Origin of the sequence: Streptomyces sp. NPDC037389 (assembly GCF_040636475.1) — a bacterium.
In the GTDB taxonomy this organism is placed as follows: Bacteria; Actinomycetota; Actinomycetes; order Streptomycetales; family Streptomycetaceae; genus Streptomyces; species Streptomyces hesseae.
Map to the genome: position 1 here is coordinate 533823 of NZ_JBEZUS010000001.1, position 57671 is coordinate 591493.

Here is a 57671-nt window from a genome sequence, read left to right on the forward strand (position 1 = left end):
TCCCACAGCATCAGCGGCGGGCACGGGCCGCCCGCGGCCCGCATGGCCCCGAGCCCGCCCGGCGCTCGAACATCTCTATGCCGGCCTACGACCGTGGTTGGCCCGGCCCTTCTTCAGCCGCCAACGCCGCTTACGGGTGCGCTTCGACACGGGCGTCCCCTCCCTCTGCGGGACGCCGGACGCGGCCCGCCCCCTCGGTCGTAGCGAAGGCCCGTAAGACCGTCAAGGGCGCGCGATCGGCGCCACCACCGCCCCCGTGAGCGCCGCCAGGTCCTCCGGCGCGAGCTCGACCTCCAGCCCCCGCCGCCCCGCCGACACACAGATCGTGGGGTGCGCCCGCGCCGACGCGTCCAGCGCGGTCGGGAGTCGTTTGCGCTGCCCGAGGGGGGAGATGCCGCCCCGGACGTACCCCGTCGTGCGCTCGGCGGCGGCCGGGTCGGCCATCGCGGCACGCTTGCCGCCGACGGCCGTGGCGAGCGACTTGAGGTCGAGGGAGCCCGAGACCGGTACGACGGCCACGGTCAGCGCGCCGTCGACCTCGGCGACGAGGGTCTTGAAGACCCGCCCGGGCTCCACCCCCAGCGCCTGCGCGGCCTCCTCGCCGTAGGAGGGGGTGGCCGGGTCGTGCTCGTAGGCGTGGACGGTGAAGGCGGCGCCGGCCTTCTCCAGGGCGACGATCGCGGGCGTCGCGCCCGCGGCCTGTCGCTTGCCGTTGCCGCCTGCTTTGCCGTTCTTCTTCGCCAAGGACTCGTCCCGTCGGCTAGTTGGGGCTGGTGGGCCGCCGGGTGAGTTCGACGGCGGGCAGGGAGGGGAGTTTGCTCATGACGGCCGTCTCGGCGCGCAGCAGCCGCAGCTCCTCCGCGAGCCGCGAGGTGGTGTCGGGCGCCTGGAGCAGCCGCTGCTTGGCCGGGGTGTCCAGCACGGCCGCCGCCGCGACCAGGTAGGACAGCACCCGGGGCTCGCCCGGCAGGTCCGCGCGGCCCGCCAGTGAGGCGTCGTTCGCCCCGGCCAGCCGCTTCTGGTAGGCGCGGAAGGCCCGGACGACGCCCGAGGCGAGCGCCCCGGCCTCCTCGCCCTGCCGCTCTTCGACGTGCTCGATCTCGGCGGTGAGATACGGGCCGGAGGCGTCGACGGACAGCAGCCGGAAGCGGGTCGTGCCGGTGGCGAGGACCTCGTACGTGCCGTTGGGGCGCTTGCGGATGGTGGCCGCGTCGGCGACGACGCCCATGGAGTAGAAGGAGGTGATCGGGTCGGTGCCGAAGCCGGAGGACGGGCCCGGCTCGGGGCGGGACTCCTCCGGCAGGCCGGGGGCGCTGGGGGCCACCTCGTGGCCGTCGCGGATGGCGACGACGCCGAAGCGGCGCGGTGTGTCCTCGGGCAGCTCCGCCAGGTCGCGCATCAGCGCGCGGTACCGCCGCTCGAATACGTTCAGCGGGAGCACGAGGCCCGGGAACAGCACCGAGTTCAGCGGGAACAGGGGAAGGCGCTCGGTGGTCACGGGCGGTAAGCCTAATGGCCGGGCGGCCCGCCGGAGCGGGGATTTCACCGGGGGCGGAGCGGCCGCGGCCCGCGCCGGCCGCCGGGTCACTGCCGGCGCAGCAGCCGGGACGCCCCCGCCGCGACCGTGGTGGCGAGGATCCAGCCCAGCAGGTTGAGCATCGCGACGACCCACTGGGCGGTGCCGGTGGGCCGCCACGCGGTGCCCTGGCCCAGATCGATGACGGGCAGCAGCAGGTCCAGGGAGTACAGCTCGGGGTTCCACGCCGGGCCCTCGCCCTCCTTCAGCGGGGGCAGCGGCCGGTAGGAGAAGTAGCAGGCGCCGATCGCCCACAGGATCGCCATCCACACGGCGGCCCGGCCCGGCCGGTAGCCGTAGGCCACCGTCCAGTCCTGGAGGTAGCCCCAGGCCTTGCCCGCCGGTGGCAGCGTCTCGCGTCTGCGGCGCTGCTTGGCGAGGAGGACCTCCCGCGCGTCGGCGTCCTCGCCGCTGGCGCGCAGGGCGCCCGCCAGCCGCTCGTAGGGCTCGGGCGCGTACTCCGGGGTGGCCGCCGCCAGCCAGTCCAGGCGGCGGGCGAGGGGGAAGGAGCCCGTCGGGATCAGGTTCTCGTAGGTGAAGCCGGCCATGGCCAGCCCGCCGGGGCCGGGCCAGCTGTCGAAGCGGTCGACGAGATTGACCACGCGCGCCCCGGACAGCACCACCCGGCCGCGCTGCTGCCGCTCCCCGAGGAAGCGCAGCTCGGGCGTCTGCACCCGGCGCAGCGACAGCTCCTGGTCGGCCTCCATCACGAAGCGGGCCTCGCTGAGGTCCACGGCGTCGCCGAACCGTCCGTCGTCCAGCCGCGCCCCGCCCAGGCACTCGAAGCGCCGCTGCCGGTCCTGCTCGGGTGTGGTGGTGGCGATGCCGAACGGGGGAGTGGCGCCGCTGGTGTAGCGGGCGTAGCCGAGGCCCGCCGAGGTCAGGTAGAGGGTGCGCTCGACCTTCAGCTGCGGGGCGTTGAGCGCGCGGCGGCCGAAGGGGTTGTTGAGGGTGGAGCCGCGCAGGCTCAGCGAGGCGCCGATGGTCGCGCCGCGCATGCTCAGCTCGCCGTGGGAGCGCATCATCTCGGCCTGGAGGTCCTGCCCCACGGTCATCCCGTCGGCGGCGATGGACAGCCCGCGCCGGTCGCGGCGCACCACCAGCTGGTTGAGCAGCAGGTCCGTGCCGATGTGGGCGTCGGTGAGCCGGATGCCGTGCTGGACGACGCAGCGCGGCAGGTGCAGATCGCCCTCGGTGCGGATCCGGGCGGCCTCGACCCGGGGGATGGCGCAGCCGACCAGGCGCAGGGTGGAGAAGGTGCTCTCGGGCAGCAGCAGCTGCTGTTCGAACCGGCAGTTGTGGAGCTCCACGTAGGGGGTGACGGTGCCACCGGAGAGATCCAGGGTGCCGGTGATCCGTACGCCGTTGAGCTTGAGCGCGGCCACCCGGCCGGGGTGCGGCGGGGGCCCGCTGAGCAGCAGCAGGGCCACGACCCGGGCGCGCACGGTGCGCTCGGGGCCCCAGGCGTGCTGTCCGGCGGGGTCGTTGAGCTCGGGCCGCGGGCCGCGCAGATCGAGGGTGGCGCCCTTGCGGAAGGCCTCCCACATGTCCCGCTCGGCGGTGGTGAGCTCAAGATCGGCGGGTGGTGCGCCCACGGCTCCCTCGGTCACGGTCTCCCCCTCTCCCCGCCACGGCGGCGCGCGCCCACGACGGCGCGCCGGAGTGCGCATCCTCTGCGGCACCGCGTGTACCCGCCCCATTCCCGCCGGGTGACCGTTCGAACACCGGCGGTGAATGGCGATTGTCCGTCCACCGTCAGCCAAAGATCAACTCTTTGGCGGCATATCAGTGGGTGGTACGGGGAGCGGTGCGACAGGACGGGTCTGAGACAATTGACCGCGTGATCTCCCGAATCGATCTGCGCGGCGACGCCTTCCCTGTGAACGGCATCGACCGCGACCTGCTGCCCCGTGCCGAGCTCGACGTCGAGGCCGCCCTGGAGAAGGTGCGGCCCATCTGCGACGACGTGCATCATCGCGGCACCGCGGCCCTGATCGACTACGCGGAGCGCTTCGACGGAGTGAAGATCGACCGGGTGCGGGTCCCCGCCGAGGCGATCACCAAGGCCCTGGAGGAGCTCGACCCGGCCGTAGGCGCCGCGCTGGAGGAGTCCATCCGCCGCGCCCGCCTCGTCCACCGCGAGCAGCGCCGCACCGACACCACCGTCCAGGTCGTGCCCGGCGGCACGGTCACCGAGCGCTGGGTGCCCGTCCGGCGCGTCGGCCTCTACGTCCCGGGCGGCCGGTCCGTCTACCCCTCGTCCGTCGTGATGAACGTCGTCCCGGCCCAGGAGGCCGGCGTCGGCTCCATGGCCGTCTCCTCCCCGCCCCAGAAGGAGTTCGGCGGCCTGCCGCACCCCACGATCCTGGCCGCCTGCGCGCTGCTGGGCGTCGACGAGGTGTACGCGGCCGGCGGCGCCCAGGCCGTCGCCATGTTCGCCTACGGCACCGACGAGTGCCGCCGGACCGATATGGTCACCGGCCCCGGCAACATCTGGGTCGCCGCCGCCAAGCGGCTGCTCAAGGGCCGTATCGGCATCGACGCCGAGGCCGGCCCCACCGAGATCGCCGTCCTCGCCGACGCCACCGCCGACCCGGCGCACGTCGCCGCCGACCTGATCAGCCAGGCCGAGCACGACCCGCTGGCCGCCTCCGTCCTCGTCACCGACTCCGAGGAGCTCGCGGACGCGGTCGAGAAGGAGCTCGCCGTCCAGGTCGCGGCCACCAGGCACGTCGACGACCGCATCCTCCCCGCGCTCGGCGGCCGCCAGTCCGGCATCGTCCTGGTCGACGGCATCGAGCAGGGCCTGGAGGTCGTGGACGCCTACGCCGCCGAGCACCTGGAGATCCAGACCGCCGACGCCGCCGCCGTGGCCGCCCGCGTCCGCAACGCCGGCGCGATCTTCGTCGGCCCGTACTCCCCGGTGTCCCTGGGCGACTACGCCGCCGGCTCCAACCACGTCCTGCCCACCGGCGGCTGCGCCTGCCACTCCTCCGGGCTGTCCGTCCAGTCCTTCCTGCGCGGCATCCACGTCGTGGACTACAGCCGCGAGGCACTGGCCGATGTCGCGGGCCACGTGGTGACGCTCGCCGAGGCCGAGGACCTGCCCGCCCACGGCGCGGCGGTCAAGGCGAGGTTCGACTGGAAGGTGCCGGCGAGCCAGTGACCGGAATCGACGATCTCCCCATCCGGGACGAACTGCGCGGCAAGTCCCCGTACGGCGCCCCCCAGCTCGACGTGCCCGTACGCCTGAACACCAACGAGAACCCCTACCCCCTCCCCGAGCCCCTCGTGGCCCGGATCGCCGAGCGCGTCGCCGAGGCCGCCCGGCACCTCAACCGCTACCCCGACCGGGACGCGGTCGAGCTGCGCACCGAGCTCGCCAAGTACCTCACCCGCACCACGGGCCACGAGGTCACCATGGGACACGTCTGGGCCGCCAACGGCTCCAACGAGGTCCTCCAGCAACTGCTCCAGACCTTCGGCGGACCCGGCCGCTCGGCCATGGGCTTCGAGCCCTCGTACTCGATGCACGCCCTGATCTCCCGCGGCACCGGCACCGGCTGGATCTCCGGACCCCGCCGCGCCGACTTCACCATCGACGTCGACGCCGCCGAGGCCGCCATCGCCGAGCACCGGCCCGAGGTCGTCTTCATCTGCTCGCCGAACAACCCCACGGGCACGGCGGTCGACGAGGAGACGGTCCTGCGGCTGTACGAGGCCGCGCAGGCGGCCCGCCCGTCGCTGGTGGTCGTCGACGAGGCGTACGGCGAGTTCAGCCACCGCCCCTCGCTGCTGCCGCTGATCGAGGGCCGCCCCCACCTCGTCGTCTCCCGCACCATGTCCAAGGCCTTCGGCGCCGCCGGGCTGCGCCTCGGCTACCTCGCCGCGCACCCCGCCGTGGCCGACGCCGTCCAGCTCGTCCGGCTGCCGTACCACCTGTCGGCCGTCACCCAGGCCACGGCGCTCGCCGCCCTGGAGCACACGGACACGCTGCTCGGCTACGTCGAACAGCTCAAGGCCGAACGCGACCGCATCGTCACCGAGCTGCGCGCCATGGGCTGCGAGGTGACCGATTCCGACGCCAACTTCGTCCAGTTCGGGCGCTTCGACGACAGCCACACCGCATGGCAGGCCATCCTCGACCAGGGTGTCCTGGTACGGGACAACGGCGTCCCCGGCTGGCTGCGGGTGACCGCGGGCACGCCCGAGGAGAACGACGCCTTCCTGGACGCAGTACGCGCCATTCGCAAGGAGAACAACTCATGAGCCGCGTTGGTCGCGTCGAGCGCACCACCAAGGAGACCTCCGTCCTGGTCGAGATAGACCTCGACGGCACCGGGCAGGTCGATGTGTCGACCGGGGTCGGCTTCTACGACCACATGCTCGACCAGCTCGGCCGCCACGGCCTCTTCGACCTCACCGTCAAGACCGACGGCGATCTCCACATCGACACCCACCACACCATCGAGGACACCGCCCTCGCGCTGGGCGCCGCCTTCAAGCAGGCCCTCGGCGACAAGGTGGGCATCTACCGCTTCGGCAACTGCACCGTGCCCCTGGACGAGTCCCTCGCCCAGGTCACCGTGGACCTCTCCGGCCGCCCCTACCTCGTGCACACCGAGCCCGAGAACATGGCGCCGATGATCGGCACGTACGACACGACGATGACCCGGCACATCCTGGAGTCCTTCGTCGCCCAGGCGCAGATCGCCCTCCACGTCCACGTCCCGTACGGGCGCAACGCCCACCACATCGTGGAGTGCCAGTTCAAGGCCCTCGCCCGCGCCCTGCGCTACGCCAGCGAGCGCGACCCGCGCGCGGCCGGCATCCTCCCGTCGACGAAGGGCGCTCTGTGAGTGACGCACGCGCGGCCGCCGGGCCGCAGACGACCGTGATAGCCGCGCCTCTGCGCCGCGCGGGCGGAGAAACGAACGAAAGGGCGCCGCAACCGTGAACGGCACCTCCACCGCGCTCATCCTCGTCGGCCTGTTCCTGGTCGGCGGCATCATCTCGTTCCTCAAGCAGGGCATGCCCAAGGGCCTGATCGTGCTGCTCGGCATAGGCGCGGCCATGTGCCTGGCCGCCGGCCTCCTGCGCGTCGAAGGGCTGTGGTCATGAGCACCCCGAAGAAGGTCGTCGTCCTCGACTACGGCTTCGGCAACGTCCGCTCCGCCGAGCGGGCCCTCGCCCACGTCGGCGCGGACGTCGAGATCACCCGCGACTACGAGACCGCCATGAACGCCGACGGGCTCCTCGTCCCCGGCGTCGGCGCGTTCGCCGCCTGTATGCAGGGCCTGCGCTCCGTCCGGGGCGACTGGATCGTCGGGCGCCGGCTGTCCGGCGGCCGCCCCGTCATGGGCATCTGCGTCGGCATGCAGATCCTCTTCGAGCGCGGCATCGAGCACGGCGTCGAGACCGAGGGCCTCGACGAGTGGCCCGGCACGGTCGAGCCGCTCAAGGCCGACGTCGTCCCCCACATGGGCTGGAACACCGTCACCCCCGCCGAGGACTCCCGGCTCTTCGCCGGCCTCGACGCCGGCACCCGCTACTACTTCGTGCACTCCTACGCCGTGCGCGAGTGGAGCCTGGAGGTCGGCAACGCCAACATCCGCGCCCCCAAGGTCACCTGGGCCACCCATGGCGAGCCGTTCGTCGCCGCCGTGGAGAACGGCCCGCTGTGGGCCACCCAGTTCCACCCCGAGAAGTCCGGCGACGCCGGAGCCCAGCTGCTGACCAACTGGATCGAGACCCTCTGATGCCCAAGCTCGAACTCCTTCCCGCCGTCGACGTCCGTGACGGCCAGGCCGTCCGCCTGGTCCACGGCGAGTCGGGCTCGGAGACCTCCTACGGCGACCCGCTCACCGCCGCTCTCGCCTGGCAGCGGGCCGGCGCCGAGTGGCTCCACCTGGTCGACCTGGACGCCGCCTTCGGCACAGGCGACAACCGCGCGCAGGTCGCCGAGGTCGCCCGCTCCATGGACATCAAGGTCGAACTCTCCGGCGGCATCCGTGACGACGCCTCGCTCGCCGCGGCCCTCGCCACCGGCTGCACCCGCGTCAACCTCGGCACCGCCGCCCTGGAGTCCCCCGAGTGGGTCGCCAAGGTCATCGCCGAGCACGGCGACCGCATCGCGGTCGGCCTGGACGTCCGCGGCACCACCCTGCGCGGCCGCGGCTGGACCCGCGACGGCGGCGACCTCTACGAGACCCTCGCCCGCCTCGACTCCGAGGGCTGCGCCCGCTACGTCGTCACCGACATCGCCAAGGACGGCACCCTCCAGGGCCCCAACCTGGAGCTGCTGAAGAACGTCTGCGCCGCAACCGACCGTCCGGTCGTGGCCTCCGGCGGGGTCTCCTCTCTTGACGACCTGCGCGCGATCGCCACCCTGGTACCGGAGGGTGTCGAAGGCGCGATCGTCGGGAAGGCCCTCTACGCCAAGGCGTTCACCTTGGAAGAGGCCCTGGAGGCAGTGTCCGTATGAGCGATACCCCGGCCCGGCGGCACGTCCAGACGAACAGTCCTTGGGAAGCGGAGATCGGCTTCGCACGTGCCGTCGCGGTGGGGGACCGGGTGCATGTCGCCGGGACGATGCCGCTGGTGAACGGCGTCCTCCACGGCGAGGGCGATCCCTACGAGCAGGCCCGCACGGCCTTCGGCAACGCGCTCGCCGCGCTGGAGGAGTTCGGCCTCGGCCCGGAGTCCGTCGTCCGCACCCGGATGTATCTCACCCACGCGCGGGACGTGGACGCGGTCGGCCGCGCCCACAAGGAGCTCTTCGACGCCGTCCGGCCCGCCGCGACCTTGGTCGTGGTCTCCGGCTTCGCCGACTCCCGTGTGCTGGTCGAAGTAGAAGTAGAAGCTTTCAGAGGAGCAACGGCGTGACCCTCGCGGTCCGAGTCATCCCCTGCCTGGACGTGGACAACGGCCGGGTCGTCAAGGGCGTCAATTTCCAGAACCTGCGCGACGCGGGCGACCCCGTCGAAATGGCCAGGATCTACGGTCAGGAGGGCGCCGACGAGCTGACCTTCCTCGACATCACGGCCTCTTCCGGCAACCGTGAGACCACCTACGACGTGGTGCGCCGCACCGCCGAGCAGGTCTTCATCCCGCTGACGGTCGGCGGCGGCGTCCGCACCGCCGAGGACGTCGACAAGCTGCTGCGGGCCGGCGCCGACAAGGTCGGTGTCAACACCGCCGCCATCGAACGGCCGGAGCTGATCCGCGAGATCGCCGAGCGCTTCGGCCGCCAGGTGCTGGTCCTGTCGGTGGACGCTCGTCGTACGGCCTCCGGCTCCTTCGAGGTCACGACCCACGGCGGCCGCCGCGGCACCGGCATGGACGCCGTGGAGTGGGCCCACCGCGCCGCCGAACTGGGCGCCGGCGAGATCCTGCTGAACTCCATGGACGCCGACGGCACCAAGGACGGCTACGACACGGAGATGATCACCGCCGTGCGCCGCCATGTCACGGTCCCCGTCATCGCCAGCGGCGGCGCGGGCCGCCTGGAGCACTTCGCCCCGGCGGTCGAGGCCGGCGCGGACGCGGTCCTGGCCGCGTCCGTCTTCCACTTCGGCGACCTGCGCATCACGGACGTGAAGGGTGCGCTGAAGGACGCGGGACATCCGGTCCGCTAGCCGAGATTCCGCTAACTGAGATCCAGCCCGTCCGGCGTTTGAGGACCGGGGGCTCGGGGGCGGAGCCCCTGAAGGAAACGGGAAGGGGCGGGACCGGGGCAGCGCAACGGCCCCCGCCCCCTACTTCCGGATCAGCAAGAAGATCGCCCCGACCACCAGCGCCAGCGCGATCGCCGCCACCCCATAAGTCACCCGATGTGCCCGCAGCACGGGCAGGTAGTGGTCGGCCGCATACGCTCCCGGCCCGGTCAGCGCCAGCGAAGCCGCCGCGACGGCCACCAGGAGCGTGAACTCCACCCCACTGGGCAGCAGGAATCCCCCCTCCCAGGTCACCCCCAGCGCGTTGACCATCGTGCCCAGCACCGCCGCCGCGGCCAGCGGTGTCAGCAGCCCCAGGAACAGCCCGGCCCCGCCGAGCGACTCACTGAGCCCGGCGATCACGGACATCGCCTTCGCGGCCGGATAACCGGCCTGCTTGAAGTACTGGGCCGTCCCGTCGATGCCCGCCCCGTCGAACCACCCGAACAGCTTCTGCGTACCGTGAGTGACCATGATGATGCCGAGCATCATGCGCAGCAGCAGGAGGCCCAAGGAATAGCCGGTCAGCGCCGACGACACCTGGTCGCGCCGCTGCCCGGCGAAGATGTGCGTCGTTCTGCTCCGGAAAGCCATGATCGGCACCTTCTTCCGCCCTCGGTACCAGTGTCACCCCGGGTCACGGGGGTCCGCCATACGCCAGGAGAAGCAAAGGCGCCAGTCGGGGCCGGTGGGTGACCGGAGCCCCAGCGGCCTAGAGCCCCAGCGACGCCGCCTTGAGCTTGGCGATCGCCGTGTCCTCACCCGCCAGCTCCACCCGCGCCGCGTCCTGCCGCCCGAAGACGAACAGCAGCAGCTCGCCGGGCTCCCCGGTGACCGTCACCACGGGCGCGCCCTTCTGGGCGACCGCCGTCCGCCCGTCCGGGCGCCGCAACACCAGGCCCACCGGCGACTTCCGGCCAGCCAGCCGGGCGGTGCGCTCCAGCCGGCTCCACAGCGCGTCCGCGAAGACGGGGTCCAGGTCGCGGGGCGTCCACTCCGGCTGGGCCCGGCGCACGTCCTCGGTGTGGACGTAGAACTCCACGGTGTTGGCCGCCTCGTCGACCTGCTTGAGGGCGAACGGAGAGGTGCGCGGCGGCCCGGTGCGGATGAGCTGGATCAGCTCCTCGTACGGCTTGGCCGCGAATTCCGCCTGCACCCGCTCCAGCCGGCCGGCCAATGGCTTGATCACGACGCCGGCGGCGGCGTCGGGCCGCCGCTCGCGCACCACGGTGTGGGCGGCGAGATCACGGGCCCGCCAGCCCTCGCAGAGGGTGGGCGCGTCGGGGCCCACCGTCTCCAACAGATCGGCGAGGAGCAGACGTTCGCGCTGCGCATGGGTTGACATGGCGTCAGCCTACGACCATGGTCCGGCCGAAGCCACGGGGCCCGCGCCCAGGCGTGTCCGGCCACCGGCGGCGGCGCCACCGGCGCGGACGGGGGACAATGGAACCATGACCGGCAACACCCGCCCCCTCTCCAATCTCGACCCCGCCATCGCCGCCAGGCTCAAGCGGAGCGTCGACGGCCTGATCCCCGCCGTCGCCCAGCAGTACGACACCGGTGAGGTGCTCATGCTCGGCTGGATGGACGACGAGGCCCTCCACCGCACGCTCACCACCGGCCGCTGTACGTACTGGAGCCGCAGCCGCCAGGAGTACTGGGTCAAGGGAGACACCTCGGGGCACGCGCAGCACGTCAAGTCCGTCGCCCTGGACTGCGACGCGGACACGATCCTGGTCAAGGTCGACCAGGCCGGACCGGCCTGCCACACCGGCACCCGGACCTGTTTCGATTCCGGCGAACTGCCGCTGGGCGGCTAGAGCGGCGCCGCAGCCAGTAGGCTCCGCTGCCATGGCTGCCACGTCCGCACACGCTTCCCACGGCCCCGGCGGAGCCGGCGGGGATGTCACCCCCGACGCGGGGACCTTCCGCACGCTCGCCAAGGACCGCCGGGTCATCCCGGTCACCCGCCGCTTCCTCGCCGACGGCGACACGCCCGTGGGCCTCTACCGCAAGCTCGCCGCAGAGCGGCCCGGCACGTTCCTGCTGGAGTCCGCCGAGAACGGCCGCACCTGGTCCCGTTACTCCTTCATCGGCGTCCGCAGCTCGGCCGCCCTGACCGTGCGCGACGGCGAGGCCCACTGGCTGGGCACCCCGCCCGTGGGCGTCCCCACCGGCGGGGACCCGCTGGCCGCGCTGCGGGCCACCGTGGCGGCGCTGCACACCCCCCGCGACCTCATCGAGGGCACGGGGCTGCCGCCCTTCACCGGCGGCATGGTCGGCTACCTGGGCTACGACATCGTGCGTCGCCTGGAGAAGATCGGCGAGCACGGTGAGGACACCCTCGGGCTGCCCGAGCTGACCATGCTCCTCACCTCGGACCTCGCCGTCCTCGACCACTGGAACGGCACGGTCCTGCTGATCGCCAACGCGATCAACCACGACAACCGCGATTCCGGCATCGACGAGGCGTACGCCGACGCCGTCGCCCGCCTCGACGCCATGGCCGCCGACCTCTGCCGCTCGGTGCCCACCCAGCCCACCGCCCTGCCGTCCTCCGAGCTGCCCGAGTACACCGCCCGCTGGGGCGGACCCGACTTCATGGCGGCCGTCGAGGACATCAAGGAGCGCATCCGCGCGGGGGAGGCCTTCCAGGTCGTGCCCTCGCAGCGGTTCGAGACCCCCTGCACCGCCTCCGCCCTCGACGTCTACCGGGTGCTGCGGGCCACCAACCCCAGCCCGTACATGTATCTCTTCCGCTTCCCGGACGGCGACGGCGGCGCGTTCGACGTGGTCGGCTCCAGCCCCGAGGCCCTGGTGAAGGTCGAGGACGGACGGGCGCTGGTGCACCCCATCGCCGGCACCCGCCCGCGCGGCGCCACCCCGCAGGAGGACGCCGCCCTAGCCGAGGAACTGCTGGCCGACCCCAAGGAGCGCGCCGAGCACCTGATGCTCGTCGACCTCGGCCGCAACGACCTGGGCCGGGTCTGCGAGCCCGGCAGCGTCGAGGTCGTCGACTTCATGTCGGTCGAGCGCTACAGCCATGTGATGCACATCGTCTCCACCGTCACGGGCCGTCTCGCGCCGGGCCGCAGCGCCTTCGACGTCCTCACGGCCTGCTTCCCGGCCGGCACGTTGTCGGGCGCGCCCAAGCCGCGTGCCATGCAGATCATCGAGGAGCTGGAGCCCTCCCGCCGGGGCCTGTACGGGGGCTGTGTCGGTTACCTCGACTTCGCCGGGGACTCCGACACCGCCATCGCCATCCGCACCGCCCTCCTCCGGAACGGCACCGCCTACGTCCAGGCCGGCGCCGGCATCGTCGCCGACTCCGACCCGGCGGCGGAAGACGCGGAATGCCGCCACAAGGCCGGCGCGGTCCTGAGAGCGGTCCACACGGCGAACCGGCTCGATTCCAGCCCGTCCGGGGGCACCTCCCAGCGGTAGCCGGGGGAGTCCGAGGACCGGGGTCCGGGGCGGAGCCCCGGTTACGGGAAGGGGCGGGACCGGGGAAGGAACCACCGGCACCCCCGCCCCGCACCACCCTCCTCCACAGGGGATAGTGGTACCCGTGACCACAGCTGTACCTAACCCCCGAGCCGGCAGGCGCAGCGTCGCCGCTGCCCTCGTCCTGGGCGCGGCCGGCGCCGCCCTCGTCCTCCTGGCCGGCGGCCGCACCTGGTCCGAGGGCACCGCCGCCGCCGAGCGGGGCATCAGCATGGCCCAGCAGGCCAGCGGCCAGGAGGTCACGGCCCTGCCGGACGCCCTGGCCGTCGTCGGCCTCGCCGCGCTCGTCGCCGTCTTCGCCGTGCGCGGCGCGGGCCGCCGCCTCGTCTCCGGGCTGCTCGTGATGAGCGGCGCAGGCGTGGTGGGCGCGGCGGTCACCGGCCTGAGCGACACCTCCGCCCTGGAGGAGAAGGCCGCCAAGGTCGCGGGCCTGACCAGTGCCTCCATCGACGACGTCGGGCACACCGCCTGGCCGTGGGTCGCCGTCGCCGGCGGCGTCCTGCTCCTCCTCGCCGGGCTGCTCGCCATGCGCTTCGGCAGTCAGTGGCCCGCCATGTCCGGCCGCTACGAGCGCGGCGACGCCCCCGCCCCGCGCCGCGCCAAGGCCCCCGCCGACCCGGACCGGCCCGAGGAGCTGTGGAAGGCCCTCGACCGGGGCGAGGACCCCACGGGCGCCCCCGGACGGTGACACGCCCGGGCCGGACGCCAACCCCGGCGCACGGCCGCCCGGCGCGTCGGGGACAATGGCCCCGAGCGATCTCCGCGCCCGCGGGCGCGACACAGCAACGAGGAGTCAACTCATGTCGGGTAGCGACCACGGACACACCCCGGCCGCCTGGACCGGTGTCACCATCGCCTTCATCGGCTTCTGCATCTCGGGCGCGTTCGTCGTCATGGCCAAGCCCGTCGGTTTCTGGGCCGGCATGGTCGTGGTGGTCCTCGGCGGCGTCGTCGGCGGGGTCATGCGCATGATGGGCATGGGCCAGGCCCCCAAGAAGGCCCTGCGGACCCAGGCCGCCGAGAGCCGGGCCTGATCAGCCCCGTTCCTTCGGCGCCGAGGCGCGGCCAGGACCGTACGGAATCCCCCGTACGGACGTCCTGAGCTGCGCCTTCGTGCTACCGGGCGGAGACTGCGCGATGTGACGACGGATCCCGCACGGGACGGCGGCCGCGCCGCCGCCCCGCTCGAGTCCCTGCCGCGCCGCCTGGCCGCGCCGCTCGGCGTCGCCGCCGGGCTGGGCGCGGCCGTCGCCTGGGTGGCCGTCCGGGACCCCAACCGTCCCGGTTTCTATCCCGTCTGCCCGCTGCTGCGCCGGACGGGGCTGTACTGCCCCGGCTGCGGCGGGCTGCGCGGCCTCCACGCCCTGGCCCACGGCGACCTCGCCACGGCGCTCGGGGCGAACGCCCTGGCCGTCGCCGGGTACGCCGCCTTCGCCGTCCTCTGGACGCTGTGGCTGGTCCGGGCGGCCCGGACAGGCGGGGGCATGCCCGTCGCGTTCCGGCCAGAACACGTCCGGGCGCTGGCCGCGATCGTTGTGCTGTTCACGGTCGTACGCAATCTGCCGTGCGGCTCGGCACTCGTGCCGTAGATCCCACCCGTGAGCCGTACGTTCGGTGATGGATTCGCTCCGGCGGCGGCACTGACCGGTGCGGATCGATATGGATCGACACCGGCCGGTACGGACCGATGCTGATCGTTCGCGTACGGTGTGCGTAGCGTGAACACCGCGCGCAAGCCACGCGCCACGGACCGTGCGCGCCGGAGGGTATTCCTCCGGTCGTCCGGTGGGAGGGATGCGCGTCAACCGGATGCGAAACCTTCGCCCTCCGGCAAGTACCATCGCAATTGCCTGATGTGGTGAAGTCGTGCCGCATCAGACCTGACCAGCCGATTCCGGAAGGGGGCCGCTCGCGTGAGTGTGCTCGACGAGATCATCGACGGAGTCCGTGCGGACCTCGCGGAGCGGCAGGCGCGCGTCAGCCTCGACGATCTCAAGGAGCGCGCGGCCCGGGCCCCGCAGGCCAGGGACGGCGCCGCCGCCCTGCGCGGCGAGAACGTCAGCGTGATCTGCGAGGTCAAGCGGTCCAGCCCCTCCAAGGGCGCCCTCGCCGCCATCGCCGACCCGGCCGGCCTCGCCGCGGACTACGAGGCGGGCGGCGCGTCCGTCATCAGCGTCCTCACCGAGCAGCGCCGCTTCGGCGGCTCGCTCGCCGACCTGGAGGCCGTCCGCGCCCGGGTCGACATCCCGATCCTGCGCAAGGACTTCATCGTCACGGCCTACCAGCTGTGGGAGGCCCGCGCCTACGGCGCCGACCTGGCCCTGCTGATCGTCGCCGCGCTGGAGCAGGAGGCCCTCGTCTCCCTCATCGAGCGGGCCGAGTCCATCGGGCTCACCCCGCTGGTCGAGGTGCACGACGAGGAGGAGGTCCAGCGCGCCGTCGACGCCGGCGCCCGGATCATCGGCGTCAACGCCCGTAACCTCAAGACCCTTGAGGTGGACCGGGGCACTTTCGCCCGGGTGGCCCCCGAGATCCCCGACAGCATCGTCAAGATCGCCGAGTCCGGTGTCCGCGGCCCCCACGACCTCATCGCCTACGCCAACGACGGCGCCGACGCCGTCCTCGTGGGCGAGTCCCTGGTCACCGGCCGCGACCCCCGGACGGCCGTGGCCGACCTGGTCGCCGCCGGCGCCCACCCCGCCCTCCGGCACGGACGGGGCTGACGAGCGGAGATGACCACCGGCCGCGCACGCCGCAGGGGTCCGGGCCGACGCCTGGCCCCCGTCGGCGTGCCCGCGGCCGGACGGCCGGGCACCGGCCCGGACTCCCCGCAGCACTCCTACGCCCGGCTGGCCCGGGGCTGTCGCCCCCGCGGCTGCCGGGCGCCCGCGCGCCGCGTCCGCGGCCGCCGGGTGCGGTACCACATCGGCTGTGAGCCGGGTCAGATCAACGGGATGCGATGGCGTCGCGGCGTTCAGCCGTAACCTTCCGTCATCACCGGGCAGGGCGCCCTCAAGGCACCGCACCCGGAACTTCCGCACATCCCAGGAGTGCTCACATGTCCTCCGGCTTCTTCGTACCCGACCCCGAGGGCCAGGTGCCGAACGCGTCCGGCTACTTCGGCGCCTTCGGCGGCAAGTTCATCCCCGAGGCCCTCGTCGCCGCCGTCGACCAGGTCGCCGCCGAGTACGACAAGGCCAAGGCCGACCCGGCCTTCGCCGCCGAGCTCGACGACCTGATGGTCAACTACGCGGGTCGCCCCAGCCCGCTCACCGAAGTGCCGCGCTTCGCCCGGCACGCGGGCGGCGCCCGGGTCTTCGTCAAGCGCGAGGACCTCAACCACACCGGCTCCCACAAGATCAACAACGTGCTGGGCCAGGCGCTGCTCACCAAGCGCATGGGCAAGACCCGTGTCATCGCCGAGACCGGCGCGGGTCAGCACGGCGTCGCCACCGCCACCGCCTGCGCCCTCTTCGGCCTCGAGTGCACCATTTACATGGGCGAGGTCGACACTCAGCGGCAGGCGCTGAACGTCGCCCGGATGCGGATGCTCGGCGCCGAGGTCATCTCCGTGAAGTCCGGCAGCCGCACGCTGAAGGACGCCATCAACGAGGCCTTCCGCGACTGGGTCGCCAACGTCGACCGCACCCACTACCTCTTCGGCACGGTCGCCGGGCCCCACCCCTTCCCGGCCCTGGTCCGCGACTTCCACCGCGTCATCGGCGTCGAGGCCCGCCGCCAGATCCTCGAGCGCGTCGGCCGGCTCCCCGACGCCGCCGTCGCGTGCGTGGGCGGCGGCTCCAACGCCATCGGCCTCTTCCACGCCTTCCTCCCCGACGAGGGCGTCCGGCTGATCGGCTGCGAACCCGGCGGCCACGGCGTGGAGACCGGCGAGCACGCGGCCACCCTCACCGAGGGCACCCCCGGCATCCTCCACGGCTCGCGCTCCTACGTCCTCCAGGACGAGGACGGCCAGATCACCGAGCCGTACTCGATCTCCGCCGGCCTCGACTACCCCGGCATCGGCCCCGAGCACTCCTACCTCAAGGACACCGGCCGCGCCGAGTACCGGGCCGTCACCGACGCCCAGGCCATGGAGGCGCTGCGGCTGCTCTCCCGCACCGAGGGCATCATCCCGGCCATCGAGAGCGCCCACGCGCTCGCGGGCGCGCTGGAGATCGGCCGTGAGCTGGGCGAGGACGGCCTGATCCTGGTGAACCTCTCCGGGCGGGGCGACAAGGACATGGACACCGCGGCCCGCTACTTCGGGCTGTACGACACCGCGGACACCGCGGGCACTGCCGAGGGGGCCGAGTGATGGCGGGCAACATCGAACTCCTGAACTCGGTCCTGGCCGCGGCCAAGTCCGAGAACCGCGCCGCGCTGGTGGGCTACCTCCCGGCCGGCTTCCCCACCGTCGCCGACGGCATCCGGGCCGTCACCGCGATGCTCGACGGCGGCTGCGACATCGTCGAGGTCGGGCTGCCGCACAGCGACCCGGTCCTGGACGGGCCGGTCATCCAGACCGCCGACGACATCGCCCTACGCGGCGGCATCAAGATCGTCGACGTGATCCGTACTGTCAAGGAGGCGCACGAGATCACCGGCGCGCCCGTGCTGGTGATGACCTACTGGAACCCGGTCGACGCCTACGGCGTGGAGCGCTTCGCCGCCGACCTGGCCGCCGCCGGGGGAGCGGGCTGCATCCTGCCGGACCTGCCGGTCGAGGAGTCCGAGACCTGGCGCAAGGCCGCCGAACAGCACGGCCTGGCCACGGTGTTCGTCGTCGCCCCGAGCAGCCGCGACGAACGCCTCGCCAAGATCACGGCGGCGGGCAGCGGCTTCGTCTACGCCGCCTCGCTGATGGGCGTCACGGGCACCCGCGAGTCGGTCGGCCGCGAGGCCCAGGACCTGGTGCGCCGCACCCGGGCCGTCACCGACCTGCCGGTCTGTGTGGGCCTCGGCGTCTCCAACGCCACGCAGGCCGAGGAGGTCGCCCAGTTCGCCGACGGCGTCATCGTCGGCTCGGCGTTCGTCAAGCGCCTGCTGGACGCGCCGGACCTGGAGTCCGGCATCGCGGCGGTCCGCTCCCTGGCGGGCGAGCTGGCGGAGGGCGTTCGCAAGCGCGCGTAACTCTTTTGAAGGAAACGACGACCGGGGGCGCGCTTGAGCGTGCCCCCGGTTCGTTGTAGGGGGATGTGAGCCAGAAGAACAACGACGGTAAGCGCGGCGCCCGCGAGCGGCTACAGGAGCAGCGCCGGAAGGAAGAGTCCCGTGCCAAGCGCAAGCGGACCCTGATCGCGGCCGTCGTGGTGGCCGCCGTCCTGGGCGCCGGCGCCGGCATCGCCGCCCTGGTGGCCAACTCCGGCGGCGGCAAGGACAATAAGCGCAAGACGGCCGGCCCCCTCGTCGCCCCCCAGGGCGCCATCGGCAAGGACGGCCTCGCCATCCCCGTCGGCAACACCGCCGCCAAGGCCAACCTGATCGTCTTCGAGGACTTCCGCTGCCCCGGCTGCGGCCAGTTCGAGAACGGCTTCCGCGACACGATCCACGACCTGGAGGGCAAGGGCCAGCTGAAGGCCGAGTACACCCTGGTCTCGCTGATCGACAAGAACCTCGGCGGCTCGGGCTCCCTGAACGCCGCGAACGCGGCGGCCTGCGCCCAGGACGCCGGGAAGTTCCTCCCGTACCACGACGAGCTCTACAAGAACCAGCCGCCGGAGACGGACGACGCCTACGGCAAGAAGGCCAAGCTGCTGGAGCTCGCGGGCAAGGTGGAGGGCCTGAACACCGCGTCCTTCCAGAAGTGCGTCGAGGACGGCACCCACAACAGCTGGGTCCAGAAGTCCCAGGACGTCTTCAGCAAGTCGGGCCACCGCGGCACCCCCACGGTCATCCTCAACGGCAAGAGCCTGTACGACGACCCGACGCACCCGCTGACGCCGCAGAAGCTGCGGGAGCTGGTGGCGGCGGCTCAGAAGAAGTAGGGGTGCGGGTTTGCGGAGGATTGGCCTCGAATGACCGGAGTTTGAGATTCCGGATATGTAATGGAACTGCAAATTCCGTCTCGCGTCGGTCCGTTATGCCCGCTATGGGGTTGAGTGAAGATCGCCTAAGTAGTAGACATGGGCGATTTTTGTTCACTCCATAGGGAAAGTCGTGCGTTTTACACGTCATATATCTTTTGCCATGGCGATTGTCATGGCCCTGCTATGCGGAACCGAGCAGGTCGCGCTGGCAGTCGATCGTTGGAATCGAAGTTCACTCAGAGGCCCCGGCGCACCCGGTCAGCGCTGGGGCTCGGCGGCGGGCCGTGGACACCGGACCACCGGTGGCGCCACCGAGGCCTCGGCCAGAGGCGGCCGTCCAGGGGCGCTCGAGGCCCCGGGCCAGCTGCCGCCGGAGCACAAGCTCACCGAGCGGGAGCTCGGCGCCAAGCCCCCGCGGCCCAGAATGGGCCCGGCGGAGTACGTCGCACCGCCCGGCGTCCCGGCTCCCCAGGGCTTCTCGGAGAAGAAGAGCAAGGAGCTGCCCGCCGAACGGCAGGAGCGCCGCCGTACCTTCCTCAACGAGGACGGCACCTACACCACGCGCTTCTATGACGAGCCGGTCAACTTCAAGGATCGTGACGGTTCCTGGAAGCCCATCGACTCCACGCTGATCCGCCCCGGTCGCAGCCTTCGTGCGGCGACCCCGACGGGCCCGCTGTGGGAGACCCGCTCGACCGCGGTCGCCATCACCTTCGCGCCCACGGCGGACGCGAACCCGGTGATGAGCATGAAGCTGAGCGACGGACCGTCGCTGGGCTACGGCCTCTCGGGCAGCGCACCCGCACCGGGCAAGGCGGTCGGCAGCGTCATCACCTACCCCGACGTACGGCAGGCCACCGACCTTCAGTACATCGCGAGCAGCGACTCCGTGAAGGAGACCCTCCTCCTCAAGAGCAAGGACGCGCCGACCGAATGGCGCTTCCCGCTCCTGACGGACGGTCTGACGGCCAAGCTCGACGACCAGGGCGGGGTGGTGTTCCTCGACAAGGACGCCCGCGCACGCGCCCGGATGCCGGCGGGCTGGATGGAGGACTCGCACCTGGCGGAGAACGCCAACCAGGGCGAGATCTCCTCGGGTGTGCGCTACCGCTTGGAGACCGAGAACGGCCGCCAGGTGCTGGTCGTCTCCCTCGACAAGGAATGGCTGAGCGCGCCCGAGCGGGTGTTCCCGGTGAAGGTGGACCCGTCGGTCAGCGGTATCGATGCCACATCCGGCACATATGTGCAGACCCCGTACACCCAGGACTTCTCGAGCGACACCATTCTCAAGGCGGGCACCTACGACGGCGGTACGCACAAGGCCGCCTCGTTCCTGCGCTTCAACGGTGTCGAGAACTCGCTGAAGAACGCATGGGTGCTGGACGCGAAGCTGGCGCTGTACAACACGTGGTCGTACTCCTGCGACGCGCGGCCGGTGACGGTGCACGCCATCACCTCGGACTGGTCGGAGTCGTCGACCAAGTCCTACCCCGGCCCGGACACCGGCCCCTCCCTGGTGTCGAAGAGCTTCGCGCACGGCTGGCGCCCGCCGAACACCGCGTCCTGGTCCTGTGACCCCGCATGGGAGTCCATAGGCCTCGGTTCCGACGGCCGCCAGGTCGTCGACGACTGGACCCACGGCCGCAAGAAGAACTACGGCCTCGCCGTGAAGGCCTCGGACTCGGACACCAAGGCGTGGAAGCAGTTCGGCTCCGACAACTACCCGAACGGCAAGCCGAGCCTGGACGTCACGTGGACCCGGTACGGAGCCACGTACAAGGTCGGCGACTTCACCAAACCCGTCACGGCCACCACCCAGGGGTCGATGAAGGTCACCGTTACCAACCAGGGCCAGGACACCTGGACCAAGGGCGGCCACATCCAGCTGCGCTACAACCTCTACGACGAGTCCGGCAAGGAATACAACGACACGTCGCACGTCGCCTGGACCCCGATGCCGCAGGACGTCGCCCCCGGTCAGAGCGTCACCCTCGACGCGAAGATCGCAGCGTTGCAGCCCGCTACCTACGTCCTGGTCTGGACGATGGACGTCCTCGACGGCCCCCGGTTCACCAGCGAAGGCGTGCCGGGATCGGCGATCAAGTTCGCCGCCGTCAACCTCCCGCCGCAGCTGACGGCCGAATCCCCGGCCGGTGGCGCGACGCTCAACTCCCTGACCCCGACGCTCTGGGCGTCGGGCAAGGACGAGGACCACTCCCCGTCCGGCACCTTGCAGTACTCCTTCGAGGTCTGCGAGGTCGAGGGCAAGGACGCCCGGAAGAACTGCCGCAGCAGTGACCGGGGCACCGCCCAGCAGTGGGCCGTCCCCAGCGGCTGGCTGTCCTGGAGCAAGAGTTACGCCTGGTACGCCTACGCCTACGACGGCAAGGACACCTCGAACCGTCCCGGCCCCGCCTACTTCACCACCCAGGTCCCGCAGCCCGCTGTGACGGCCCACCTCGGTGGCGACGGTGGCCGGGAGTTCGGCAGCCGCTCGGGCAACTACGCCACAGCCGCGACGGACGCGTCCGTTCCCACGGTCGGCCCGGATCTGGCGATCGTCCGCTCCTACAACTCGCAGGATCCTCGGACGGACAATGTCTTCGGGAGTGGCTGGTCCACCCGCTGGGACATGCGCGCGGTCGCCGAGACCACCGGCAACGTCGTCGTGACGACCGCCGGTGGCAGCCGCGTCCGGTTCGGCCGGAACACCGACGGCACCTACGCCGCACCGTCCGGCAGCGCGATCACCCTCACCTCCGTCAGTGGCGGCGGCTGGGTGCTGCGCGACAAGTCGGCCAGCACGTACTCTTTCGACTCCTCCGGACGGCTGACGAAGATCACCGACGGGGCGGGCCGGGAACAGCGGCTGACCTACACCGACGACAAGCTGACCGAGGCCCGCGACGCCCTTTCGGGCCGTTCGCTCGTCTTCACCTGGAACGGCGGCAAGGTCGCCACCGCAACCGCCAAGGGCACCGGCGGCATCGGCGCCGACGGCCTGACGTGGACGTACACCTACACCGGTGACCGTCTCGTCAAGGTCTGCCCGCCGGGCACCACCGACAAGTGCACGGTCTACGAGTACGGCGACGGCTCGCTCTACCGCAGCATGGTCCTCGACCAGAACCCCCTCTCGTACTGGCGACTGGGCGAGGCCCAGGGCGCGATCGCCGCGAGCGACGCTCCCTCTCGCACCGGCCTGAACCAGGCCCTCTACCGGGACGTGAAGCTGGGCTCCGCCGGAGCCATGGCCGGTACGAGCGACACGGCGGCCGCCTTCGACGGCACCAACTCCTACGTCGAACTGCCCGAGGACACCATCCGGACCTCGACCTCCCTGACGACCGAGCTGTGGTTCAAGACCACCAAGCCCGGCGTCCTGGTCGGCTTCCAGGACGGCCGGCTGGCCGACGGCCAGCCCAACGACTGGACCCCGACGCTGTCCGTCGACAAGAACGGCAAGCTCGTCGGGCAGTACTGGACGGGCCGTGTCCAGCCCATCGTCAGCGCGGGCACCGTCACCGACGACACCTGGCACCACGCCGCGCTCACCGCTGCCGGCACTACGCAGTCGCTGTACCTCGACGGCGCCCTCGCCGGCACGCTGACCGGTCCGATCGACTACCGGAAGCAGTCGTTCACGTACCTCGGGGCGGGCTACTCCAGCGCTGGCTGGGATGGACAGGCCAGCGGAATCCGCCACTTCACCGGCCTCATGGACGAGGTGGCCGTCTACCACCAGCCCCTCGACGCCACCACCATCGCCGAGCACTACCGTGCCCGCGCCGCGTCGGGTCGGCTGACCAAGGTCACTCTCCCGTCCGGCCGTGTCCACGCACAGGTCGCCTACGACTCCGGCACCGGCCGGGTCACGGAGACCACGGACGGCAAGGGCGGCACTTGGAAGGTCTCCGCACCGGTCTACTCCGCAGGCTCTGCCGCGTACGCCGACACAGTGCGTACGTCCGGCCCCGTCGAATACTGGCGTCTCGGTGACCGTAGCGGCTCCACCGCGTCCAACGAGATCACCGGCGGCGCCGACGGCGCCTACCGCGACGGCGTGACGCTCGGCGCGGTCGGTGCCTTTTCCGACGGCGACGACGGTTCGGCGACGCTCGACGGGTCCGCAGGGGCCGTCGAGGTGCCCACGGACCCGCTGAAGGGAGCCAACGCGCTCTCGTTCGAACTGTGGTTCCGCACGGGCAAGCAGGGCGTCCTGCTCGGTCTTCAGAACGCCGAGCTCGGCAAGCAGCCGACCGACTGGAACCCCAGCCTGCTGGTCGACTCGGACGGCAAGCTGCGCGGCCAGCTGTGGCACGGTGGCTCCTGGCAGCCGCTCGTCTCCGGCAAGAAGGTCACCGACAACGAGTGGCACCACACGGTCCTGACCGGTGGCGCCAGTGGACAGACGCTTTACCTCGACGGAGCGAAGGTCGGAGCTCTGACCGGCGCGGCCAAGCCCGAGACGCTGGACCACGCCTACCTCGGCGCGGGCTACTCCAGTGAGGGCTGGGACGGCCAGAGCGCCGGTACTCGCTACCTCACGGGCCAGCTCGACGAGGTGGCCTTCTACACGAAGGAGCTGACGGAAGGAACGGTCGCCGAGCACTACCGCTCCCGCACCGGCCTGGTCTCCGGCGACGGCGCCCACTACCGGGGCACGGTCACCGCCGACGCGCCCTCCGGCTACTGGCGTCTGGACGAGACCAGCGGTGACAAGGCCCGCAGCAAGGCCGCCGTGTACGCCGGTGACGGCACGTACACCAAGGCCAAGCTCGGCACCACGGGTACCTTCGGACCCGGTGACAACGGCGCCGTGACCCTGGCCGGGGACGGCTCGGTCGAGCTGCCGTTCGGAGTCATGGGCAACACCCCGGCCATGACGGCCGAGATGTGGTTCCGCACCGGCAAGCCGAGCGGTGTGCTGCTGGGGATGCAGAACGCGGAGCTGGGCAAGACGCCCACCGACTGGAACCCGAGCCTGCTCATCGACGCCGACGGCAAGCTGCGCGGCCAGCTGTGGCACGGAGGCTCCGGAAAGCCGATCGTCTCGGGCACGGCGGTCACCGACAACCAGTGGCACCACGTCGTCATCACCGGCGGCAGCACCAGCCAGTCCCTCTACCTGGACGGGACGAAGGTCGGCAGCCTCAACGAGCCGTCCAAGCCCGAGACCATGGCCCACACCTACCTGGGTGGTGGCTACTCGAGCGAGAGCTGGGACGGGAAGGCGCCCGGCACCCGCTACTTCACCGGCGACCTCGACGAGGCGGCCTTCTACCCGAAGGAGCTCACCGAGGACCAGGTGGCCGAGCACTACCAGGCCATGCGGAACTCCGGCGTGTCCTCGCTGACATCCACCATCAGCGTCACCGATCCGGCGGGCCGGACCAGCAGCGTTTCCTACGACGCCCTGCGCGGCCAGCGCCCGATGACCGCTACGGATACCGAAGGGGGCCGTACCACCTACGCGTACGACACCGGCGGCTTCCTCCACACGGTGACCGACCCCAACGGCCACTTCGCCGTCACAGGACACGACGCGCGCGGCAACACGGTCTCCAAGACCACCTGCCGTGACGCCAACTCCTGCTGGACGTCCTTCACCGACTACTACCTGAACACCGCCGACCCGCTCGACCCGCGCAACGACAAGCCCACGGCCACCCGCGACGCCCGCTCCACGAGTGCCCGCGACGACCGTTACCGCACGTCGATGACGTACACGGCGCTCGGCCTCCCGGACACGACCGTGCTCGCGGACGGCCGCAAGTCGGCCACGACGTACACCACCGGGCAGGAAGCCGCCGCTGGCGGCAGTACCGTCCCGGCCGGCCTGGTCCGGACGACCACCGCTCCCGGCGGTGCCGTCACGGAGTACGGCTACACGGCACAGGGCGACCTCGCCCAGGCCACGGCCCCGTCCGGCCTGGTCACGCGTTACGCGTACGACGGCATCGGCCGGAAGCTGGCCGAGACCCAGGTCTCCGACAGCCGGCCGGACGGTGTGACCACGGCCTTCGCCTACGACGCCATGTCCCGGATCGTCTCCGAGACCGGCGCCGCGGTGAAGAACGAGATCACGGGCGTCACCCACACCGCGAAGATCACGCGCGCCTTCGACCCCGACGGCAAGCTGCTGACCGAATCCACGGAGGACACCACGGGCGGTGACGCCCAGCGCACCATCACCCACCACTACGACGAGCACGGCCTCGAGGACAAGACCACCGACGCGGAGGGCAACGACACCGTCGTCGCCTACGACGCGTTCGGTCGCAAGGCCCGTACGACCGACGCCCTCGGGATGACGTACGAGTACCGCTACACGCCGGGCGGCCGCCTCGCGGAAACGGTTCTGAAGGGCTGGCGGGGCGACCCCTCCGGCGAGGCCAAGGACCTGGTGGTCGCCTCCAACGCGTACGACCCGGCGGGCCGCCTGGCCTCGTCGACCGACGCGATGGGCGCCACCACGGCCTACGCCTACTTCGACGACGGCAAGCTCGCGTCGAAGACCGCGAAGAGCGTCACCCAGGCCGACGGCGGCAAGCACGACATCGTGCTGGAGGCCGACGTCTACGACGGCGCGGGCAACCTGATCCAGCGGACCGGAGCCGGTGGCACCGCCACCGTCACCAACGAGATGGACGCCACGGGCCGCGTCACGCGCAGCGTGCTCGACCCGAACGGCCTCAACCGCTGGACGACCTACGCCTACGACGAAGCCGACCGGCCCGTCGAGCAGAAGACCGCGCTGAGCACCCAGCGCTTCACCTACGACAAGGCGGGCGACAAGCTCACCCAGACCGTCGTCGACGGCGACCGCACGCGTACGGCGACGTTCGCCTACGACCAGCGCGGCCTGACCGTCGCGGCGACGACCCCGCGCGGCAACGAGACCGGCGCCGACGCGACGGCCTTCACCACCACCAACCGCTACGACGTCCTCGGCCACCTCGTGGAGCAGACCGCCCCGCAGATCCAGGCCGAGCAGCAGGGCCAGCAGCCCCAGGCCGTCAAGCCCAGCACCCTCAGGGGGTACAACACCTTCGGCGAGGCCACCGAGGCCCGGGCCGCGAACGGGTCGGTGACCCGTACCGCGGTCGACAAGCTCGGCCGGGCCACCGCCGTCACCCTGCCCGATTACACTCCGCCGGGCGGAGAGAAGATCACCGCCGTCTCCCGGGTCGCCTACGACGCCCTGGGCCGCAGGTCGGTGACCACCGACCCGCTGGGCCGGACGGTCAGCTACGCCTACGACCAGCTGGGTCACGTGATCCGCCAGTCGCTCCCGGCGACCAGCCTGCTCAACGCCAACCTCAACACCGGCCTCGGCGGCAACCCGTTGCAGCCGGCGTCGACGGACGACCAGGCGAATCGATTCACCTGGACGCCCACGGGCCTGCGCCTCTCCACCACCGGACCCACCGGCGCGCGGACCGAGGCCACGTACGACGAGCTGGGCCGACAGCTGACGGCCACGGCCGTCGAGCGCTACCCGACCGCGCAGAACCTCACCACGCGCTACGCCTGGGACGACGCGGGCAACCAGACGTCGTCCACCAGCCCGGCGGGTCTGATCACGTCGGCCGCGTACGACGTGGCGGGCGAGGTCCTGAGCGCCACCGAGCCCGGTGGCGGGACGTCGAAGTTCGCGTACGACGCCCTGGGCCGTCAGTTCCAGACCGTCGACGCGACGGGCCGGAAGAGCGTCACGCGCTACGACGGCTTCGGCGGTGTGGCGGGCACGGCCGAATACGGCACCGGTGACACCGCCCTGCGTTCGACCGCCGTGGCGTACGACGCCGACGGCAACCGAATCTCCGCCACCTCGGCTTCGGGAGCGAAGAGCACCTTCGCGTACGACGCCTCGGGCCGGATGACGCAGCAGGTCGAGCCCGTCGCCGACGGCAAGACCATCACCACGGCCTTCGGCTACGACGCGATGGGCCACCGCACACGTCTGACGGACGGACGTGGCAACACCACGACGTACACGTTCACGCCGTGGGGCCTGCCCGAGTCCACGATCGAGCCCGTGACGGCGGCGCAGCCGAAGGCCGCCGACCGCACGTGGACCAAGGTCTACGACGCGGCCGGCCAGAACGTGGCCGAGCTGACGCCCGGTGGTGTCGAGCGGCACAGCACCTACGACGTCCACGGCCGGCTGACCAAGGAGACGGGCACGGGCGCCGAGGCCGCCACCACCGACCGGACCCTGGAGCACGATCTGGCGGGCCGTCTCACCAAGGCCGGCTCGGGTGACCTCCTCAACCCGAACACCTACACCTACAACGACCGTGGCGAGCTGCTGACCTCGAACGGTCCGGGAGGCAAGTCCACCTACACCTACGACAACGACGGCAACATGACGTCCCGGACCGACAAGTCCGGCACCACCACCTACGGCTATGACGCCGCGGGCCGTCTGAACCGCACCGAGGACGCCGTCACCGGCGGCCAGACCGTCACCGCCTATGACGCGGCCGGCCGTGTGCTGCAGGAGCAGTACGCGTCCAAGCCCGCCGGCGCGACGGACTGGCGGACCGGCGGCCGACGGGGCTACGTCTACGACCAGCTCGGCCGCCTGACCGAGTCCAAGGTCACCGGCGCGGACGGCACGACCGAGGTCATGTCCACCGCGTACGACTACGACCTGGACAACCGCCTCACCACGAAGACCACCAGCGGCGTCGCGGGCGCCGGAAAGGAAACGTACGCATACGACAAGGCAGGACGCCTGACGTCCTGGACGGGCGACGGCAAGACCACGTCGTACGCGTGGGACGACGCCGGCAACCGCGTCAAGGCCGGTGACACCACCGCGACCTTCGACGAGGCCAACCGTCAGCTGACGGACGGCACCACGCGCTACGGCTACACGCCGCGCGGCACCCTCGCCTCGGTCGACACGGGCAGCGGCAAGCCGCGCGCCCTGACGTACGACGCCTTCGAGCGGCGCATCGCCGACGGGGACACGACGTACGGCTACGACTCGCTCGACCGCGTCGGCCGGAGCGGTGACAAGGCGTTCACCTATGACGGCGGCTCCAACAACCTGGTCGCGGACGGCACCAGCACGTACAGCCGGACCCCCGGCGGCGCGCTGCTCGGCAGCACGGACGGCACGACCGCGCAGCGGTCGGTGACGGACCAGCACACGGATGTGGTGGCGGGTCTGTCGGCTGACGGGACCAAGCTAATGGGCTCGGCGTCGTACGACCCGTTCGGGTCGGTACGGGCCAAGGCGGGTGCCCGCTCGTCGCTCGGCTACCAGTCCGGCTGGACCGACCCGTCGACCGGCGACGTCAACATGGCCTCCCGCTGGTACCAGCCGGGCACGGGCCGCTTCGCGTCCCGCGACACCTGGCAGCTCGACGCCTCGCCGTCGGCGCAGGCGAACCGGTACGGATACGGCAACGCGTCGCCGCTGAACGGGACGGACCCGTCGGGGCACTGCCTTTGGGACCTGTGCATCGCCGAAGGCGTGGGCCTGGTGGAATCCGTCGGCCTGATCACCGCCTGCTACTACTCCTGCGGCGCCCTGACAAACAGCCTGAGCGGCGTCGAGGACTGGGCCCGTAACAAGTACCGCGACTGGACCAGTGACGACACGGAATCCGGAGGATTTGAGAACGCACAAGACATCAGCGACACCCTTGAGGCCGAGAACGACCTCCTGGCCGCCCGCCTGCTCGAGCAGGCCGAGGCCTTTGAAGCCCAGGCGGAGGACGAGGCCGCCGGCGATGGCGGAGGCGGAGGCGACGGCGGTGGCGATGGCGGTGGCGACGGCGGTGGCGATGGCGGTGGCCCCGAAGGCGGCTACGACGAGCCTGTCTACCGCCCGTATCGCGGAGGCCGCGGCGGCCGAGCGGGAACCCGCACCCGTCCGGCCCGTCCCCCGCGCCCGCGCATCGAGCAGAACCCGAACCGCGGCCGCTTCCCGAAGCCCGCGCCCAAGCGCCCGCCGCTGAAGCCGGGATTCGACCCGAACGGTGGCTGGAAGTTCGGCGACGTGGTCAACACGGTCATCACCGCCGCGCGAATCCTCGACATGTTCAACAGCGACACCTATCAGGCGGACCAGGCGCCGGACGCCACCGTCCACCCTGCGCCAGGTGCGGATCCCTCGCGTGGGACTAGTGGAAACGGAAACCAGGATGACGACACCGACTGCACGAAGCTGCTCGAAACGAATCGGGCAGGGAAGGGGATGTCCGGGCCTGTATGTTTCCGAGCCCCTCGAGGTGCGACAGCGGCCCAGATCGAAGAGCTGAAGGATCACATTGCGGCTATCAATGCGATCCCAGGTTACTGGTCTCTCACGGGCCGTGTATCGCCGAAGAATGAGTCGGCCGGAAGTACCACGCTCGAGAAGCTGGCAGAGAAGTACAAGCGCCAGCACAAGGAGGAAGTGGAAGGCACGCCATACGAGTACAGTGGCCAGACCGTCGCAGGACACCTCCCGGACACAACCTGGTCCGGAAAGGAGAAGCCTTACTGCTGGCACCAACAGGATGACGCAGTGAACTCCAGGGTCGGTTCGTATGCTCAGAAGTATTCGGTGGGATACCGGCCGACAGGTTTCTACTATGCAGGGGTTCATGGGGATCCCAGTACTTACACAACCGAATATGAGTCCGGATCGGTATCTGTGGGTGCGTATGGGATCTGTCAGATCACCAGGCATTAACGGGGCGATTGAAGGTAACTGTGTTCATTGGAGGGAATCGGGTAATGCAGGATCTTGTTTCGCGGCTGGCTGAGGATTCGGTCAAGCTCCGTCCGCCTGCGTCGGCGCAGCAGCTCGTGGAGTTCGAGGAAACCTTGGGTTCCGCTCTCGAGCGGAGCTATCGGGACTTTCTGTCGGTCAGTGACGGCCTGGACGGCTTCTACGTGGACATGGTCATCCTTGGGTGCCGTGACTGGCCCGACAGCCCGGAGCTGAAGGTGGCTCAATCGTTCCTCGACATGGTCCTGGACGTGGAAATGCTGGAAGACGAGGATCTGCCGTCCTCCACCAAGCTCGTTCCCGTGGCGGTGAACAGCGACGCGACTCACGGAATTTTCATGATCGATACGCAAGGTGCCGTTGCGGAACGCTACTGGTGGACAGGTAACGGATCGAGCATGCTCTTCCGTGATCTAAATGAAGTGTTTGCCTATGTGATAGATCCGCGTGAGTATCTATCGCGGTAGCTTCTGATCCGGTAGACAGCCCTGCCTTCTTGATCGAAGGCAGGGCTGTCGTGTGTGTGGCCGAGGTGAAACGAGGTGGGTTCCCTCGGCCCCCTGGCGATCGTCCGCCCCGGCCAGCCGGGGCGGACGATCGCGCATCGTCACGGGTGCGCTGCTCGCTGGTGCACACCCATCGCCGTGGTCAACGCCGCCGGGCCCTCTCGGTCGCCGACCGCCAGGGCCCGCGCCCTCTCGCGCTTGATGTCCCAGCACTCTTCGCAGTGCGGACGGCGCGGGAGGGGCGGGGTAATCGCTGTCTCAGCGGCATGCTCGCTCATCACGGCACCCACCTCTGCCGACTACGTCGGTTGGCCTCGGCCACCTTGGCTCGGAGCTCGTCGCTCGTCACCGCCGGGTGGGCGTCCTCAGTCAACGCGTGCGATTCGGGCTCGTCCCCCCCGCGTCGGAGTCGGTGCCTCGCTGATGTGCTGCTCGTCCCCAGCCGACGTCACCGATTCGCCTCCACTTCACGGCTTTGGCGAGGGCGGAAGTCAATGCCGTGGGCGGTCACCCACACGAAGTAGGCAGTGAATTCCGCTGCCGGTGCCGTCTTCGGTTGGCTGACGTGGGTGCACAAAGACGCTGTCCCTGTGAACAGCGCTCTTACCTGACGGAGCCGGCGGGAGATACGGTCGAGCACGTCGACGCTCCTCTGTAGCGTGGGCCACGCCCCCGGACCGGTCGCACGGTCACGGGGGTCCTTGTCTTCCCGGCCATCGTGGGATGTTCCCGTGCTCACGCGGGAGTTGACTGGGCTTGACTAAACTTGAAGGACGAGTCGATGCCTAGGGGTTCACCGTGAGCGACCGCGCCGACTTTGCCGATCTCGCCCGCCGCGCTCTGCGGGACAGTGGCTATTCCATGGGTGCCGCAGCGCGTGCGATCAAGTACGACCTCGCCTATCTCTCCTGTGTGCTCAACGGCAAGCAACAGCCCTCCTCGAAGCTGGCCGAAGCCCTCGACCAGCTTGTCGAGGCCGGGGGAGCGCTGTCCGGAGTGGGGCTCGATGCTGACGAGCGTTCACGGGTCGCCCGCAGCACTCGACAGCCTTCGCGGGTGGATGGCGGGACCGTTCAAGCCTTGGGGCGTGTACTGGCGACCTACCGGGCGCTTGGCCGACTCCCTCAGGCCGGAGTCGGCCATCCCGGCCACCCTTATCCACGTGGCCGACGTGACCCGCCTGCTCAAGGAGGCCCGGGGGCCGTACCGGGAGGAGCTGACGGCGGTGGCATCGGAGTTCTCCCAGTTCGCCGGGTGGATGCTCGCCCAGGTGCGTCGGGACGACGAAGCGGTGGCGATGCTCACCCAGGCCCTGGAGCTGGCGGACTCCATCGAGAACGGCACGCTTGCCGCGCAGGCGCTGAACTTCCGGGGATACCTCGCCCGTCAGCAGGGACGTCAGCAAGGCGTCGCGCGGTGGTACGCCGCCGCCGCGCACACGCCGGGCGCGCACCCCGCTCAGCGGTTGGGGGGATCTGCTCCAGTCGGCGGCCGGGCTCGCCGCCCTCGGGGAGACCGATCAGGCACTCCGGGTGGCCGAGGAGGCCGAGCGGCTCTCCGACGCGGCTGCGGCCGTGCCGCCGCCCGAGACCGCCTACTGGCTGACGCCGGAGTTCAACCGTCTGAACATGGGGCTGTGCACCCTGGCCCTCGGCCGCTACGACGAAGCCGTCGATCACATCACCGCCGGACTCGCGGGCCTGCCCGAGGCGCAGCGGGGCGCCGCCTGGACACTGGAGCACCGGGACGCGCTGCGGAGAGCGAAGGCGGCGTGCTGACCCAGGGGCTGCCGACGCAGGGGCTGCCCTCGCCCCCCGTTCCGTACGCCTCTACTGTTCTCCTCTGATCTGATGGAACGTTGAAACAAGAGAGCGTGCGGTGTCAGCCGAATCCTCCGAGAAGAAGGCCCCGAAGAACGCCCCGCCCCAGCTGCCCCCAGGCTGGCGCACCGGCCCCGCGTGGCGGGAGATGAACGGGCAGGCCGCCCGGAGGCGCCGGGTGCTCGGCGGTGTCGCGGGAGTCCTGGCCGTCGGTGCGGTGGGGGTGCTCGTGCTCAACCCCGGCGGCGTCGTCGACCGGTTCCGTCACGACAAGGCGTCGCATGCCCGGCCCGCGCCCCTCGGCCCCGAGACCGGGAAGCCCGGCGAGGCCCCCGAATCGCCCGAGGGCACCGCAACCCTCGACCGTCCCTTCGCCGGGTCGCCGGCGCTGCAGTACGCCGACGGCGCGGCCGGCATCGTCCCGCCCGAGGCCGCGCCCGTGGGGGAGTCGTCGAAGGAGCAGGTCGCCTCGGCCCTGAAGCTGACCAAGGACTTCCTCGTCGCCGCCGACCTCGACCCCGTGACCCTGCGCGGCGAGCGCCCGGCCGCCGCGCTGGACCTGCTGGAGCCGGGGCAGGAGAAGCTGATCGCCAAGGTGAACGCGGGGCTCGCCAAGCCCGGTGAGGAGAACGACCCGCTCCTCCTCTTCAGCCGCTTCGACCCCAACGAGGTCCGCATGGTCGGCGGCACCGTCAAGACGCGGGGCCGGATGACCTTCGCCGAGCGCAAGGGCGGTGTCGTCACCGTTCACGCCGACTACACCTTCGTCTATCCGCTGACGAAGAAGGACAAGGGGTCCAAGCAGGTCGCGCGCGTCATCGTGCGCCGGGTCCTGGACACCGAGGTCTTCGACCCGGCCCGCTTCCATGTGGTGCCCGGCAAGCTGTTCGTCCGCCATCACGCGGCGGACATCGGCAACATCACCTGCGAGGTCTCGGACGGATTCATCCACCCGGTGTTCCCCAGGCTCAGGCCGCATCACGGGAAGCATGACGAGACGGACCGGTCCGGCCCCACCGTCGACCCCTACGACCGCAGTCGCGACCTGGGGAAGGGCGACTCGGCCCATCACAGCGAGTGCGGAACGGTCACCCGGACGTGAGCCGCCGGCCGCGAAACCACCCCGGTGTTACGCAGACGTAGCCCCGGGCGGGGTGCCACCCGCGCGTTCCGGCAAGGTAGCGTCGGGGGTGCCATGAATCTCGCATACATCCCCAGCCCCTCGACCGGTGTCGTCCACCTCGGACCGATCCCGCTGCGCGGCTACGCCTTCTGCATCATCATCGGCGTCTTCGTCGCCGTCTGGCTCGGCAACAAGCGCTGGATCGCACGTGGCGGCCGGTCCGGGACTATCGCCGACATCGCCGTGTGGGCGGTGCCCTTCGGGCTCGTCGGCGGGCGGCTGTATCACGTGATCACGGACTACGAGCTGTACTTCGGCCCGGGCCGGGACTGGGTCGGCGCGTTCAAGATCTGGGAGGGCGGCCTCGGCATCTGGGGCGCCATCGCGCTGGGTGCCGTCGGCGCCTGGATCGGTTGCCGCCGGCGCGGGATCCCGCTGCCGGCGTACGCGGACGCCATCGCGCCCGGCATCGCCGTGGCGCAGGCCATCGGCCGCTGGGGCAACTGGTTCAACCAGGAGCTCTACGGCCGGCCCACCGATCTGCCCTGGGCGCTGAAGATCGACCCGGACCCGGCGATCGGGCGGGTCGGCGGCACGTACCACCCGACGTTCCTGTACGAGTCGCTGTGGTGCCTCGGCGTCGCGGCGCTCGTGATCTGGGCGGACCGGAGGTTCAAGCTGGGCCACGGGCGGGCCTTCGCGGTCTACGTCGCCGCGTACACCGTCGGCCGCTTCTGGACCGAGTACCTGCGGGTCGACACGGCCCACCACTTCCTGGGCCTGCGGCTCAACGGCTGGACCGCCATCCTGGTCTTCCTCGCCGCCGTCGCGTACTTCGTGATCTCCTCGAAGAGGGTCCCCGGGCGGGAGCTCGTCGTGGAGCCCGGCGCGGCGGCCGAGGCCGCCGAGGGCGGCGAGAAGGCCGGTGACGACACCGAGCCCAAGCCCGAGCCGGGCACCGGCAGCGGAAGCGGGGCCGGCTCCGGCCCCGGGGCCAAGAGGCTCTGACGGCACAAGCCCGCCACGGCCCCGCCGTGGCGGGCTTTTTCGTGGGCCCGTTTGGTAAACCCGCAGGTCAGCGAGGTAAGTTCGGCCTTCCTTGCTAGCGGATCATGGCCATTCGTGCGTACCTTCGACCCATACGCGACAAGCGGCGTCCCGCGACGTCGTGCGAGAGGGAACACGGGCGACCCGTCCGCGTCCCTGGGGAAGGGAGCATCTGGAGACATGGCTGTCCTCGATACGGCCGCGGCAACGCACATAGCCCACCGCGACAATCACACCCACCGTGATGTGAACGGCGGCTGGCTGCGGCCCGCCGTGTTCGGTGCCATGGACGGACTGGTCTCCAACGTGGCCCTGATGACGGGCGTGGCCGGTGGCTCCGCCTCGTCCGACGCCATCGTGATCGCCGGTCTGGCCGGGCTCGCGGCCGGCGCGTTCTCGATGGCCGCCGGTGAGTACACCTCCGTGGCCTCGCAGCGCGAGCTGGTCCTCGCCGAGCTGGACGTGGAGCGGCGCGAGCTGCGCAAGCACCCGGCGGACGAGCTGGAGGAGCTGGCAGCGCTCTACGAGTCGCGCGGGGTCGAGCCCGCGCTGGCCCGTGAGGTCGCGCGGCAGCTGTCGAAGGACCCGGAGCAGGCGCTGGAGATCCACGCCCGCGAGGAGCTCGGCATCGACCCGTCCGACCTGCCCTCGCCCACCGTCGCCGCCGCCTCGTCGTTCGGCTCGTTCGCGCTGGGCGCCCTGCTGCCGCTGCTGCCGTACCTGCTCGGGGCCACCGAGCTCTGGCCCGCCGTGCTGCTCGCGCTGGTGGGTCTGTTCGGCTGCGGCGCGGTCGTGGCCCGGGTGACGGCGCGGACGTGGTGGTTCAGCGGGCTGCGGCAGCTGCTGCTCGGCGGTGCCGCGGCGGGTGTGACGTATCTCCTCGGTATTGCCTTCGGGAGCGCCGTGGGGTAATTCTTATGCGCGCCGCCGTATAACGTGCGTGTTTCTCCACGGTTTCATTTCCTTGGTGGCAGGGCACAATCCGGTAGCGCTGCGGGCAATGCCGCCCGTGCCGCACTGATCTCCGGACTGTTCTCCGGCGCGGCCGGGCCTGGCGATCCCAGGGATCCCGGAGCGCCTGCCCGAACACACCTGGTGTCCACATGATGGACTCCCCCTTCCGCTCCTTGAGAAGCGAACCATCATGTAAGCCTGCACCACCTTCTTTCGGCGAGGGCCAACGTCGTCCCTCGGCACATGCATCACGCCATGACTGCCAAGACGACGACGGGAGCGCCGATGCGCCACGCATCCCACCCCGCCCAGCAGGGGATGTACGACCCGCGGAACGAGCACGACGCCTGTGGCGTGGGCTTTGTCGCGACTCTCACCGGCGAGGCGAGCCATGAGCTCGTCGAACAGGCGCTCACCGTCCTGCGCAATATGGAGCACCGCGGCGCCACCGGATCCGACCCCGACACCGGGGACGGCGCCGGCATCCTGATGCAGATCCCCGACGCCTTCCTCCGGGAGAGCGTCGAGGGATTCGAGCTCCCCGCCCCCGGCGCGTACGCCGTCGGCATCGCCTTCCTCCCCGCCGACGACGAGGAGGCGGCCACCGCAGTCTCGCGGATCGAGACGATCGCCGCCGAAGAGGGCCTGACCGTCCTCGGCTGGCGCACCGTCCCCGTCACCCCCGAGCTGCTCGGCGCCGACGCCCGCGCCACGATGCCCGCCTTCCGGCAGTTCTTCGTTTCGGACCAGCACAGCGTCACGGACGGGGTCGGCGAAGGACTCGCCCTCGACCGCAAGGCCTTCGTCCTCCGCAAGCGCGCCGAGCGCGAGGCGGACGTCTACTTCCCCTCCCTCTCCGCCCGCACCCTCGTCTACAAGGGCATGCTCACCACCGGGCAGCTGGAGCCGTTCTTCCCGGACCTCTCCGACCGTCGCTGCGCCACCGCCATCGCGCTGGTCCACTCGCGGTTCTCCACCAACACCTTCCCGAGCTGGCCGCTCGCCCACCCCTACCGCTTCGTCGCCCACAACGGAGAGATCAACACCGTCAAGGGCAACCGCAACTGGATGCGGGCACGGGAATCCCAGCTGGCCAGCGAGCTGTTCGGGGACGCGCCGATGGAGCGGACCTTCCCCGTCTGCACCCCCGACGCCTCCGACTCCGCCTCCTTCGACGAGGTCCTGGAGCTGCTCCACCTCGGCGGCCGGTCGCTCCCGCACAGCGTGCTGATGATGATCCCCGAGGCCTGGGAGAACCACGCCTCCATGGACCCCGCCCGGCGGGCCTTCTACCAGTACCACTCCACCCTGATGGAGCCCTGGGACGGCCCGGCCTGCGTCACCTTCACCGACGGCACCGTCGTCGGCGCCGTCCTCGACCGCAACGGCCTGCGCCCCGGGCGCTACTGGGTCACCGACGACGGCCTCGTCGTGCTCTCCTCCGAGGTCGGCGTCCTCGACATCGACCCCGCCAAGGTCGTCCGTAAGGGCCGGCTCCAGCCCGGCAAGATGTTCCTCGTCGACACCGAGGGCCACCGCATCATCGAGGACGACGAGATCAAGGCCGCCCTCGCCGCCGAACAGCCCTACCAGGAGTGGCTGGAGGCCGGTCTCATCGACCTCGCCGACCTCCCCGAGCGCGAGCACATCGTGCACACCCACGCCTCCGTCACCCGCCGCCAGCAGACCTTCGGCTACACCGAGGAGGAGCTGCGCGTCGTCCTCGCCCCGATGGCCAAGGCCGGGGCGGAGCCCATCGGTTCGATGGGCACGGACTCGCCGATCGCGGCGCTGTCCGAGCGGCCGCGGCTGCTCTTCGACTACTTCACCCAGCTCTTCGCGCAGGTCACCAACCCCCCGCTGGACGCCATCCGCGAGGAGCTCGTCACCTCGCTGATCTCCTCCCTCGGACCGCAGCGCAACCTGCTGGACCCCACCGCCGCGTCCTGCCGCAGCGTCACCCTGCCGTTCCCCGTCATCGACAACGACGAGCTCGCCAAGCTCATCCACATCAACGCCGACGGCGACCTGCCCGGCCTCAAGGCCGCGACGCTCTCCGGCCTCTACCGCGTCGCCGGGGGCGGCGAGGCGCTCGCCGCCCGCCTCGCGGCCATGTGCGCGGAGGCCGACGCCGCCATCGAGAACGGCGCCCGGCTCATCGTGCTCTCCGACCGGCACTCCGACGCCGAGCACGCCCCCATCCCGTCCCTGCTGCTCACCTCGGCCATCCACCACCACCTCATCCGCACCAAGCAGCGCACCCAGGTCGGGCTGCTGATCGAGGCCGGTGACGTCCGCGAGGTCCACCACGTCGCGCTGCTCATCGGTTACGGCGCGGCGGCCGTGAACCCGTACCTGGCGATGGAGTCCGTCGAGGACCTCGTCCGCGCCGGCACGTATTTTCGGGATCTCCCGAACCTCGACCCCGAGGACGCCATCCGCAACCTCATCAAGGCACTGGGCAAGGGCGTCCTGAAGGTGATGTCCAAGATGGGCATCTCCACCGTCGCCTCCTACCGGGGCGCCCAGGTCTTCGAGGCCGTCGGCCTCGACGGGGCCTTCGTCGACGCCTACTTCCACGGCACCGCCACCAAGATCGGCGGCGCCGGGCTGGACGTCGTCGCCCGCGAGGTCGCCGCCCGCCACGCCAAGGCCTACCCCGCCACCGGCATCCCCGCCAGCCACCGCCGTCTGGAGATCGGCGGCGAGTACCAGTGGCGGCGCGAGGGCGAGCCGCACCTCTTCGACCCGGAGACCGTCTTCCGGCTCCAGCACTCCACCCGCGCCCGCCGCTACGACATCTTCAAGCAGTACACCCGGCGCGTGGACGAGCAGTCCGAGCGGCTGATGACCCTGCGCGGACTGTTCGCCTTCAAGGGCGACCGCGGCTCCATCCCCCTCGACGAGGTCGAGCCCGTCAGCGAGATCGTCAAGCGCTTCTCCACCGGCGCCATGTCCTACGGCTCCATCTCCCAGGAGGCCCACGAGACCCTCGCCATCGCCATGAACCGGCTGGGCGCGAAGTCCAACACCGGTGAGGGCGGCGAGGACCCCGAGCGCCTCTACGACCCCGCACGCCGCTCCAGCATCAAGCAGGTGGCCTCCGGCCGCTTCGGCGTGACCAGCGAATACCTCGTCAACTCCGACGACATCCAGATCAAGATGGCCCAGGGCGCCAAGCCCGGCGAGGGCGGCCAGCTGCCCGGCCACAAGGTCTACCCCTGGGTCGCGAAGACCCGGCACTCCACCCCGGGCGTCGGCCTGATCTCGCCGCCCCCGCACCACGACATCTACTCCATCGAGGACCTCGCCCAGCTCATCCACGACCTCAAGAACGCCAACCCCGCCGCCCGTGTCCATGTGAAGCTGGTGTCCGAGGTCGGCGTCGGCACGGTCGCCGCGGGTGTCTCCAAGGCCCACGCCGACGTCGTCCTGATCTCCGGCCACGACGGCGGCACCGGCGCCTCCCCGCTCACCTCGCTCAAGCACGCGGGCGGCCCCTGGGAGCTGGGCCTCGCCGAGACCCAGCAGACCCTCCTCCTCAACGGCCTGCGCGACCGCATCGTCGTCCAGACCGACGGCCAGCTCAAGACCGGCCGCGACGTCGTGATCGCCGCCCTCCTCGGCGCCGAGGAGTTCGGCTTCGCGACCGCGCCCCTCGTCGTCTCCGGCTGCGTCATGATGCGCGTCTGCCACCTCGACACCTGCCCCGTCGGCATCGCCACCCAGAACCCCGTCCTGCGCGAACGGTTCAACGGCAAGGCCGAATTCGTCGTCAACTTCTTCGAATTCATCGCCGAGGAGGTCCGCGAGCTCCTCGCCGAGCTGGGCTTCCGCACCCTCCAGGAGGCCGTCGGCCAGGCCGAGCTCCTCGACGTCACCCGCGCCGTCGGCCACTGGAAGGCCCAGGGCCTGGACCTGGAACCGCTGCTCCACGTCCCCGACCTGCCCGCCGGCGCCGTGCGCCACCGCACCACCGCCCAGGACCACGGCCTGGCCAAGGCGCTCGACAACCAGCTGATCAAGCTGGCCGCCGACGCCCTGAACACCGTCGGCGACGAGGCCCCCCAGCCCGTCCGCGCCCAGGTGGCCATCCGCAACGTCAACCGGACCGTCGGCACCATGCTCGGCCACGAGGTCACCAAGAAGTACGGCGGCGCGGGCCTGCCCGACGACACCGTCGACATCTCCTTCACCGGCTCCGCCGGCCAGTCCTTCGGCGCCTTCCTGCCGCGCGGCGTCACCCTGCGCCTGGAGGGCGACGCCAACGACTACGTCGGCAAGGGCCTCTCCGGCGGCCGGATCGTCGTCCGCCCCGACCGGGGCGCCGACCACCTCGCCGAGTACTCCACCATCGCCGGCAACACCCTCGCCTACGGCGCCACCGGCGGCGAGATGTTCCTGCGCGGCAGCGTCGGCGAGCGCTTCTGCGTCCGCAACTCCGGCGCCACCGTGGTCTCCGAGGGCGTCGGCGACCACGGCTGCGAGTACATGACCGGCGGCCGGGCCGTCGTCCTCGGCCCCACCGGCCGCAACTTCGCGGCCGGCATGTCCGGCGGCGTCGCCTACGTCGTCGACCTCGACCCCCGCAACGTCAACAAGGAACTGGCCGGAGCCGTCGAACCCCTCGACGACGCCGACCGCCGGTGGCTGCACGACGTGGTGCGCCGCCACCACGAGGAGACCGCCTCCACCGTCGCGGCCGGCCTCCTCGCCGACTGGGACACGGCAGCGACCCGCTTCCGCAAGGTCCTGCCCACCACCTACAAGGCAGTGCTCGCCGCCAAGGACGCCGCCGAGCGAGCCGGTCTGACCGAGACCGAGACCCACCGGAAGATGATGGAGGCGGCGACCCATGGCTGACCCGAAGGGCTTTCTGACCACCGACCGCGTCCTCGCCCGCACCCGCCCCACCGGGGAACGGGTCCGCGACTGGAACGAGGTCTACGTCCCCGGCTCCCTCCTGCCGGTCATCAGCAAGCAGGCCGGCCGTTGCATGGACTGCGGCATCCCGTTCTGCCACAACGGCTGCCCGCTGGGGAACCTCATCCCCGAGTGGAACGACTACGCCTACCGCGACGACTGGCAGGCCGCGTCCGAGCGACTCCACGCGACCAACAACTTCCCCGAGTTCACCGGCCGCCTCTGCCCCGCGCCCTGCGAGTCCGCCTGTGTGCTGGGCATCAACCAGGCGCCCGTCACCATCAAGAACGTCGAAGTCACCATCATCGACAAGGCCTGGGAATCCGGCGACGTCACCCCCCAGCCGCCCGAGCGGCTCTCCGGCAAGACCGTCGCCGTCATCGGCTCCGGCCCGGCCGGCCTCGCCGCCGCCCAGCAGCTGACCCGCGCCGGCCACACCGTCGCCGTCTACGAGCGCGCCGACCGCGTCGGCGGCCTGCTGCGCTACGGCATCCCCGAGTTCAAGATGGAGAAGCGGCACATCAACCGGCGCATCGAGCAGATGCGCGCGGAGGGCACCAAGTTCCGCACCGAGGTGGAGATCGGGCGCGACATCGACGCGGCCAAGCTGCGCCGGCGCTACGACGCCGTCGTCATCGCCGCCGGCGCCACCACCTCCCGCGACCTGCCCGTCCCCGGCCGCGACCTCAACGGCGTCCACTACGCCATGGAGTACCTGCCCGCCGCCAACAAGGTCCAGGAGGGCGACTACGTCACCACGCCCATCACCGCCGAGGGCAAGCACGTCGTCGTCATCGGCGGCGGCGACACCGGAGCCGACTGCGTCGGCACCGCCCACCGGCAGGGCGCGGCCTCCGTCACCCAGCTGGAGATCATGCCCCGGCCGGGGGAGGAGCGCGCCCCCCACCAGCCCTGGCCGACCTTCCCCATGCTCTACAAGGTCACCTCGGCGCACGAGGAGGGCGGCGAGCGCGTCTACTCCGTCTCCACCACCCGCTTCGAGGGCGACGAGGACGGCAACGTCCAGTGGCTGCACCTGGCCGAGGTCGAGTTCATCGAGGGCAAGCTGACGCAGAAGCCGGGTACCGAACGTCGCATCCCGGCCCAGCTCGTCACCCTCGCGATGGGTTTCACGGGAACGGACCGGCAGAACGGTCTCGTCGAACAGTTCGGCCTGGAACTGGACGACCGCGGGAACATCGCACGCGACGCGGACTACGCCACCAACGTGGCGGGCGTCTTCGTCGCCGGTGACGCGGGCCGCGGCCAGTCCCTGATCGTCTGGGCCATCGCGGAGGGCCGCTCCGCCGCACGCGGTGTCGACCGCTACCTGACGGGTTCCAGCACGCTGCCCGCGCCGGTCCTCCCGACCGACCGCGCGCTGACGGCGTAGCGGAACCGCACACCGGGCGGGCCGACACCGTGGTCGGCCCGCCCGGTTATTCCGCTTGTTCCGCCGGCTCCGCCGTGATGTCGCTGAACACCACCCGGGCGTCCTCCGTGTACGCCCCGATGCCGCCCCGCAGATACGGGCGCTCCCGGTCCTCGTAGGCGACCAGGCCCTTGCCGTCGACGCTCACCTCCATGTGCGCCCCGCGCTGGGCCACTTTCACCCCCGACCAACGGCCGATCGGGAAGCCGTCCGAGCCCGTGGCCAGAAACCGCTGGCCACCGGGGTACGCCGGATCACGCTTGCCCAGCTCCCAGCCGTTGGGCTTGAGGGTGATGTAGTAGAAGTGCTCCGGGTCCTTGTACGCCCACACCAGCCACGGCACCTCCCAGGGATTGGGCTTGGGGGTGCGCAGCTGGGCGACCGTGCGCATCCGGGCCTGGAGGTTCATGTCGCCGTACTCCTGGGTCGACACGATCAGCCCGGCGTGGGTCTCGCCCGGCTCCCGCGAGGGCTTGGGGGAGAGGGCCAGGCCGTCGTGGCGGCCGATGTTCTCGCCGTGCCCGTCGAAGACCGAACGCCACGGGCCGTGGACCGATCCCTCGGTCCACGGCCGGGCCGGCTCGCCGTCCCCGCCGCCCCGGATCGCGTTCACCGCGAAGGCGAGCCCCGCCACGGCGGCGGCGCCGAACAGAGCGAGGGCGAGGAGCCGGTGAACTCTCGTCATGCCGTCGAGTATGACCCCGGACCGCCGGGCTGGGGGACGATCAGCGGCTCCGGCGTGGGCGCCGCGCCGGCGTCCGCCCCGAAGTCCTCGGCCAGTTGCGCCACGATCCGCTCGGTGGCGAGTCCGTCCCCGAAGGGATTACCGGCCTTCGCCATGCGCGCGTATGCCTCCTGGTCGTCCAGCAGATCCATCGCGGCTTCCAGGATGGCCTGCGGTTCGGTGCCCACGAGCCGGGCCGCGCCCGACTCCACCGCCTCGGGCCGCTCGGTGGTGGTGCGCAGCACCAGGGTGGGCTTGCCGAGGGTGGGGGCCTCCTCCTGGATGCCGCCGGAGTCGGTCAGGACGAGGTCGCAGCCGGCGAGCGTGGCGGAGAAGTCCACATAGCCCAGCGGCTCGACGATCCGGACGGCCGGGTGGTCGGACAGCTCCGGCAGCAGGGCCTCGCGGACGGCGGGGCTCTTGTGGAGCGGCAGGACGATCTCCACGTCGCCCCGGTCGGCGAGACGGCGCAGGGTGCGGCCCATGGCGCGCATCTTGTCGCCCTGGTTCTCGCGACGGTGGAGGGTGACCAGGACGCGCCGCAGGTCGCTGTGGAAGAGGTCGCGGCCGGTGCCCTGGTCCAGCACCCACAGCAGGTTGTCGATGACGGTGTTGCCGGTGACGAACACCTCGGCGGCCGGCACCCCCTCCGCGGTGAGGTGGCCGGCCGCCCGGGTCGTGGGCGCGAAGTGCCAGCGCGCCATGCGCCCTATGAGGCGGCGGTTGAGCTCCTCGGGGAAGGGGTTGTCCAGCACCCCGGTGCGCAGCCCGGCCTCCACGTGGGCGACGGGCACGTGCTCGTAGAAGGCGGCGAGGGCGCCGGTGAGGGCGGTGGTGGTGTCGCCCTGGACGACGACGAGGTCGGGCCGCTCGGCGCGGACGACGTCGCCCAGTCCGTCCACCAGCCGGGCGGTGAGCTTGGAGAGTTCCTGCCGGTCGCGCATCACGTCGAGCTCGACGCTCGCGGGGACCTGGAGGAGCTCCAGCATCTGGTGGAGCATCTCGCGGTGCTGGCCGGTGGTGACGACGACGGGTTCGAAGAGCGGGGAGGCGGCCATGGCGCGGGCCACGGGCGCGAGCTTGATGGCTTCCGGCCGCGTGCCCAGGACGAGCATGGCGCGCACGGGCGTGGTGATGACGTTCGGGGACATGGTTCTCCCTCGGAAGGTGCGTGCTTGACCGATGAGTGGAGATGCGTGGAGGAGTCGCGCGTCAGGTGCGCGCGGTCTTGAGCCAGGTCTGCTTGCCCGTGAGCATGCGCCACAGGCCCCACCAGCCGGCCGCGAACCAGATGTAGCCGTAGATGACGAAGAGGTGGGAGAGGAGGACGGCGCGGACGAGTCCGAGCCCCCGCTCGCGTCGTGAGTAGACCCAGCCGTAGGCGTACGCCGCGGCGAAGGACAGGACGTACGGGCCGATGATCCACATGGGGGACACCAGCGGGCGTCCGGCCTCGATGGAGCCGACGACGGTGCCGCCGACGGCGACGACGAAGGACAGCGGCAGCAGCGAGGTGAGCAGGATCAGGACCGGGCTGGAGAGGTGGTAGAGCAGGTCGACGGCGGCCTTGGTGGGCACCTCGCGCAGGATCATGGGCACCAGGCCGGCGGACTGGAGGTGTCCCTGGAACCAGCGGGAGCGCTGGCGCACCAGGCGGCGTACGTCGAGCACCGCCTGCTGGCTGACCGCGGCGGTGGTGCAGTGGTGGTTGGTCCAGCCACGTGCGATCAGGCGTACTCCGAGATCGAGGTCCTCGGTCAGGGAGTCGCTCCAGGGGCCGTTGCCGTCCTTCATCAGGGTGTCGAGGGCGGCGAGCCGCATGAACTGGCCGTTGCCGCCCATGCCGACGCTGCCGAAGTAGCGCCGGGCGGTCTGGAAGATGTCGCCGTAGATGACGAATTCCATGTCCTGGAGCCGGGCGAGGACGCCTTGATGACGGTTGTACATGCGCACGCCGACCTGGGTGGCGCCGGTGCGCGGGTCGTCGAAGTAGGGGTCGACCGCCTGGACGATGTGGGGGTCGAGACGGCCGTCGGCGTCCACGACGCAGACGATGACGTCGGCGGGGTCGCGGCCGTCGAGGATGCCGGATTCCCGCAGATGGCGGATGCCCGCGTTGAGGGCCGCGCCCTTGCCCTTGCGGGCGTTGGGCAGATGCCGCTGGAGGAGCCTGACCCGGTCGGGGTCGGCGGTGCGGGCGATCTCGGCGGTGCGGTCCTCGGAGGCGTCGTCGATGACGAGGGCCATGAAGTTCCCGGCCGGAAGTGAGGTGATCCGGGCCAGGCTCTCGGTGAGCACCTTCTCCTCGTTCAGACAGGCGAGGAGAAAGATGTAGAGGCGTTCGGCGCGGGGGCCGCGGTCACGGCGCACCCGTCGTCTCGACAGGACGAACAGGGTGGAGTTGTAGCAGCCCGCCATCACGATGATGGCGACACTGGCCCAGAGAAGAACCTCCGTGATCATGAATGTTCACCGGAGTTCCGGAGAACGAACCAGAATTTCGCCGTAAGAAGCGCCACGGCTATCGCGCAGTAGAGCAGGAATCCGGCACCGGCCGCTTCCTGGAGTCCCCTGGCAAAGGGTATGCCCGGCATAACTTCTGGGGCTGCCGTCAGTCCGGCCAAAGGCAGGACTGTCCCCAGAGCGGGTTTTCCGTACATGAGTTCCCCCCGGATTGCGCCTCGTTCGTCGTGCCGAGGCATGCGCAGGGAAGATATCAGATGACTAGCTGCAATTAACCCTTCATGGTGAGAGATGTTGAATCGGAACAGAGAATTCTGTGGACCAACCGGTAGTTATGCCTGATCGTGTGGCGCGTGTGACGGATGGGGTCGAAGGTCTGCACCAATTGGGTTGTTAGTAATTGCACGGTACGGACCATCGCTGTCTATTGACACTCTTCTGACGGAGCACAAGAATCAGCCAACTGTTGGGACTTCACGGCAACGGCCGGCGCGCTCATCGGCGGCGCCCCGAGGTGAAGGACCGGCCAATAGCCGGCAAAGGCCGGCCAATCAGGGGGAACAAAAATGAAAAACAAGTGGGGAAGAGCGCGACTTTCCCGGGTCCCACTCGTCCTGTCCGTCATCGCCGCCCTGCTGGGCGGCTTCGCACTTTCGACGGGCGCCGAGGCCGCGATAGGCGGCGGCGGTGGCTGGAAGCCCCGCCCCTCCTACGGCCTCAAGGGGGTCGACAAGGCCTCGCTCTCCGGGGCCAGCACCAATGACCTCAAGTCGTGGGTCGCCGCCCGGCTGGCGAACGACCGCAAGCGCCGCGCGCGCACCCTCACCGTCACCCCGGCCACGGCCCCGGCGACCGTCAAGTCCGCCGCCGCCCAGGCCCTCGCCGCCCCGGCCGGCCCCTCGGCCCTCGTCCTCTACGACAACACGGGGCCCTACGGCTACCTCGGCGAGCTCTACGCGATGGCGATCGCCAATCTCTCGGGCCACTTCGGCACCGTCACCTCCAAGCCCGTCTCCGCCTACACGGCGGGCATGGTGGAGCAGTACACCGCCACGATCTACGTGGGCTCGACGTACTACGGCGGGACGATCCCGGACGCCGTCCCGGCCGCCTTCTACCAGGACGCGCTGAAGACCAGTAAGCCCATCGACTGGATCGGCGACAACATCTGGAACATGGCCAACGCCGTGGGCATCGAGACCTTCAAGAAGAAGTACGGCTGGGACCCCACCAACTCGTACTTCGACAACGGCGGCGGCGTCGGCAACATCACCCAGGTCGCGTACAAGAACCAGACGCTGACCCGGAAGATCCCCACGGGCTACGACGGCGGTGTGCTGCACCCGGCCCTCTCCGGCGCCGGCTACCCGGCGGTGACCACCCTCGCCCAGGCCACGGACGCCAACAGCGGGGCCACCAGCCCCTGGGCGTTCCGCTCGGCGAACCTCACCTACGTCGGGGAGATCCCCTTCACCTACGTCTCCGAGTCGGACCGCGTGATCGTCTTCGAGGACCTCCTCTTCGACGCGCTCGCCCCGGCGACCGCCGAGCGCCACCGGGCGTTCGTCCGGCTGGAGGACATCAGCCCCAAGTCCGACCCGACGGAGCTGCGGGCGATGGCCGATTACCTGGCCTCGCAGAACATCCCCTACGGGATCAACGTCATCCCCGTCTACACCGACCCCAAGGGCGTCTACAACAGCGGCAAGGCCGAGACGATCACTCTGGCCCAGGCCCCGCTGGTCGTCTCCGCGCTGCAGTACATGCTCCAGCACGGCGCGGTCCTGATGGACCACGGCTACACCCACCAGTACAGCAACGTCAACAACCCCTACACCGGGGTCACGGGCGACGACTTCGAGTTCTTCCGCGCCCACGTCGACGCGAGCGACAACGTGATCTACGACGGGCCGCCCGCCGAGGACAACGCCGTCTGGGCCCAGAGCCGGGTCACCTCGGCCCTCGCCGGCTTCACCGCGGCCGGCCTGCCCAAGCCCACCCTCTGGACGACCCCGCACTACGCCGCCTCGGCCGCCGACTACAAGGTCTTCGGACTGAACTACACGGCACGGCTGGAGCGTTCGCTGTACTTCGCCGGAACGCTGAGCGGCGGAACGGTGAACCCCGCGCGGTACATCGGTCAGTTCTTCCCGTACTCGGTCAAGGACGTCTACGGTACGACCGTGCTCCCCGAGAACATCGGGAACTACGAGCCCGTGCCCTACAACAACCACCCGGCACGGCTCCCCGCCGACCTGATCGCCTCCGCCAAGGCCAATCTGGCGGTCCGGGACGGAGTGGCCAGCTTCTTCTACCACCCCTACTACGCCGTGGACCCGCTGAAGCAGACGGTCGAGGGCATCAAGGCCCTGGGCTACACCTTCGTCGGCCCGACGGCTCTCGCTCAGTGAACAGGAGCCCGAGTTAAGTGAACGTGATGAGGAGGACGGCCGCCGCCCTGGCGACGGTGGCCGTCCTCCTCGTCGCCGGATGCTCGTCGTCCGGCGGCGAGGACCCCACCCCCGGCCCGTCCGCGAGCGACCGGCCCGACGACAGGAAGGTGAGCGGGTTGCGGGGCATGACGCTCCCCTCGTGGAACACCGACGACTACGCCAGTCCCAAGGCCGAAACGTATCTTCGGCAGATCGCCGCCACCGGCGCCCGGTGGGTGACCTTCACCCCCACCTGGTACCAGGACCGCGTCACCGACTCGGCCATGCGCACCACGGGCGAGACGGCGAGCGACGACAGCCTGCGGCACATCGTCAAACTCGCCCATGACTCGGGGCTGAAGACGATGATCAAGCCCCATGTGGACCTGGCCAAGGGCGGCGACCGCGCGGAGATCAAGCCCAAGGACCGGGACGCCTGGTTCGCGGCGTACGGACGCTTCATCACCCACTACGCCCAACTGGCCGCCGACACGGGCGTCGAGCAGTTCTCCGTCGGCACCGAGCTCGCGGGCACCTCGCGGGACGGTGAGCGCTGGGGAAGGACCATCGCCGCGATCCGCGGGCACTACAAGGGCCCGCTGACGTACGCCGCCAACTACGACGAGTACCAGAAGATCCCCTTCTGGCAGGACCTCGACGTCATCGGCATCGACGCCTACTGGCCGCTGGCCGACAAGGCAACCGCGGACGCGGACCGGCTGCGGGAGGGCTGGCGGCCCATCGTGGACGAGCTCGCCGCGTTCTCGGCCCGGCAGCACCGGAAGATCCTCTTCACCGAGGCGGGCTACGTCAGCCAGCGCGGCACGACCACGGCCCCGTACTCCTGGACCGTCAGCAAGCGCGACGGCGACGCCGAACAGGCCGCCGCCTACGAGGCCCTGTTCGCCGCCTTCGACGGCAAGCCCTGGTGGGCGGGCGTGTGCTGGTGGATGTGGGACGACTGGCCGGACAGCGGCGAGACGGCGAAGCGGCTGGCGTACACGCCGCACGGAAAGCCGGCGGAGAAGGTCCTGCGGAAGTGGTGGGGTAAGCCATAGCGGGGGGCCCGGGGGCGCAGCCCCCGGAAACCTACGTGTCGCACTCCAGCTCCGTGCGGCACAACGCGCACCGCGCCCGCACGCGCCCCCGCACCGGCACGCGAATGCGCTGACAGCACGTGGGACACGGAAAGACGACCCCGGCGTCCTCGAAGGCGTACCCGGCCTCCGCCGACGCCGCGCCGGTCCGCCGGTCCCGCGTGTACCGGTGCCGCCCCAGCCGTCCCGCCCCCGCCAGCGGCGGCCGGCGCTCGTCGCGGCGCGCCTGATCCCGCCCGCGGGTGTACGCCTCGTACGCCTGCGGGCTGGTGAACCACGGCGACGGGTCCTCCCCGAAGAGCAGGGCCCGCTTCGCCAGTACGTACCCGAACTCCTCCGGCGTGAGGTACCCGAGTTTCTGCGTGGCGGCCGACGACTCCCGGTACGCGTCCAGCAACAGCCACCCCGCCCCCAGGTACGCGGCGGCGGTGTCCGTGAGGATCTCGTTGTCCCGGGTGCCGGGGAACTCGAGCCCGAGCCGGTGCAGATAGACGTGCATGACCTCGTGCGAGAGGGCGGCGCCGACGTCCCTGCGGTGCTCCTTGAAGCGGGAGTTGAGCTCGATGAAGTACTCCGGGCCGGCCGCCAGCTCGACGTTCCCGGCGTGCCGCATGTCGCGGAAGCTGACGATCATCCGGGCGTCCGGCAGCCGCAGGTGCCGCACCATCTCGCGGGCGACGCGCTGCACCCCGAGGTAGGGGTCCTCGTCGTCGGAGAAGGCCACGTCCACCGGGAGGACGCTGGCGGCGAAGGCGTGGACGCCGTCGTAGGAGAGCCGCCGGTAGAGCGCCGTGATCGCCGACCGTACGGTCTCGGCGTGCGGGAATCCGTGCTGGATCTCGATGCCGTCCGAGCCCACGCGTGACCACCCCCTGAGGTTGGCGCTGCCTTTCCACTGTAGGGGCGGAACCGGGGCCTCGACTGTCCGAAAAGGCGGCTAGGTCGCAGCCGTCCCCCGGCCCGATAATCGCAACACGCATTGTCATGAGCCCAACAAGGCCATGGAGGGCCGCCCGGACCCCGTGGGCCCGGCATCCCACCGCCCCCCGGCCCGCTCATCGGCGCGATGCGCACAACCTCCCACGAAAGGAAGAGCGTTGCGCAACCACCTCAAAGCGCTCAGGAGATGTACGGCCGCCGGCGCGGTCGCCCTCGCCGCGCTCAGCCTCCAGCCCGGCACCGCCCGGGCGGCGGACCCCGGCCCCGGTGTCGTCGGCGGCGTCCGCGCCGCGCAGGGCGAGTTCCCCTGGATGGTGCGGCTGTCCATGGGCTGCGGCGGAGCCCTCTACACCCGGCAGATCGTCCTCACCGCGGCCCACTGCGTGAACGGCAGCGGCGCCGACACCTCCATCACCGCCACCGCCGGCGTGGTCGACCTCAACTCCGCGCAGGCCGTCAAGGTCAAGTCCACCCGGGTCCTCCAGGCCCCCGGCTACAACGGCAAGGGCAAGGACTGGGCACTGATCAAGCTCGCCAAGCCCCTCGACCTGCCCACCCTCAAGATCGCCAACACCACCGCCTACAACCAGGGCACCTTCACCGTCGCCGGCTGGGGCGCCGACCGCGAGGGCGGCAGCCAGCAGCGCTACCTGCTCAAGGCCGATGTGCCCTACGTCGACGACGCCACCTGCCAGGGCGCCTACGGCGACAGCCTCACCCCCGGCGAGGAGATCTGCGCCGGCCTCATGGACACCGGCGGCGTGGACACCTGCCAGGGCGACTCCGGCGGCCCCATGTTCCGCAAGGACGACGGCGGCGCCTGGATCCAGGTCGGCATCGTCAGCTGGGGCAACGGCTGCGCCCGCCCCGGCTACCCCGGCGTCTACACCGAGGTGAGCACCTTCGCCCCGGACATCGCCTCCGCCGCCGCGAGCCTCGGCGGCTGAACCGGCGACCGGACCGGCGATCCGACGCGACCTGATTCGACCCGACCCGACCCGACCCGCCCGGCCCGTACCGCGCGTCCGGCCTGTACCACGCGACCCGCGCCCCGACCGTCCGACCAGGCCGGTACCGCGCGGTCCTCACCCGTACGCGCGGCCGTCCACACCCGGACGGACCAGCGCCGGCGCGGGTTCCGGCGGCCCGCCCCCGACCCCGCCGAGCCGCACTTTGGTATGACGCGGGAGGGGCCCTGTCATCCTTTCGGCCGAGACGAGAATGGTCGGACAGTCGAGGTGTGGGGCGGATAAACGTCCGTAACGTAATGGACGCGGCTGCCGAGGACCGGCGGCCGACCGAGCCGCCCGCCATGGAAAGGCACCCCGTGTCCGTCAAGTCCCGCCTCGCCGCCGCCACCGTCCTCGCCGCCGCCGTCGCGGCCGTGGCGTACCCGGCGGCGACCGCCGTCGCGGCGGACCGGGACACCGACGTCATCGTCGTGGGCAAGCCCGCCGACACCGCCCCCGCCGTGGCGGCCGTACCGGCGGACGGCGCGGCCGGTACGTCCGGCCGCGCCGACCACGACACCCGCCCGGGCCGCCCCGGCACCACCGTCCGGCAGGTGCTCCTCCCCGACGGCAGCCGGGCCCGGCTGACCTCCGGCAACGGACCGGCCACCGTCACCGTCACCCACGGCGGAGCGCGCCACACGATCGACGCCGGCCGCCCCTCGGCCGAGCTCGACCGGCTCCACCTGCGGATCCTCGGCGCCGACACCACCCACCCCACCCTGCGCGCCCAGCTCGACGGCAGCCGGCTGCCGAACTACTACGACTTCGCCTCCGGCTCCCTGCGCCACACCCTCGACGGCACCGACCTCGACCGCCTCGCCGCCACCGGCGACACGATCAAGGACTACCGCAAGGTCCCCGCTGCCGGGCACACCACACACGCCGCACACCCCGGCGACACCCGCGCCAAGGCCTCCCAGGACGTCCAGGTCAAGGACCGGGGACACGCCAAGCCGCACCACGACACCTCCGGCAACCCCGTCAAGCGGGTGGTCGAGGCCGGCCAGGTGATCAAGGCCAGCCACGACGCCGGAGAGGTCGGCACCCCCGTCATCGTCGGCGGCATCGCCCTGCTCGCCGCCGGCGGCGCCTACGGCGTCCGCGTCGCGCTGCGCCGCAACGGGCGGAGCGCCGACTGACCGGACCTTCGTAGGGGGGCACGGCCGGGGGCCGGGGAGAGCTGCGGTTGCGGCGCTCCCGCACCCCCGGTGACATGGAGGGGCCCGGCAGCGTGGCCATGGCTCTCCGAGCGACACCCCACCATGGCGGCCGCGCCATGGCTTCTTCTCAAGGCTTCCGAGGAGCGAGGGCACAGTATGGCGATCAGCGTGGTCATCGCGGACGACCAGGAGATGGTCCGCACCGGGTTCCGGATGATCCTGGAGAGCCAGCCCGACATCGACGTCGTCGCCGACGTCGTCGACGGCGAGGCCGCCCTGGCGGCCGTCGAGGAGCACGACCCCGACGTCCTCCTCCTCGACATCCGCATGCCCAAGCTGGACGGCCTGGAGGTCACCCGCCGACTGTCCGCCCACGCCGCCGCCCACCCCGACCGGGCGCAGCGCCCCCGCATCGTCATCGTCACCACCTTCGACCTCGACGAATACGTCCACACCGCGCTGCGCAACGGCGCCTCCGGCTTCCTGCTGAAGGACGCCAGCCCCGCCATGCTCGTCGAGGCCGTCCACGCCGCCGCCGTCGGCGACTCCCTGATCTCCCCCGCGATCACCGTCCGGCTGCTGCGCGACATGGCCCCCGCGAGCACGAGCCCGCCGGCCGCCGCCCGGCGGCCCGCCGAACCCCTCACCGACCGCGAGGCCGACGTCGTGCGCTGCCTCGCCCGCGGCGCCACCAACGCCGAGATCGCCGCCGAACTGTTCGTCTCCCTGTCCACGGTCAAGACCCACCTGGCCAATGTGCAGCTCAAGCTCGACGCCCGGAACCGCGTCGAGATCGCCGCCTGGGCCTGGGAGAGCGGGCTGGCCACGGGCGGCACATGAGCAGATGGGCCGGATGGGCCGTCCGCTACCCCCGGCGGGCCACAGTCGCCAAGGCCGTCCTGGGGGCGGTCCTGCTCTGCCTCGTCGGCCTGGAGGGCATCGCCCTGGCCCGCCAGCCGAGCCGGCCGCACGCCATCGTCCTCGCCTCCGGCGTCCTCGTCTGCCTGTGCGCCGTCCCCTACAGCTGGATCCCGCTGACCGTGCGCGCGAGCATCGCGACCGGCATCTCCCTCGTCGCCTCCGCCGTCCTGATGATCGGACAGCATCCCCGGATCGTCTGGGGCATGGGCGAGGACGTCGCCCTGCTCGTGCTGTTCACCGTCGTCGTCAGCCGCGCCTCCAACCGCGCCGCGGGCGTCCTCGGACCGCTGCTCGCGGTGGCGGTCGTCGCCGCGCCCATGCGCGACCTCAACCCCCAGTGGTTCACCGCGCTCTTCTCCATGCTGCTGGTGGTCGTCGGCACCTACTCCCTGCTGCTGCGCGGCCACGCCCGCCAGCGCGTCCGCGACCTGGCCGCCGTCCGCACCGCCGAACGGCTCGAACTCGCCCGTGAGCTCCACGACCTCGTCGCCCACCACATCACGGGCATCGCGGTGCAGGCCCAGGCCGCCCGCTTCACGGCCCTGGAGGGCCCCGCGGCGGCCGGAGCCTTCCAGCGCATCGAGACGTCGGCGAGCGAGGCGCTGGGCGCCATGCGCCGCCTGGTCGGCGTGCTGCGCGAGGGGGAGGCCGAGACCGAGCCCGTCGCCGGGCTGCCGGAGGTCCGCGCCCTGACCGAGGAGTTCGCCAGTACCGGCCCGCCCGTCGCCCTGTACATCGAGCGGGGCATGGAGAACTGGATCCCGGGCGAGGTCGCGGCGGGCGTCCACCGCGTCGTCCGCGAGTCCCTCACCAACATCCGCAAGCACGCCGCCGACGCCACGGCCGTACGGATCGGGGTGCGCGGCGTCCCCTCGGGCGTAGAACTGCGCATCGCGGACGACGGCAAGCGGGGCGCCCAGCTGGCGGAGAAGGCCCGGGGCGGCGGCTTCGGGCTCGTCGGGCTGACCGAGCGCGCCAAGGCGATGGGCGGCTCGCTGCGGGCCGGGCCGGCCCCGGAGGGCGGCTGGCAGGTGACCGCGCTGTTCCCGGTGGACCGGGCGGCCCGGGGCGAGCCCGCCTGACGTCCGTACGTTCGCCGGGGGCTCAATCCGCCGACGGCGCAAAGACCGGGGTCTCCACGCGGCGCGCGCTTAGCGTGACCGTATGACGGAGACGACGATCGAAACCTCTCAAGTGACGCCCAATATCTGGATGATGACGTTCGCGGTGGGCCAGGCGTACGCGGTGCGCCTGCCGGGCGCGGAGGGCTGGGCGCTGGTGGACACGGGGCTGCCGGGGCATGCGGAGCGGATCCTGGACGAGCTGGCGAGGCTGGGTGCCCGCCCGGAGGACGTCCGGGAGATCGTGCTGACCCACTTCCATGTGGACCACGTGGGCTCGGCGGCCGAGCTGGCCGAGGCCACGGGGGCGAGGGTGCTGGCGGGCGCGGGGGACGCGGCCGTGATCCGGGGCGCGCTGCAGGGGCCGCCGCCGGTGCTGGAGGACTGGGAGGTCCCGCTGTTCGAGTCCGTGCAGCCGGGCCTCGTGGGCGTGCCGCCGGTGCGGCCGTGCCGGGTGGACCGGGAGCTGGGGGAGGGGGACGTGCTGGAGTGGGGCGAGGAGGTCCGGGTCGTACCGGTGCCGGGGCACACGGAAGGCAGCACGGCCCTGCATCTGACGCGGTCCGGGGTGCTGTTCACGGGTGACACCATCGCCAACGCGGGCGAGCTGATGCTGGGCGTCTTCAACGTCGACCGGCCGAGGGCCGTCGCCTCCTTCCGCCGTCAGTCGACGCTGGGAGTTCAAACGGCCTGTTTCGGCCATGGCACGCCGATCGTGGGCGGGGCGGGAGAGGCCCTGAAGGCCGTGGCCGACCGGCTGACGGAGTGAAGAAGCGGGGGGCGCCACCGGCGCCCCCCGCACTCACCGAGCTCTGGACTCAGATCTTCCAGACCTGGTCGGCCCAGGCCGGGTTGCAGTCGTACTGAGCGGCGGGCGAGCCGTTCTCGCTGTCCCGGGAGAAGACGACCAGGCACCGCTTGCTGTGGGCGTTGCGGATCTGGTAGCCGCCCGTCGCGACCGGCACGAGGTCCCACACCTGGTCGGCCCAGGCGGGGTTGCAGTCGTGCTGGGCGGCGGGGGAGCCGTTGTCCTGGCCGTTGGCGTAGACGACGAGGCAGCGCTTGCTGAGGGAGTTGCGGATCTGGTAGCCGCCGGTCGCGACGGACTCCAGCTCCCACACCTGGTCGGCGTAGGCGGGGTTGCAGTCGTACTGCGTCGCCGGGCCGCCGTTGTCCGGCGTCCGCCAGGACACCACCAGGCAGCGCTTGCTGAAGTCGTTCATCAGGGAAGCGGTCTTCAGCCGGGCCTGCCGGACCCACGGGCCGAGGTCGTCCACACGGGTCTCGGTGACGCCCTTGCGGGTCTCGGTGGAGCCGAGGCAGCCGGTCTGCCAGGAGGCGGTGCTGATGGCCGCCAGCTCGGCGCGGCCGTCCTTCTCCCGGAACGCCGGGCCGCCGCTGTCGCCCTTGCAGACGCTCGCGTCGGCCGGGGCCTTGGCGGCGAGGCCGATCGTGGTGCCCTGGACCGACGCCACGGTGAAGGTGGCCGAGTGCAGCCGGGAGGGCACCCACTCGTCCTTCGTCCGGCCGTAGCCGGCGACGCGCAGCACCTCGCCCTGGGCGGGCGCGGCCGCGCCGATGGCGACCGGGGCGACATCGGTGACGGGCTCGGCCAGCTCGGCCAGGACGACGTCACGGTCGTCACGGGTGAGCAGCTCCGTGACCGCCACCGTGCGGCCCTTGTCGGTGCCCAGGTCGGTACGGCCGACCGTCACCGTGGTCTTCAGCTTCGGCGCCCCGGCGGTCGGCTTGGCGGTGCCGTCGGCGAAGCAGCCCGCCGCGGTCATCACCCAGCGCTGGTCCACCAGCGCGCCCGAGCAACTCCGCTTGCCGTCGCCGATGTCCACCTTCACGGTGAAGGCGTAGGCGCCGTCGGCGGCCGGGTCGCCGACGACGGCGTGCGCCGGCGCCGAGGTGAGCAGGCCGGCGGCGAGGGCCGCGGGAAGGAGAGCCGTGAGCCATGCGGCACGCGGACGTCTGCCAGAGATCATCGAGGTCCTTAGTGGTACGGATGAGGGAGAATCTGGCACGGTCCGGACGGCCGGAACGATGATCCCAGAAGTGGATCAAGGTCGGCCAGGCCTGGGAAACAAGTGATATGGCGCGTTCCTGATGTCTCAGGACGGCACCACCCCCTGCTGTCCGTAGCAGAGGCAGAAGGGGTGCCCGGCCGGGTCGGTGAACACCAGGAACCCGCGCTCCCGGCCGCCGCTGTCGTGCAGGAACGTCGCGCCGAGCGCGACGACCTCCCGCTGGGCACGCTCCACGTCCTCACGGGTGTCGACGTCGAAGTCCAGGTGCATCTGCTGCGGATGCGCGGGATCCGGCCAGCGGGGCGGGACGTACTCCCCCTCGACCCGCTGGAAGGCGATCCGCTGCCGGGTGCCCGGATCGGTCAGCCACACCCAGCCGGGGTCGCTGTCGTCGGCGTCCACCCGCCAGCCGAGTACGGCGGAGTAGAAGCGCGCCAGGGCGAGCGGATCGGGACAGTCGACGACGACACACTGCAATTTCGCGATCATGAGGCCATCATGCCGCGCCGCGCCCGTCGGCCCCGTCGCGCTCTCCTCCGCCCGTGGCGCCGTCGGTCCCCGTTAGTCCAAGACGACAACAGGCTTTGTCCATGGTCACCTTCGCCCCTGCCGTCACACAGTGACGGCGTGACCGTAGAAGCCACCGGCCCCAGCCGTCGCGCCGTCGTCGTCACCGCGGCCGCCCTCGCGGGCGCCGGGGCCCTCCCGGCCCGCGCCACGGCACGCGACGCCGGGGCACTCCTGCGCTCCGAAGCCCTGGACGTACACGTCGACACGGCCTTCCCCCGGATCGTCTCCTACACCGACCGCGCCACCGGCGCCGTCCTCCACGGCCAGGAGGACCCCGTCACGGCCCTGCTCGTCGACGAGACCGAGCACACCCCGGACGTCACCGTGTCCCTCACCGCCGACCGCGCCGCGTACACCCTCACCCTCCCCGCCGGCACCCGCGTCGACGTCGAGATCCACGTCCACGGCTCCCGCGTGGACTGGCGCGTCACCCGGATCACCGAGACCCCCTCACTCCCCGTCGGCACCCTGCGCGTCCCCGGCCTCGCCTTCCTCTCCGTCCGCAGCACCCAGCCCGGCGCGGAACTCCTCGCCGCCCGCCTCCAGCTGGACGCCGCCAAGAGCGGCGACATCCACATCCGCCCCACCCCCACCACACCACCCGACGCCACGCCCACCGGCTGCGCCTACGCCGTCGTCGCCACCGGCGAACTCGGCGGCGGCATCGAGACGAACACCGTCCACGACCGGCCCGACGCCGCCACCGCCTGGGAGAACGGCCGCTTCCGCCGGCAGGTCCTCGCCCGCGACGGCTACACCAAGGCCCAGATCGCCTGCGGCCAGTGGACCCACCGCGCCGCCGGCGCCCCCGCCCACGACACCGAGCCCCTGCCGTACGTCCACGTCGTCGTCACCCGCGACCGCAACGGCGACGGCAAGGCCGACTGGCAGGACGCGGCCATCGCCACCCGCGACATCATGACCGACCCCCTCGGCGCCGACGAGCAGCACCTGCGCGTCGTCCCCCACATCCCCTTCAACTTCGCCGGCCAGGCCACCAACCCGTTCCTCGCCGTCCTCGACAACGTCAAACGCGTCCACCTCGCCACCGACGGACTGCGGCAGTTCACCCTCCTGAAGGGCTACCAGTCCGAGGGCCACGACTCCGCCCACCCCGACTACGGCGGCAACTACAACACCCGCGCCGGCGGCCTCACCGACCTCAACACCCTGCTGCGCGCGGGAAAACGCTGGAACAGCGACTTCGCCGTCCACGTCAACACCACCGAGTCCTACCCCGTCGCCCACGCCTTCTCCGAGACGCTCGTCGACCGGAACGACCCCCAGTGGGACTGGCTCGACCAGTCCTACCGCATCGACCCACGCCGCGACCTGCTCTCCGGCGACATCGTCCGCCGCTTCCGCCGGCTGCGCGAGGAGACCGACCCGGCACTCGACACCCTCTACATCGACGTCTTCCGCGAATCCGGCTGGACCTCCGACCGCCTCCAGCGCGAACTGCGCGCCCAGGGCTGGCGGATCACCAGCGAATGGGGAAACGGACTGGAACGCTCCAGCCTCTGGTCCCACTGGGCCGCCGAGACCGACTACGGCCCCGACACCTCACGCGGCGTCAACTCCAAGCTCATCCGCTTCATCCGCCACCACCAGAAGGACGTCTTCGCCGACAAATGGCCCCTCCTGGGCACCGCCCGCCTCGGCACCTTCGAGGGCTGGCAGGGCAAGACCGACTGGACGGCCTTCCACCGCCTGATCTGGACCGACAACCTCCCCGCCAAATACCTCCAGGCACACCCGGTCCTCACCTGGACCGACCACGAGATCACCTTCGCCGGCCCGGCCGGGACCTCCGTCTCGGACACCGACGGCACCA

45 protein-coding genes (1 of these 45 only partly in view) are annotated in these 57671 nt (G+C 71.2%); 34 read left to right on the forward strand and 11 right to left on the reverse strand.

The window, feature by feature from the left end; all coding sequences use genetic code 11:
* Window positions 1-222 precede the first annotated feature (222 nt).
* From ybaK to AB0E98_RS02565, 3 genes are all read right to left on the reverse strand, one after another.
* Window positions 223-744 carry a Cys-tRNA(Pro) deacylase gene (gene ybaK / locus AB0E98_RS02555; protein WP_311613208.1) on the reverse strand — a complete coding sequence of 174 codons (522 nt, stop codon included), beginning with the start codon at window positions 742-744 and terminating at the stop codon, window positions 223-225.
* 16 nt (window positions 745-760) lie between these two features.
* Window positions 761-1498, reverse strand: a complete 738-nt coding sequence (locus tag AB0E98_RS02560) for an LON peptidase substrate-binding domain-containing protein (RefSeq protein WP_361697727.1) — start codon at window positions 1496-1498, stop codon at window positions 761-763.
* Window positions 1499-1584: 86 nt separating this feature from the next.
* The gene (locus tag AB0E98_RS02565; protein ID WP_361697729.1) at window positions 1585-3186 is read right to left on the reverse strand and encodes an oxidoreductase; all 1602 of its coding nucleotides are present in this window, start codon (window positions 3184-3186) and stop codon (window positions 1585-1587) included.
* A 230-nt stretch (window positions 3187-3416) separates the two neighbouring features.
* Here AB0E98_RS02565 and hisD point away from each other — a divergent pair, with 230 nt between their 5' ends.
* From hisD to hisF, 8 genes are all read left to right on the forward strand, one after another.
* On the forward strand, window positions 3417-4742 hold the full coding sequence (gene hisD, locus AB0E98_RS02570) for a histidinol dehydrogenase (protein ID WP_361697731.1): 1326 nt from the start codon (window positions 3417-3419) through the stop codon (window positions 4740-4742).
* Window positions 4739-5845, forward strand: a complete 1107-nt coding sequence (locus AB0E98_RS02575) for a histidinol-phosphate transaminase (RefSeq protein WP_361697733.1) — start codon at window positions 4739-4741, stop codon at window positions 5843-5845. Before hisD ends, AB0E98_RS02575 begins: the two co-directional genes overlap by 4 nt.
* The gene (gene hisB, locus AB0E98_RS02580) at window positions 5842-6435 is read left to right on the forward strand and encodes an imidazoleglycerol-phosphate dehydratase HisB (RefSeq protein ID WP_030364737.1); all 594 of its coding nucleotides are present in this window, start codon (window positions 5842-5844) and stop codon (window positions 6433-6435) included. Before AB0E98_RS02575 ends, hisB begins: the two co-directional genes overlap by 4 nt.
* Before the next feature lie 94 nt (window positions 6436-6529).
* Complete coding sequence (locus AB0E98_RS02585) at window positions 6530-6697, forward strand: hypothetical protein (protein ID WP_311613214.1); 168 nt, start codon at window positions 6530-6532, stop codon at window positions 6695-6697.
* Window positions 6694-7335 carry an imidazole glycerol phosphate synthase subunit HisH gene (hisH, locus tag AB0E98_RS02590; RefSeq protein WP_361697737.1) on the forward strand — a complete coding sequence of 214 codons (642 nt, stop codon included), beginning with the start codon at window positions 6694-6696 and terminating at the stop codon, window positions 7333-7335. Before AB0E98_RS02585 ends, hisH begins: the two co-directional genes overlap by 4 nt.
* Entirely contained in the window at window positions 7335-8060 is a 726-nt protein-coding gene (gene priA, locus AB0E98_RS02595) for a bifunctional 1-(5-phosphoribosyl)-5-((5-phosphoribosylamino)methylideneamino)imidazole-4-carboxamide isomerase/phosphoribosylanthranilate isomerase PriA (protein ID WP_361697740.1), read from the forward strand. The genes hisH and priA overlap by 1 nt, the downstream gene beginning before the upstream one ends.
* The gene (locus tag AB0E98_RS02600; RefSeq protein WP_361697742.1) at window positions 8057-8461 is read left to right on the forward strand and encodes a RidA family protein; all 405 of its coding nucleotides are present in this window, start codon (window positions 8057-8059) and stop codon (window positions 8459-8461) included. Before priA ends, AB0E98_RS02600 begins: the two co-directional genes overlap by 4 nt.
* On the forward strand, window positions 8458-9213 hold the full coding sequence (gene hisF / locus AB0E98_RS02605) for an imidazole glycerol phosphate synthase subunit HisF (protein WP_361697744.1): 756 nt from the start codon (window positions 8458-8460) through the stop codon (window positions 9211-9213). The genes AB0E98_RS02600 and hisF overlap by 4 nt, the downstream gene beginning before the upstream one ends.
* Before the next feature lie 120 nt (window positions 9214-9333).
* Here the strand turns inward: hisF and AB0E98_RS02610 are convergent, their stop codons facing one another.
* Complete coding sequence (locus tag AB0E98_RS02610) at window positions 9334-9885, reverse strand: DoxX family protein (protein ID WP_361697746.1); 552 nt, start codon at window positions 9883-9885, stop codon at window positions 9334-9336.
* Between the two features lie 118 nt (window positions 9886-10003).
* A complete protein-coding gene (locus AB0E98_RS02615) occupies window positions 10004-10636 on the reverse strand; it encodes a TIGR03085 family metal-binding protein (protein WP_361697748.1) in 633 nt (210 codons plus the stop codon).
* 106 nt (window positions 10637-10742) lie between these two features.
* On the opposite strand from AB0E98_RS02615, the gene hisI reads away from it, so the two are divergent.
* The 18 genes from hisI (at window position 10743) to AB0E98_RS02705 (ending at window position 41325) form a co-directional block, all read left to right on the forward strand.
* A complete protein-coding gene (gene hisI / locus AB0E98_RS02620) occupies window positions 10743-11111 on the forward strand; it encodes a phosphoribosyl-AMP cyclohydrolase (RefSeq protein ID WP_361697750.1) in 369 nt (122 codons plus the stop codon).
* A gap of 31 nt (window positions 11112-11142) precedes the next feature.
* A complete protein-coding gene (locus AB0E98_RS02625) occupies window positions 11143-12735 on the forward strand; it encodes an anthranilate synthase component I (RefSeq protein WP_361697752.1) in 1593 nt (530 codons plus the stop codon).
* Between the two features lie 124 nt (window positions 12736-12859).
* Window positions 12860-13483: a TIGR02234 family membrane protein gene (locus tag AB0E98_RS02630; RefSeq protein WP_361697754.1), complete on the forward strand. Its 624-nt coding sequence runs from the start codon at window positions 12860-12862 to the stop codon at window positions 13481-13483.
* 112 nt (window positions 13484-13595) lie between these two features.
* On the forward strand, window positions 13596-13829 hold the full coding sequence (locus AB0E98_RS02635) for an HGxxPAAW family protein (RefSeq protein ID WP_311613224.1): 234 nt from the start codon (window positions 13596-13598) through the stop codon (window positions 13827-13829).
* A 105-nt stretch (window positions 13830-13934) separates the two neighbouring features.
* On the forward strand, window positions 13935-14384 hold the full coding sequence (locus AB0E98_RS02640; protein ID WP_361697756.1) for a DUF2752 domain-containing protein: 450 nt from the start codon (window positions 13935-13937) through the stop codon (window positions 14382-14384).
* A 324-nt stretch (window positions 14385-14708) separates the two neighbouring features.
* Window positions 14709-15518, forward strand: coding sequence for an indole-3-glycerol phosphate synthase TrpC (gene trpC / locus AB0E98_RS02645; RefSeq protein ID WP_361697758.1), 810 nt, complete (start codon window positions 14709-14711; stop codon window positions 15516-15518).
* 66 nt (window positions 15519-15584) lie between these two features.
* Window positions 15585-15779: a hypothetical protein gene (locus AB0E98_RS02650; RefSeq protein WP_361698151.1), complete on the forward strand. Its 195-nt coding sequence runs from the start codon at window positions 15585-15587 to the stop codon at window positions 15777-15779.
* Between the two features lie 74 nt (window positions 15780-15853).
* Entirely contained in the window at window positions 15854-17113 is a 1260-nt protein-coding gene (gene trpB / locus AB0E98_RS02655; RefSeq protein WP_361697760.1) for a tryptophan synthase subunit beta, read from the forward strand.
* Entirely contained in the window at window positions 17113-17928 is an 816-nt protein-coding gene (trpA, locus tag AB0E98_RS02660) for a tryptophan synthase subunit alpha (protein ID WP_361697762.1), read from the forward strand. Before trpB ends, trpA begins: the two co-directional genes overlap by 1 nt.
* A 65-nt stretch (window positions 17929-17993) precedes the next feature.
* Window positions 17994-18782 (forward strand): thioredoxin domain-containing protein, encoded by a 789-nt coding sequence (locus AB0E98_RS02665; protein WP_361697764.1) that lies wholly within the window; start codon window positions 17994-17996, stop codon window positions 18780-18782.
* A 202-nt stretch (window positions 18783-18984) separates the two neighbouring features.
* Window positions 18985-29520, forward strand: a complete 10536-nt coding sequence (locus AB0E98_RS02670; RefSeq protein WP_361697766.1) for a LamG-like jellyroll fold domain-containing protein — start codon at window positions 18985-18987, stop codon at window positions 29518-29520.
* Between the two features lie 44 nt (window positions 29521-29564).
* Window positions 29565-30026, forward strand: coding sequence for an SMI1/KNR4 family protein (locus AB0E98_RS02675; protein WP_361697768.1), 462 nt, complete (start codon window positions 29565-29567; stop codon window positions 30024-30026).
* A 1571-nt stretch (window positions 30027-31597) separates the two neighbouring features.
* A complete protein-coding gene (locus tag AB0E98_RS02680) occupies window positions 31598-31843 on the forward strand; it encodes a hypothetical protein (RefSeq protein ID WP_361697770.1) in 246 nt (81 codons plus the stop codon).
* Between the two features lie 100 nt (window positions 31844-31943).
* Window positions 31944-32987: a hypothetical protein gene (locus tag AB0E98_RS02685; RefSeq protein ID WP_361697772.1), complete on the forward strand. Its 1044-nt coding sequence runs from the start codon at window positions 31944-31946 to the stop codon at window positions 32985-32987.
* 93 nt (window positions 32988-33080) lie between these two features.
* Window positions 33081-34016 carry a prolipoprotein diacylglyceryl transferase gene (gene lgt / locus AB0E98_RS02690; protein ID WP_361697774.1) on the forward strand — a complete coding sequence of 312 codons (936 nt, stop codon included), beginning with the start codon at window positions 33081-33083 and terminating at the stop codon, window positions 34014-34016.
* Window positions 34017-34235: 219 nt separating this feature from the next.
* A complete protein-coding gene (locus AB0E98_RS02695) occupies window positions 34236-34967 on the forward strand; it encodes a VIT1/CCC1 transporter family protein (protein WP_361697776.1) in 732 nt (243 codons plus the stop codon).
* Window positions 34968-35294: 327 nt separating this feature from the next.
* Window positions 35295-39872 carry a glutamate synthase large subunit gene (gltB, locus tag AB0E98_RS02700; RefSeq protein ID WP_361698153.1) on the forward strand — a complete coding sequence of 1526 codons (4578 nt, stop codon included), beginning with the start codon at window positions 35295-35297 and terminating at the stop codon, window positions 39870-39872.
* Entirely contained in the window at window positions 39865-41325 is a 1461-nt protein-coding gene (locus tag AB0E98_RS02705) for a glutamate synthase subunit beta (protein ID WP_361697778.1), read from the forward strand. The genes gltB and AB0E98_RS02705 overlap by 8 nt, the downstream gene beginning before the upstream one ends.
* Window positions 41326-41371: 46 nt before the next feature.
* Here AB0E98_RS02705 and AB0E98_RS02710 read toward each other — a convergent pair whose 3' ends face one another.
* From AB0E98_RS02710 to AB0E98_RS02720, 3 genes are all read right to left on the reverse strand, one after another.
* The gene (locus AB0E98_RS02710; RefSeq protein WP_361697780.1) at window positions 41372-42049 is read right to left on the reverse strand and encodes a calcium-binding protein; all 678 of its coding nucleotides are present in this window, start codon (window positions 42047-42049) and stop codon (window positions 41372-41374) included.
* Entirely contained in the window at window positions 42046-43239 is a 1194-nt protein-coding gene (wecB, locus tag AB0E98_RS02715; protein ID WP_361697782.1) for a UDP-N-acetylglucosamine 2-epimerase (non-hydrolyzing), read from the reverse strand. Before wecB ends, AB0E98_RS02710 begins: the two co-directional genes overlap by 4 nt.
* Before the next feature lie 61 nt (window positions 43240-43300).
* Window positions 43301-44551 (reverse strand): glycosyltransferase, encoded by a 1251-nt coding sequence (locus AB0E98_RS02720; RefSeq protein ID WP_361697784.1) that lies wholly within the window; start codon window positions 44549-44551, stop codon window positions 43301-43303.
* Between the two features lie 566 nt (window positions 44552-45117).
* On the opposite strand from AB0E98_RS02720, the gene AB0E98_RS02725 reads away from it, so the two are divergent.
* Together AB0E98_RS02725 and AB0E98_RS02730 are read left to right on the forward strand one after the other, a co-directional pair.
* Window positions 45118-46962 (forward strand): polysaccharide deacetylase family protein, encoded by a 1845-nt coding sequence (locus AB0E98_RS02725; protein ID WP_361697786.1) that lies wholly within the window; start codon window positions 45118-45120, stop codon window positions 46960-46962.
* A gap of 26 nt (window positions 46963-46988) precedes the next feature.
* Window positions 46989-48041 carry a hypothetical protein gene (locus AB0E98_RS02730; protein ID WP_361697788.1) on the forward strand — a complete coding sequence of 351 codons (1053 nt, stop codon included), beginning with the start codon at window positions 46989-46991 and terminating at the stop codon, window positions 48039-48041.
* 31 nt (window positions 48042-48072) lie between these two features.
* Here the strand turns inward: AB0E98_RS02730 and AB0E98_RS02735 are convergent, their stop codons facing one another.
* On the reverse strand, window positions 48073-48939 hold the full coding sequence (locus AB0E98_RS02735; protein WP_361697790.1) for a hypothetical protein: 867 nt from the start codon (window positions 48937-48939) through the stop codon (window positions 48073-48075).
* Window positions 48940-49177: 238 nt separating this feature from the next.
* Between AB0E98_RS02735 and AB0E98_RS02740 the strand changes: the two genes are divergently transcribed.
* The 5 genes from AB0E98_RS02740 to AB0E98_RS02760 all read left to right on the forward strand — a co-directional run bounded on the left by AB0E98_RS02740 (window position 49178) and on the right by AB0E98_RS02760 (window position 54003).
* On the forward strand, window positions 49178-49966 hold the full coding sequence (locus AB0E98_RS02740) for a serine protease (protein WP_361697792.1): 789 nt from the start codon (window positions 49178-49180) through the stop codon (window positions 49964-49966).
* Between the two features lie 380 nt (window positions 49967-50346).
* Window positions 50347-51171, forward strand: a complete 825-nt coding sequence (locus tag AB0E98_RS02745) for a hypothetical protein (protein ID WP_361697794.1) — start codon at window positions 50347-50349, stop codon at window positions 51169-51171.
* 177 nt (window positions 51172-51348) lie between these two features.
* Window positions 51349-52032, forward strand: coding sequence for a response regulator transcription factor (locus AB0E98_RS02750; protein ID WP_361697796.1), 684 nt, complete (start codon window positions 51349-51351; stop codon window positions 52030-52032).
* Entirely contained in the window at window positions 52029-53195 is a 1167-nt protein-coding gene (locus tag AB0E98_RS02755) for a histidine kinase (RefSeq protein ID WP_361697797.1), read from the forward strand. Before AB0E98_RS02750 ends, AB0E98_RS02755 begins: the two co-directional genes overlap by 4 nt.
* An 82-nt stretch (window positions 53196-53277) precedes the next feature.
* Window positions 53278-54003, forward strand: a complete 726-nt coding sequence (locus AB0E98_RS02760) for an MBL fold metallo-hydrolase (RefSeq protein WP_361697799.1) — start codon at window positions 53278-53280, stop codon at window positions 54001-54003.
* Window positions 54004-54052: 49 nt separating this feature from the next.
* Here AB0E98_RS02760 and AB0E98_RS02765 read toward each other — a convergent pair whose 3' ends face one another.
* Entirely contained in the window at window positions 54053-55225 is a 1173-nt protein-coding gene (locus tag AB0E98_RS02765) for a trypsin-like serine protease (RefSeq protein ID WP_361697801.1), read from the reverse strand.
* Window positions 55226-55351: 126 nt separating this feature from the next.
* Window positions 55352-55756, reverse strand: a complete 405-nt coding sequence (locus AB0E98_RS02770) for a VOC family protein (protein WP_361697803.1) — start codon at window positions 55754-55756, stop codon at window positions 55352-55354.
* Window positions 55757-55894: 138 nt separating this feature from the next.
* Between AB0E98_RS02770 and AB0E98_RS02775 the strand changes: the two genes are divergently transcribed.
* Window positions 55895-57671 carry the 5' portion of an endo-alpha-N-acetylgalactosaminidase family protein gene (locus AB0E98_RS02775; RefSeq protein ID WP_361697805.1) on the forward strand. It continues 1286 nt past the right edge of the window, so only the first 1777 of its 3063 coding nucleotides appear in the window; it begins with the start codon at window positions 55895-55897; its stop codon lies off the right edge, out of view.

Excerpts from the sequence above, each read along its gene's own strand:
- AB0E98_RS02625 (WP_361697752.1), top strand. The coding sequence starts at position 11,143 with ATGGCTGCCACGTCCGCACACGCTTCCCACGGCCCCGGCGGAGCCGGC.
- AB0E98_RS02610 (WP_361697746.1), bottom strand. The coding sequence starts at position 9,885 with ATGGCTTTCCGGAGCAGAACGACGCACATCTTCGCCGGGCAGCGGCGC.
- AB0E98_RS02750 (WP_361697796.1), top strand. The coding sequence starts at position 51,349 with ATGGCGATCAGCGTGGTCATCGCGGACGACCAGGAGATGGTCCGCACC.
- AB0E98_RS02770 (WP_361697803.1), bottom strand. The coding sequence starts at position 55,756 with ATGATCGCGAAATTGCAGTGTGTCGTCGTCGACTGTCCCGATCCGCTC.
- AB0E98_RS02725 (WP_361697786.1), top strand. The coding sequence starts at position 45,118 with ATGAAAAACAAGTGGGGAAGAGCGCGACTTTCCCGGGTCCCACTCGTC.
- lgt (WP_361697774.1), top strand. The coding sequence starts at position 33,081 with ATGAATCTCGCATACATCCCCAGCCCCTCGACCGGTGTCGTCCACCTC.
- AB0E98_RS02635 (WP_311613224.1), top strand. The coding sequence starts at position 13,596 with ATGTCGGGTAGCGACCACGGACACACCCCGGCCGCCTGGACCGGTGTC.
- AB0E98_RS02760 (WP_361697799.1), top strand. The coding sequence starts at position 53,278 with ATGACGGAGACGACGATCGAAACCTCTCAAGTGACGCCCAATATCTGG.
- trpB (WP_361697760.1), top strand. The coding sequence starts at position 15,854 with ATGTCCTCCGGCTTCTTCGTACCCGACCCCGAGGGCCAGGTGCCGAAC.
- AB0E98_RS02730 (WP_361697788.1), top strand. The coding sequence starts at position 46,989 with ATGAGGAGGACGGCCGCCGCCCTGGCGACGGTGGCCGTCCTCCTCGTC.
- trpA (WP_361697762.1), top strand. The coding sequence starts at position 17,113 with ATGGCGGGCAACATCGAACTCCTGAACTCGGTCCTGGCCGCGGCCAAG.
- wecB (WP_361697782.1), bottom strand. The coding sequence starts at position 43,239 with ATGTCCCCGAACGTCATCACCACGCCCGTGCGCGCCATGCTCGTCCTG.
- hisB (WP_030364737.1), top strand. The coding sequence starts at position 5,842 with ATGAGCCGCGTTGGTCGCGTCGAGCGCACCACCAAGGAGACCTCCGTC.
- gltB (WP_361698153.1), top strand. The coding sequence starts at position 35,295 with ATGCGCCACGCATCCCACCCCGCCCAGCAGGGGATGTACGACCCGCGG.
- AB0E98_RS02675 (WP_361697768.1), top strand. The coding sequence starts at position 29,565 with ATGCAGGATCTTGTTTCGCGGCTGGCTGAGGATTCGGTCAAGCTCCGT.
- AB0E98_RS02705 (WP_361697778.1), top strand. The coding sequence starts at position 39,865 with ATGGCTGACCCGAAGGGCTTTCTGACCACCGACCGCGTCCTCGCCCGC.
- hisI (WP_361697750.1), top strand. The coding sequence starts at position 10,743 with ATGACCGGCAACACCCGCCCCCTCTCCAATCTCGACCCCGCCATCGCC.
- AB0E98_RS02755 (WP_361697797.1), top strand. The coding sequence starts at position 52,029 with ATGAGCAGATGGGCCGGATGGGCCGTCCGCTACCCCCGGCGGGCCACA.
- hisH (WP_361697737.1), top strand. The coding sequence starts at position 6,694 with ATGAGCACCCCGAAGAAGGTCGTCGTCCTCGACTACGGCTTCGGCAAC.
- AB0E98_RS02695 (WP_361697776.1), top strand. The coding sequence starts at position 34,236 with ATGGCTGTCCTCGATACGGCCGCGGCAACGCACATAGCCCACCGCGAC.
- AB0E98_RS02600 (WP_361697742.1), top strand. The coding sequence starts at position 8,057 with ATGAGCGATACCCCGGCCCGGCGGCACGTCCAGACGAACAGTCCTTGG.
- AB0E98_RS02710 (WP_361697780.1), bottom strand. The coding sequence starts at position 42,049 with ATGACGAGAGTTCACCGGCTCCTCGCCCTCGCTCTGTTCGGCGCCGCC.
- AB0E98_RS02615 (WP_361697748.1), bottom strand. The coding sequence starts at position 10,636 with ATGTCAACCCATGCGCAGCGCGAACGTCTGCTCCTCGCCGATCTGTTG.
- AB0E98_RS02765 (WP_361697801.1), bottom strand. The coding sequence starts at position 55,225 with ATGATCTCTGGCAGACGTCCGCGTGCCGCATGGCTCACGGCTCTCCTT.
- AB0E98_RS02720 (WP_361697784.1), bottom strand. The coding sequence starts at position 44,551 with ATGATCACGGAGGTTCTTCTCTGGGCCAGTGTCGCCATCATCGTGATG.
- priA (WP_361697740.1), top strand. The coding sequence starts at position 7,335 with ATGCCCAAGCTCGAACTCCTTCCCGCCGTCGACGTCCGTGACGGCCAG.
- AB0E98_RS02670 (WP_361697766.1), top strand. The coding sequence starts at position 18,985 with ATGGCGATTGTCATGGCCCTGCTATGCGGAACCGAGCAGGTCGCGCTG.